Here is a 55592-nt window from a genome sequence, read left to right as displayed (position 1 = left end):
CCCGGCCTTCATCCCCTCGAGAAAGGTCAGATACTCCCGCAGGGATACCGGAACCGCCGCCTTGCGCAGGTTTTCAAAGAAGGGCTGAAACATCGGGGTCTCCGTCAGGGCTGATCAGGCGGTCATGTCGCGGCCCATAGCCCCGCGTCAGAGCAGGGCGCGGTCCGCAAGGATGGTTGCAAACATCCCCAGAATACCAAAAACAATGGCGTATGCAGCGCCATATTGCAGTTTGTCCGCCAAGCTGCCGCCGCGTTTCTGGGCCGTACGGGCCCCCAGGAATGCGCCAATGATCAATGCGCCGATTACGATCATGCCAATGTCCGTATGTTAGAGTGTTCAGGTCTCAGGTGGGGCCGCCGCGGGCCGGGTCAAGCCGGTGCGCCCCTCAGCTGCGGTTATTGCGGCGGCGCCAGGGCTGCGATTTCGCGCATTGCCCCCCGGACCGCCCAATCCGGGCCAAACCCGTATCGCGCCCACCCCTGACTGTCCAGCCTGACCGCATAGGCAGCGTCAGTTTGCCCCTCCAGCAGCAGCGCCTCGGCCTCCAGCAGCATCAGGCTCGACAACAGCACCGCATTCTCGCCGCGCGCTGCCACCGGCAGGGCAGGGCGGATCCGCGCCAGGGCGCTGGCGCCGTCGCCGCGCACGATGTCAAAGGCCGCCATGCGGCTGGCGATCTGCGCGCGCAGCAGCGGGCTGTCATAGCGCCCCTGCAAATAGATCAGCGCGGTCTCGAAATGCTGCTGCGCCAGCTCCGGCTCGTCCCGCTGCAAAATGCGCCCCAGCACATAGTGGTTGAACGCCCGCCGGTGATCCTGCCAGCCCAGATCGCGGGCAATGGCGGCGCCGCGATGGGCGGCCTGCAAACGGGTGCCACGGCCAGTGCCCGGTGTCAGCGCCGCCTCGGTCGCGCGGATCCAGTCCCGAGAGGTGCGCGGCAGCGGCGCCGCGGCGCGCCCGGCACCTGCCGGGTTCAGCCGTGCCAGAATGGCAGGCAGGCGCGCGGCCACCTCGGCCCGTGTCATGCCGGTACGCAGCTCGGGCGCATAGCCCAGCCGCAGGATCAGCATGTCAAACCCGGTCAGTACCGTATGGATATTGTCATCGTTGAACACTGAATCCGGCAGCCGGTAGAGATCGTTCAGCGGCCCGATCGCCTGCGCCAGCTCTTCGTGCAGGCAGTCGCGGGTCTCTTGCGGGCTGACATCATTCGGCACAAAAATCGCCAGCCGCTGACGGGCGCGCAGATTGGCCCAATTGGTGCGCGGATGGCGCTTGTAGCGGCGATACTCCGCCAGCGAGCTGACGTTGGGGACCACGAAACAGGCCGCCCGGGGCGAGGCGCGGCGGATCGCCTTGCGCGGCACGGCTTCGATGGTGATATTGGCCGCCCCGGTGGTCAGCTGCCGCAGGTCCAGCCCCGCTTCTCGGCGCAGCCGCAGCAGCAGCGCCTCCAGATCGCGGGTCAGCCCGCTGCCCGGCTGGCCGGTGACGCGCAGCGTGATCGGAGTTTCAAACCGGGTAAACACAGGCAGTTCGGTGCCGCCTTCCAGCTGGAAATGCAGATCCAGGAAATCCCGTGCGATATCGCTGTTGGCCCGCTGCGGCGCCACCGGATGGGCACGGGCAAAGCTCTTGGCCGGGGCCAGCGCCGCCGTGGCCGCGCCGCGGTGACCGGGGCCTGGGGGGGCGCTTCCGGTGCCACATCCCGCCAGTGTGGCGAGCAGCACCAGCGCGGCGCAGCCGCGCCGGAACACGCAGGACGGGGCAGCCGCCGGGCCGCTGCTGCCGCTGGCAGGCTTGCGCGGGGCCGCGATGGGGGGCCGGAATGTGAACAAGCGATATCTCCTGCGGCGCGATCGCCCCAGCTTGTGCCAAGACAGGGTTAAAAATCAATGTTATGGCTGGCCTTATCGCAGCGGTGTGACAATGAGAAGAGCCACCCGGCATCACATTGACGGCAAAATTTCGCCCGCGCCGCGGGCGGTGCGGCTCTGCTGATGCAGACAGAGGTTGTGCATCACGGCGGGTCCGATCAACTCTGCCAGCGGTGACGGAACGCAGAGACAGGTTGAAAAGGCTACGCCAATGGCGTATATACGCAAAGAGACACAGAAATGCCTGCGGGTGGATTATCGCATCACCCCGGTCGCGGTCGAGGACGCCATCCACGCCTATCTGGACGAGGATGAGCTGGCCCGGCTGATCGCAACCCTGGTGCGCGACCCCACCATCGGGCGCAAGACGGATGAAGATTACACCCATGTCGCCGGGGATCTGGCGCTGCGCTACCGCATCCATCAGGCCAGCCCTGATCTGATGATGGTCTATGTGCTGCGGATCCACCGCCGACAGCCCGATCCGCGGCTGTCCGGCTTGATGGCGCAGGGGGCACGGGCAGTGCGGGATCTGGCCCTGGATGTGGTCAAATCCCGGATCAAGGCACTATTGAAGGAGGGCAACTGACATGGCAGAGCATCACGCACGGCGTCGAACCGGCAGCCGTATCCGCCAGCAAAGCGAAGCGGACCGCGACGCCATGGCGCTCAAACAGATGCAGGAGGACATCTCCGGCAAGACGCCCTTGGAGACCATCGCAACCCGCGAGGTGCCGATGGTGGATGTCGTGCGCCTGCGCAAGACCCTCGGAATGTCGCAGGAACGCTTTTGCAGCCACTTCGGCTTTCGCCTCGGCTCGGTGCGCAACTGGGAACAGGGCCGCCGCCTGCCGGAACGTCCCGCCCGCATCCTCTTGCGCATGATCGAGGATGACCCCGAGCGCGTCGAACGCTTCCTGCGCGAGGCGTATTGACCTTGTGACCGCTTCCATGCGGGCAGGGCAGGCCGACGGGGCAACCCCGCGGTGCCCAACACCGCAGACGGAAGACACGGCATAGGCGCCGGTCCAGCCCACTGGCGCACTCAGCCGTCAGCAGGCCGGTGTATGTGCCGCCCCCTTACCAACCCCGTCGCGTCGCCGCGCACCATGCGTGAGCACCGTAAACAACGCTCAGTAATCAGGGAGCGGACGTGCCTCCATCACAGCTTACGATCACACCCCGGCTGTCCTGCGATGATCTGGTCACATGGGCGCATCGCGGTCCCGGCGACAGGCTCGTCGTGTGTTTTTCAGGGATTGGCAAGGATGCCGAAACCTGCCCGCCTTATGAATTCGCGCGAAGCGCGACGGGAAATGGCCGCCACAACACCCTGTTCATCGCGGATCCGCAGCGAAGCTGGCTGAACACGCCGGGTCTTCTGAGCCGCATCGGTGCCGAAATTGAGAGTTACCGCGCGATATGCGGCGCCACCCGTGTGATTGCGATGGGCCATTCCATGGGCGGCTTCAGCGCCATCGTCGCATCCTCCGTTACCCGCATAGACGCCGTTCTCGCCTTTGCGCCGCAGATTTCGATCCACCCCGATATCGTGCCTGACGAAACACGCTGGGCGGCCTATCGCAACCGGATCTCGCATTACGAGGTGAAATCTGCTGCCGATCATTTTCGCGACGGCACGGATTACACTGTCATCCACGGGCGACATGGCCGCGAGGCAACGCAACGGGACCGTTTTCCCCGGCGCGACACGCTTCGCCACTATGTGATGCCCGGCACCCATCATAACGTCCCGCAACGGCTCAAACAGCTGAACTGTCTGGAGCAGGTCGTGCACTTTGCCATCGAAGGGCGCCCGCGCAAGCTGCGGCTTCTGTTGAAGCAGACAGCGCAGGCCTATCTACGACCAGAAGAGCAACAGCCCGTCTGATACGGAGGCAAGGACAAAAAAGGCCCGCAACAAGGGGCGGGCCTCTGGTCTGATCCTGCGCGGCTGGCCTTCAGCGACGTCCCCGCGCCATAAAGGCGAGTCGCTCAAACAGATGCACATCCTGTTCGTTCTTCAGCAGCGCGCCATGCAGTTTCGGCAGCGCATCCGCGCCATCGCGCTTCAGATCTTCTGCGCTCAGATCCTCGGCCAAGAGCAGCTTCAGCCAGTCCAGCACCTCCGAGGTCGAAGGTTTCTTCTTCAACCCGGCCGTATCGCGGATCTCGTAGAACTGCGTCAGCGCGGTGGTCAGCAGGCTGTCCTTGATACCGGGATGATGCACCTCGACGATCTTGCGCATGGTTTCGGCATCGGGAAACTGGATGTAGTGAAAGAAGCACCGACGCAGAAACGCGTCCGGCAGTTCCTTTTCATTGTTGGAGGTGATGATCATGATCGGGCGCTGCCTGGCCCGGATCGTCTCGCCGGTTTCGTAGACATGGAACTCCATCTTGTCGAGCTCCTGCAACAGGTCGTTCGGGAACTCGATATCGGCCTTGTCGATTTCGTCAATCAGCAGAACGACCTTCTCATCGGCCTCAAAGGCCTCCCAGAGCTTGCCTTTCTTGATGTAGTTCCTGACGTCATGCACCCGCTCGTCGCCCAGCTGACTGTCGCGCAGCCGGCTGACCGCATCGTATTCATACAGCCCCTGCTGCGCGCGGGTGGTGGATTTCACGTTCCATTCGATCATCCGCAGTCCCAGCGCATCCGCCACCTGCCGCGCCAGCTCGGTCTTGCCGGTGCCCGGCTCGCCCTTCACCAGCAGCGGCCGCTCCAGAGTGACCGCGGCATTGACCGCGATTTTCAGATCTTCGGTCGCGACATAATCCTTAGTGCCCTGAAACTGCATGTCTTTCCTGCCTCGTTGCCTCGCTGCAACCCCTGGGGGCGCTCTTATGCAGGTTTTAACCCTTTGTGCGTACTATTGTGTAGTGACAATCGCCTGCGCAGGGGATAAACGCTGCGGCATGCGGGGGGAGCCGCTGAGTTTGTAAACAATACCGAGGAAGACCGGCAGTATGGGGCAAACCAAAGGTAGCGAAATGAAGCAAGACGTGTTCCTGCCGGATGATTATCGTCCGGCTGAAGATGAACCCTTCATGAATGACCGGCAGCAGGAGTATTTCCGTCGTAAGCTCTATGACTGGAAACAGGAACTCCTGGCCGAAAGCCGTGACACCATCGAGGGGTTGCAGGACAATACCCGCAATATTCCCGATGTTGCCGACCGCGCCAGCGAGGAAACGGACCGCGCGCTGGAACTGCGCACCCGGGACCGTCAGCGCAAACTGGTCGCCAAGATCGACGCCGCGATCCGCCGCATCGACGAAGGCGAATACGGCTATTGCGAAGTCACCGGTGAACCGATTTCGCTCAAGCGTCTGGACGCCCGGCCCATCGCCACGATGAGCCTTGAGGCACAGGAACGCCATGAGCGGCGCGAAAAAGTCCACCGCGACGACTGATTTTCTTGCATTTGTGAAAAAAATCACAACGCCGGGGCCTGTCGCTCCGGCGTTTTTCGGTTATCTGGGGGTATCGCCTGGCCAGAACGGACCGGTCGGCGTGCAGACAGCGGGACAGCATGAGACTGACAGACCGGAAAATCACCATCATCGGCGCGGGCATCGGTGGGCTGGCGGCGGCACTGGCGTTCAGCCAGCAGGGCGCCGAGGTCACGGTCCTCGAACAGGCCGAGGCGATCACCGAGGTCGGCGCGGGTATTCAGATCAGCCCCAATGGTGTCGCGGTTCTGCGCGCGCTGGGGCTGGCCGATGATCTCGCCTGGACTGCGCCGCGCGCCCGTGCGGTGGTTCTGCGCAGCCACCGGCGGGGCCGGGAGGTGCTGCGTCTCGATCTCGACCAATATGCGCCGGGGCGGAATTTCTACTTTGTCCACCGCGCCGATCTGATCAACCTGCTGGCTGATGCCGCACGTCGCAGCGGCGTCAAGGTGCGCCTGTTGCAGAAGGTCGACCGCATCAGCTGCGGCGCCCGGCCGGTGGTGCATCTGGCCAATGGCGCGCAATGCGGCGGCGATCTGGTGATCGGCGCAGACGGGCTGCACTCCAAGGCGCGCGCCGCGCTGAACGGCGTGGCCAAACCGCGCTTTACCGGGCAGGTGGCCTGGCGCGCTACGGTTGCCAATCTTCACAATCACCCGGCCGAGGCGCAGGTCTTCATGGGGCCGGGTCGCCATCTGGTCACCTATCCGCTGCGCGACAGCAGCCTGATGAACATCGTCGCGGTGCAGGAACGCAAGACCTGGGCGGATGAGGGCTGGCATCAGCAGGATGACCCCGAAAACCTGCGCGCCGCCTTCCAGGGCTTTGGTGGCGCTGCCGCAGAATTGTTGGGGCAGGTCGATCAGGTGGCGCTCTGGGGGCTGTTCCGCCATCCGGTGGCCGAAGTCTGGCACAAGGGCGCGCTGGCGATCATGGGCGATGCTGCGCATCCCACCCTGCCGTTCATGGCTCAGGGTGCGAACCTCGCGCTTGAGGATGCCTGGGTGCTGGTTGATGCCCTGCGCAACGCCAAGACCACCGAGGCCGGTCTGGCCGCCTATCAGGCGCGCCGCTACGACCGCACCGCCCGGGTTGTCGATGCCGCCACCGGCAATGCCTGGAAATACCACCTGCGCCAGCCGCTGGCCTGGCCTGCGCATCAGATCCTGCGCCTTGGCGGTCGCCTCGCGCCCCAGCGCATGGTGCAGCAATTCGACTGGATCTACGGCCATGACGTCACCGGCGACAGCGCGGCCCCGACCGAAAACGACCCCGGCACCGGCGGCCCCGTCACCACGCTGGCCTGACCGGCGGGCAGGCCGTCAGAACCTGGGGCGCGGCGCTGGAGCTGGCGCATTCGCACACCCTCGTCGCAACAATCCGCAGTTGCTGCTTGCTTAGTTGCACAAAGGCAGGTAGGGAGGTCGGGTTAGGTTATCTCTATCGACTTTTCTGCTCCTTACGGCTCAGCGATGCGATCTTGCACTGACTGGCCGAGCTGCCGCATTCCGCGGGTGGCATTTTTAAGGAGACTTACGATGGCTAATGGCACCGTAAAATGGTTCAACTCTACTAAAGGTTTTGGTTTTATCGCCCCCGAGGGCGGTAGCAGAGATGTGTTTGTGCATATCTCGGCGCTTGAGCGCGCAGGCCTGACCACACTGAATGACGACCAGAAAGTCACATTCGATATCGAAGCCGGTCGTGATGGCCGCGAAAGCGCAGCCAATCTGGCTCTCGCCTAAGCTTTTGCCCCCGCGGGGGTATCTGCTGAGATGATATTCGGGCGCATCGGAAACGATGCGCCCTTTGTTGTTCTTGCGGACTTGTTTGTGCGGAGTTGTCCGTGCCGAGATGAAATCTTTGCGGACCTCAGGGGCGGGCCGATATCAGCGGCCCGCGCGCCGCTAGGGCTGACCCCGGTCAATCCGCCGGATCGCCCGCGACCCGGCGCTCAGGCTGCTGCCTTATCCGCCTATAGGTCCAGATCGACCCAGACCGGCACATGGTCTGACGGTTTGTCGCGGCCGCGCACCTCCTTGTCGATCTGGCAGTCGCGCAGCAGATCGGCGGCCTGCGGGCTCAGCAGGAAATGGTCGATGCGGATGCCGTTATCGCGGTTCCAGGCCCCGGCCTGATAATCCCAGAACGAATAATGCCCCGGCCCCTGATGGCGGGCGCGGAACGCTTCGGTAAAGCCAAGCGCCACGATCCGCTGGAATGCCGCCCGGCTTTCGGGGCGGTGCAGCGCGTCGTCTTTCCAGGCTTCGGGCGTCTTGGCGTCTTCGGCCTGCGGAATGATATTGTAATCCCCGGCCATCAGCGCGGGCATTTCCTCGGCCAGCAGATCCTTGGCCCGCTGCCGCAGCCGCTCCATCCAGGCCAGTTTATAGGCGTATTTGCCGCCGTCGACCGGCTGTCCATCTGCGTCCAGCTCAACCGGGTTGCCATTGGGCAGATAAAGCCCGCAGATGCGGATCGCCTGTTTGCCCACCACGGTTGCCTCGATCCAGCGCGCCTGTTCGTCGCTGTCATCTCCCGGCAGGCCGCGCCGCACATCCTCCAGCGGCAGCTTCGACAGGATCGCCACCCCGTTGAAACTCTTCTGGCCATGGGTTTCGACATTGTAGCCCCGGTCCTCGAACAGCTCACGCGGAAAGGCCTCATCGACCGATTTGATCTCCTGCAGCACCACCACATCGGGTTGCGCCTCATCCAGCCATTCCGGCAGCGCATGGATGCGGGCCTTGATGCCGTTGATGTTGAAGGTGGCGATTTTCATATCCGGTCTCCTGCCTCAATGGCCCGCAGCGGGGCGCCTGATCTATCGCGCAATCCGGGCGAGGGGGCAAGGGCGCGCCCCGGCGACAGCAGCGAATCAGCAGCACGCGATCCGCTCGGTCTCGCCCTCCCGGCTGCCGGGTGATTTGCAGCCCTGCAAAATCATCGCCTGACGGTCTGCTTATGCTTTGTGCGTCTGCGGTTGTGGATAGCTCTGTGGCTAACCTGTGCAGAACCTGCCATTCGGTTCAGGATCAACGGATTGACGCTCCTTCCTAAACCGTGGACCTATCAGAAAAACAACCGATAGGCGTGTTTATCAGTTGCGAAACAGGCATCCCGTGCCAATCGTCGACGGGTGTTTTTCACCTAGAACGGGAGACGATCCATGACCACTTCAACCTTACGCCACGACCTCTTTGCACAGCCGTCGACACCTGCGGCGGCGGAGCTTCATACCGGCGATCTTCATGCCGGGGACGGGGTCGAGATGTTCTCCTCCGGTTCGATCTGCCGCGAGGGCGACGGCAATCTGGTTGCGGGCGCAGGCACCGCGCTGTTCTCCTCCGGTTCCGCCCCGCCGGCCGATGGCGCCACCACCACCGGCGCGGCCACCGGCCTGTTCTCCTCCGGCAGCTAAGCCGCGATGAGCCAGCCCCCCGGCAGCCTGTCTGACGGCTGACGGGCACAGGGCGCGTTCCATCTTGGTGCTTCAACCATGACCATCATCCTGCCTTTCAAGATCCCGGACGCCGAAACTCGCGCGTCCGCAGATGGCCCGCCCGACCATCCGCCTCCCTCTGGACCGGGGCGGCGGGGCACGGCGCCGGGTACATCGGCTGCATCATGGGTCGAGAGCTTTGCCTGCCACCGGCGCCGGCCGCAGGAGGTCTACTGGCTGAAGGAGAACGCAGAACTGCTGAGCCTGCTGCGGGTGATGCAGCAGCGGGCCGGGGGACCGGCAGGCGCAGGGGGGATCGGCGGCGAGGCGGCGCTGTCCCCCCTGCGCCCCTTCTGTGACGGCGCCACGCGCCAACTGCGGTTTTTCCCGCAATATTATCGCTTTATCCTGTCGATCTGCCTCGACTACGAAGATCTGACCGGCACGCCCGCCGCCGCATCGGAGCTGGCACATTGGGCCGCGGCTCAGGGTCTCGTGGAGGCGGAACTGTCGGATCTGCAACGCGCTGAGGCACAGCAGCTGCTGGCCCGCCGTGGCATTGCGCTGCCGGTTGATCCTGGGCTTGCGGACCGGCTGCGCCGCTTCACCCGCCGCAGCGCGACCTTTGCGATCCCCAATCGCAAGGCTGCCTACGAGCTGACCCATATCGTGTTCTACCTCTCCGATTACGGGCGCCGGGATCCGGGGTTGGACGCCCGCGCCCTGCAAAGTCTGACCTACGCCGGGCTGTTGGCCTGCCTTGATCAGGATCTGGACCTGTTGGCCGAGATCTGCATTGCCCTGCGCTATGCCGGCGCGACGCCTCCGCCCTATTGGGAGCAGCTGCTCAGCCACGCGACCGCGCAGTTTACCCTGACACCAGACGGGTTTGACGGGCGCATGGATGGCTATCACGCCTGTTTCGTTACGCTGTGGTGGCAGCAGGTAACTGCGGTGGGCAGAAAAACCGAGCCCGCCTGCCGGCTCCCCGCAGGCGCCGGGCAGGCCCTGCATATCGCCGCCCCGGCCACCCGCAGCCTGCTGGCGCCGCTGTCGGTCTGGCTGATGGAGGCAGGCGCTGGACCCGGCCGGACAGCACCCGCACTCTGGCAGGATGCCCTCAGCCATATGGCGGCGCACTCCGGTCCCGACGCCCGCAAACAGTTGCGGAACCTGCAAAACAGCACCCCCGCATTCGAGGCGTTCTGGCAGATCTTCAGCAGGGCGGGGGACTGTCACGCCCGATATCGACGGATCGGGGCAGGGGGGCTCAGCCTGTCGCCGTGATCAAGACGCGCCAGCCCGTTTAGCGGCGACGCTCCGGCCATATGGCAGCAGATCACGGACCTGGTCCGCAGGGCACCGCGCGGCCAGCATCACTTAGCGCAAACCGATGGTCATACAGCCCCTGTGGGCGTTTCTACATCGAAAACGAGGTGCCGCAGCCGCAGCTTGAGGTGGCATTGGGGTTGTTGATCACGAACCGCGCGCCAATCAGCTCTTCGGTAAAGTCGATCACCGCGTTTTCCAGAAACGGTAGCGAGACCTCATCCACCACCACCTTCTGCCCCTGACCCTCAAGGATCAGATCATCGGCCTGCGGGGCATCCAGTGCAATTTCGTACTGAAACCCGGAACAGCCGCCGCCTTCGACAGCCACGCGCAGCGCCTGACCCTGATCGGCGGCGCCGATTTCGGCCAGCCGGGCAAAGGCGCGCTCGGTCACTTTTGGAGGCAATTGCATCTCTGGTCTCCCAATACGGTGATCACTGCCGTGTTGCAGCTGAGTTCATAATATAGAAAGGTGACGCCACAGGGACAAGATTGACCGGGGAAAAGATTAGTGACCTACGCGCCTTATGCGACCATGCCCGACCGTAGCCGTGGCCGCCAAGTCCCCGAAGAAGAAAGCAGTTTCCGCTCCCCCTATCAGCGCGACCGTGACCGGATCATCCACGCCAGCGCCTTTCGCAGGCTGAAACACAAAACCCAGGTCTTTGTTGAACATGAAGGCGACAATTATCGCACCCGGCTCACCCATTCGATCGAGGTGGGTCAGGTGGCGCGGACCATTGCGGGCGCACTTCGGCTCAATCAGGAACTGACCGAGGCGGTGGCGCTGGCGCATGATCTGGGGCACACGCCCTTTGGCCACACCGGCGAGGATGCGCTGCATGCGCTGATGGCCCCCTATGGCGGCTTCGATCACAATGCGCAGGCCATCCGCATCGTCACCTCGCTGGAACGGCATTACGCCGAATTCGACGGGCTGAATCTCACCTGGGAAACCCTTGAGGCGATTGCCAAACATAATGGTCCGGTTGTGGGCGATCTGCCCTGGGCGCTGGCCGAATGCAATGCGGCGCTGGATCTGGAGCTGCACACCCATGCCAGCGCCGAGGCGCAGGTTGCGGCCTTGGCCGATGACATCGCCTATAACAACCACGACCTGCACGACGGTCTGCGCGCCGGGCTGTTCACCGATGCCGATATTGCCGAGCTGCCGGTGATCGGTCCGGCCTATCAGGCGGTGGATCGCCGTTATCCCGGCCTTGACGCGCGCCGCCGCCGGCATGAGGCGCTGCGGCGGGTCTTTGGCGTGATGGTCAGCGATGTGATCGACGGCGCCCGCGCCCGTCTTGCTGCCAGCGGCGCGCAAAGCGTCGAGGATGTGCGTGCCCTGGGCGCGCCCGTGGTGGTGTTCTCCGATGCGCTCTGGGCCGACCTGAAGGAAATCCGCGCCTTTCTCTTCACCCGCATGTACCGCGCGCCCAGCGTGATGCGCAAACGCGCTGAGGTCTCCAAGGTGGTGGAGGCGCTGTTTCCGCATTTCCTCAACCATCCGGCAGAGATGCCCGCGCGCTGGCAGGGCGATATCGCCGCCGCCACTGATGAAACCGCTCTGGCCCGGATCGTGTCGGATTACATCGCAGGCATGACCGACCGCTTTGCATTGCAGGAGCACCGCCGCCTGTTCCCGGCTGAGGCCGCTGCCGCTGCGGCAGATCTGCAAGCCGGGCAATAGGCGCGGGCTGCGCTGCGACTGGCGGTAACGCTGATGCCAACTGGCACTATCCTGAGGCAGGTCAGATGCGGTTTCATGGGGCAGACGCCCAGAACCGCAATCGCAGATGCAAGAGGCCGCCATGGCAAGCAATGGCATGACGCATTGGACCGTGACCTTTCAGGATGCGCCAGAGATGGCGCGGATCCGCGCGGATCGCCCGCGCCGGGATGCTCATATCGCCTTTGTACGCGCCCATCCCGAATTGCAGATCGGCGGCGCATTGGCGATGCGGCCCGAGCAGGATTTTCCGGGGGCGATCTGGAATGTCGAGGCGGCCAGCCGCGATGAGGTTGAGCGTCTGATTCTGCGCGACCCCTATTATGTCGCCTCGCTGCGCCGGTATCAGATCACCAGATGGGGCCGTCTGCCGGCCCGTGATGTACCGGTGGCCTGACCTGCCGCGCCTTGGTGCGCATATCGCGTAACCTCGCCCCGCGCGCAATTTTCTTCACCCGGAAAATTGACCGGAAAACGGGAATTCTCCGGGGCACCCCCGCTGCTGATGGTGATGGGTTCTGCAATCCTGTTGACCCTTCCTGCCGCCCCCGGTATCCGCTGTGCTGAACAGTTGGGACGCCAGATATGAACCTCTTTACCGATATCCGCTCGCTCGTGATCGACAGCCTGACCGCCATGACCGGCGAGGGCGCGCTGCCCGAAGGGCTCGATTTTGCCAATGTGGCGGTGGAGCCGCCGCGCGATGCCGCCCATGGCGACATGGCGACCAATGCGGCGATGGTGCTGGCCAAGCCCGCCAGGATGAAGCCGCGCGACATCGCCGAGGCGCTGGCGGCGAAGCTGGCCGCGGACGATCGGATCGCCAGTGCTGAGGTCGCAGGCCCAGGCTTCCTGAACCTGCGGCTGGCTCCCGGCATCTGGCAGGGCGTTCTGAAATCGGTCCTGGACGCAGGCACGGATTTCGGCCGCTCGGACGTCGGCGCGGGCAAGCGCGTGAACGTGGAATATGTCTCCGCCAACCCGACCGGCCCGCTGCATGTGGGTCACACCCGCGGCGCGGTCTTCGGCGATGCGCTGGCGGCGCTCCTGGCCTATGCCGGCTATGACGTCACCCGCGAATATTACATCAATGACGGCGGCGGTCAGGTCGATGTGCTGGCGCGCTCTGTCTACCTGCGCTACCTCGAGGCACACGGGCAGGACGTGGCCTTTGCCGATGGCACCTATCCGGGTGATTATCTGGTTCCCGTCGGGCAGGCGCTGAAGGACAAGGTGGGCGATGCCTATGTCGACCAGGGCGAAGATGTCTGGCTGGCCGAGGTGCGCGAATTCGCAACCGATGCGATGATGCAGCTGATCCGCGAGGATCTGGCCCAGCTTGGCATCGAGATGGATGTGTTCTACTCGGAAAAATCCCTCTACGGCACCGGCAAGATCGAGGCCGCGCTGAAAGAGCTGGACGCCAAGGGGCTGATCTATCAGGGCGTGCTGGAACCGCCGAAGGGCAAGAAACCCGACGATTGGGAGCCGCGCGAACAGACCCTGTTCAAATCCACCGATCACGGCGACGACGTTGACCGGGCAGTGAAGAAATCCGATGGTTCCTGGACCTATTTCGCGCCCGACATCGCCTATCACTACGATAAGGTTGAGCGCGGCTTTGACGAGCTGATCGACATTTTCGGCGCCGACCACGGCGGCTATGTCAAACGGATGAAGGCGGCGGTTTCGGCGCTCTCCGATGGTCGGGTGCCGCTGGATATCAAGCTGTGCCAGCTGGTGAAGCTGTTCAAGGACGGTCAGGAGTTCAAGATGTCCAAACGGGCAGGGACCTTTGTCACCCTGCGCGATGTGGTCGATGCCGTCGGCGCGGATGTCACCCGTTTCATGCTGCTGACGCGCAAGAACGATCAGGGTTTCGATTTCGACCTCGACAAGGCGCTGGAGCAGTCCAAGGACAACCCGGTGTTCTATGTGCAATACGCCAACGCGCGGATCTGCTCGACCCTGCGCAAGGCGGCAGAGGCCGGGATTGCGACCGACGAGGCCACGCTGGCCGCGGCCGACCTGTCGCTTCTGGACGATTCCGCCCAGCTGGCGGTGGCCAAGAAGCTGGCCGAATGGCCACGTCAGGTGGAAATCGCCGCCCGCACCCACGAGCCGCACCGGGTTGCCTTCTATCTCTATGATCTCGCCTCGGAACTGCACGGGCTGTATCACCTCGGCAAAACCAACGAAGGTTTACGTTTTGTTAACGAGAGCAACCCATCTGCAACACATGCAAAAATGGCACTGGCCAAGACCGTTTCCATTGTCATTTCTGCCGGTCTTGGTATTCTTGGGGTCACACCGGCGCAGGAGATGCGATAGCTAAAATCGCCCAGGCCGCCGGATCGAGGCAGATCATCAAGTAGAAACCCGGATCGGCGCATTGCGTGCCGTCTGCGGGCAGTGAGGCGGAAATGGCGTATTTTACGCAGGCAGGTCACGGCCAGTCGTATTCCAATGGTGGGGACCGTTCTTCGGCCTCCGCCACTGAAACACAGGGCACCCGGCAGGAGCCTTCCTTTGCCGATGCGCATCTGCCCTATCCGCAGCCCAAACACCCCTTCGGATTCGATCCGCAGACATCGGCCGCCGCGCCACAGGCCCAGCAGCCGACAGCGGGCGGCTATTTTGCGCAGCCCCATACATCCCCCGGACAGGGCGCGCAGTCCTACAGCCCCTATCAGCAGCCAGCGCCCAGCTATGGTGCCTCCGCGCAGGACGCCTATAGCGGGCCGGGCACCGGTCAGGGGCATCGCTACGATGACTACGGGTTTAGCCCGGAACCGGCAGGGGCCGGTCGCGCCGGCCTCAGCAAGGCGTTCAGCGTCCTTGGCGCCGTGGCCTCGCTTGCATTGGTCGCAGGCATAGGTCTCTGGGGCTACCAGCTGATTTCCCGCGATGTCAGCGGCGTGCCGGTCGTGCGCGCCGTCGAAGGCCCGCTGCGGGTGCAGCCCGAGAACCCCGGCGGCCTCCCCGCCGACCATCAGGGGCTTGCCGTCAATGCGGTTGCCGCCAATGGCAATGTCGAAACTCCTGCCGACCGGCTGACACTGGCGCCGCAGGACGTGCAGCTGACCGAGGATGACCAGCCCATGCAGGCGGCGCTCACCACCGGTGCTGCGCGGATCAACGACACCCGCGATGGGGCGGCTGATGCCGCTGCGGCGGCCAATGCCGATACAGGCAGGCTCTCCAGCGAAGCGGTCGCGGCCTATCAGGGCGGCGATATCGACGCGCTGGTGGCTGAGCTGACCGAGGATTTCGCCCCTCTGGGGGAGGAGACCCTGCGCGGCGCCGAACAGCTGTCGGCTTCCGCCACAGCCCCGGCCATCGTTCAGCCACAACCCCTGCAGGCCGTGAGCGTCGCGGCCGTGGCGCCCGCGCCAAATGCAGCCCTGCGCAATGCCCCCGGTGTGCGCGTCTCGCTGCGCCCCGCCGCGCGGCCCGCCCGTTTTTCACCAAGCCGCGCCACAGCGTCTGCCCCGGTGGCGCAGACCACGCAGGATGTCTCGCCCGACAGCCTGCCCGCAGGCACCCGTCTGGCCCAGCTCGGCGCCTATGAAAGCGCCGAGGTTGCGCGCGCCGAATGGGATCGCATCCACGGACGCTTCGCCGATTATCTGGAAGGCAAGAAACGGGTGATCCAAAAGGCGGAAAGCGGAGGTCGCACCTTCTACCGCCTGCGCGCGATGGGCTTTGACGACCTCTCCGATGCGCGCCGTTTCTGCTCCGCTCTGGTGGCAGGCAACGCCGACTGTATCCCCGTGACCACCCGCTAGGACATGGGCCTCCCCCCGACACCTCCGCGCCCGGCTCCAGCCGGGCGTTTGTCGTTTTCCATCCGGCAAACTGCTGCCAGTTTGACCCATCCGGCCATGGCGCCGCCCCCGACACTGGTGTATCAGCGCCCCAGCACAAGAGGATCGCAATGCGTTACGGAGCCACAATTCTAGATGCCGAAGGTCTGCGTCTCAGCGCCGCCGAAAAGGCGCTGTTCGCCCGCGCCAATCCCTTTGGCTTCATCCTGTTTGCCCGCAATATCGACAGCGCCGAGCAGACCCGCGCGCTCTGTGATGAACTGCGCGAGGCGGTTGGCCGGAACTGTCTGATCACCATAGATCAGGAGGGCGGCCGCGTGCAGCGCCTGCGCCCGCCGCTGGCACGCCAGTGGCGGCCCGCGCTGGATCACGCGGCGGCTGCCGGGGCAGGGGCGGATCGCGCCATGTATCTGCGCGCCCGCCTGATCGCGGAGGAGCTGCGCGGGCTGGGCATCGACAGCAACTGCGCACCGCTGGCCGATGTGGCCGGTCCCGATACCCACCCGTTTCTCCAGAACCGCTGTTACGGCAGCGATCTGGCGGCGGTGGTGCGCCGCGCCCGCGCCACCGCCGACGGCCTGCTGGATGGCGGCGTCGTGCCGGTGGTGAAACATATCCCCGGTCATGGCCGCGCGACGCTGGACAGCCACAAGGACCTGCCCCGCATCAGCGCGCCGCTGGATCTGCTGACCGGCTCGGATTTTGCCGCCTTTGCCGCGCTGAATGACCTGCCGATGGGGATGACCGCCCATCTGGTCTATGAGGCGCTGGACAGCCGCCCCGCCACCCTGTCGCCCCGCGTCATGCAGATGATCCGCACCGACATCGGTTTTGACGGGCTGATCATGAGCGATGACATCTCGATGAAGGCGCTGAGCGGCACACCGCAGGATATCGCCCGCGACACGCTGGCGGCAGGCTGCGATGTGGTCCTGTTCTGCAACGCCCCGCTGGATGAGCGCGCCGCCGTGGCGGAGGCTTCGGGCCAGATGAGCGTGGCTGCACAGGCCCGCGCCGAACAGGCCGAGGCCGCTCGCCGCGCTCCGGCCCCGCTTGACATAACCGCGGCCGAGGCCGAACTATCAGCCCTCATGGGCGGACAGGTATATGGCTGACACTTTGTTTGACGACGACGCGACCAGCGTCGAGGAGCGGCTCGCGGCCGAAGCATTGATCGTGGACGTTGACGGCTACGAGGGGCCGCTGGACGTGCTCTTGTCGCTCTCGCGCACGCAAAAGGTCGACCTGCGCCGCATTTCGGTGCTGGAACTGGCGCGCCAATACCTCAGTTTCGTGGAAAAGGCCCATGAGCTGCGTATCGAACTGGCCGCCGATTATCTGGTCATGGCGGCCTGGCTTGCCTATCTGAAATCTCGCCTGCTGCTGCCGCCCGACCCGACGGAGGACGGCCCCTCCGGTGAGGAACTGGCGGCGCATCTGGCCTTCCAGCTGGAGCGGCTTCAGGCCATGCGCGACAGCGCGGCGCGGCTGATGGCGCGCGATCAGCTGGGCCGCAACTTCTTTGCCCGTGGTCAGAGTGAGGATGTGACCCGCATCCGCACCGTCAGCTATTCGGCCAATCTCCTGGACCTGATGCAGGCCTATGCCCGGATCCGCACCCGCGATGATTTCCGCCCCTTCGTGCTGGACCGCGAGGCGATCTTTACCATGGAGGCGGCGCTGGAACGGATGCGCCACCTGATCGGCTACACCGGCAGCTGGACCGATATGCTGACCTATCTGCCCGATGGCTGGCACTCCGACCCGATGAAACGCCGCTCCGCCACCGCCTCCACCTTTGCCGCCTCGCTGCAATTGGTGAAAGAAGGCCGGCTGGAGCTGCGACAGAGCGAGACCTATGCGCCCATTCAGCTGCGCATTCGTGACAAGGATACCTGATGGACGACCACAGCCAGAACACTGTTGCGGAGGAAACCCAAACCCTCTTCGACGCGCCCCCCATGGCCGAACAGGAGCGCATGGTTGAAGCGGTGCTCTTTGCCAGCGCCGAACCGGTGACGGTGCGCGATCTTGAGGCGCGGATGCCGCATGGCTGCGAACCGGGCACCGCGCTGGAGCACCTGCGCAAACGCTACGACGGGCGCGGCGTCAATATCGTGAGCGTCGGCGATGCCTGGGCGCTGCGCACCGCCTCTGACCTTGGCTTTCTGATGCAGAAGGAAACGGTCGAAACCCGCAAACTCTCACGCGCGGCCATCGAAACCCTTGCGATCATTGCCTATCACCAGCCGGTCACCCGCGCCGAAATCGAAGAGGTGCGCGGCGTGTCGGTGTCGCGCGGCACCATCGACCAGCTTCTGGAAATGGACTGGATCCGCCTTGGCCGCCGCAAGATGACACCGGGCCGCCCGGTGACCTTTGTGGTGACGCCCACGTTCCTCGATCACTTCGGGTTGGAAAGTGCGCGTGACCTGCCCGGCCTCAAGGAGCTGCGCGCCGCAGGTCTGCTGGAAAACCGCCCGCCACCAGGCAGCCTGCCTCTGGGCGGGCGCGGCGACAGCGACGAGGTCGAGGAACAGCCGGAACTCTTTGGCGACTGAGGGCAGGCCGCCGCGCCGCAAAAGGGCCGCAAACCTCTGCGATACTGCCGGTGCACGCGGTGAGATCCGCGTGCAACAGACCCCAGGGCCAAGGAGTGACGCAGATGAGCATAGACCGGTTGATCAACATGATCCTGCGCCGTCTTGTGGGCCGCGCGGTCAATGCAGGCGTCAACGCCGGGATCAGGGCAATCGCCAAGCGCGACAAGGGTCAGGGCACGGAAAAATCCGCGCGCCCGCTGCCACAGGACAAGGCAACCGCCCAGAAGGCGCGCCTGACCGGGCGCAATACCCGACCCCCACGGTTCTAGGCTCAGGCTCCCCCAGTCAGGGCGTCAGCCCTTGGTTTGGGGTTTGAAATGCTTTGATAGCTTCAGCCCCTGACCCTGATAGTTTGATGCGATATCAACGCCATAGAGCTGTTCGGGGACTTCCGACATCTTCTCGTAGACCAGCCGCCCCACGACCTGCCCGTGCTCCAGCACAAAGGGCGCATCATGGCAGCGCACTTCCAGAACGCCACGCGATCCGGCCCCGCCAGCGGCAGCATAGCCAAAACCGGGATCAAAGAAGCCCGCGTAATGCACCCGGAATTCGCCCACCATCGCCAGATAGGGCGCCATTTCGGCAGCATAATCCGGCGGGATGGCAATCGCCTCGCGGCTCACCAGAATGTAGAACGCACCGGGATCCAGAATGATCTGCCCCTTGGTGGTGCGGACCTCTTCCCAGTACTCCGCCGGATCGTAATGGCCGAGCTTTGACAGATCGACCACACCGGTGTGATGTTTGGCGCGGTATCCCACCAGATCGCCCCGCTCAGGCCGAAGATCGACGGAGAAGCCCAGACCGTCGGAGATCACCGGTGTTCCCGACACAATCGGCGTCGCCTCATGCACTGCGCGCAGCTCCGCATCACTGAGGAATGTGCGCCCCTGACGAAAGATGATTTGCGTCAGCAGCTGCCCCGGCTGCACCACCACAGAGAAACTCTGCGGGCAGATTTCCGCATAAAGCGGCCCGTCATAGCCATCGGTGACCCGGTCGAACTCAACCCCCTGATCGGTGATCACCCGCGTCATCACATCCAGCCGCCCGATGGAGGATTTGGCGCTCGCGGCGGCTGTCATTCCCTCGGGCAGACGGATCCGCTCCATCAGCGGCACCACATAGACGCAGCCTTTTTCCAGCACCGCACCACCGGTCAGCGCCACCCGGTGCATGGTCAGATCCTCCAGCCGGTCGGCGACCGTGCGCCCCAGACCGGGCAGAAAGGAGGCCCGCACCCGATAGGCACAATCGCTCAGCCGCAGATCAAGGCTCGCTGGTTGGATCTGGTCATTCAGGATCGGAGAAGAAGCGGAAATCGCAGCCTCGGTGATCATCTGGCGGATTTGGCGATCCGACAGCACGCCCTGTGCCGCTCCGCTCACGAGCCGTGGTTCTGATGTCATCCCGATCCTCCCAACGCTTTATTATCAATACCTTGCACGAAAGGCAGATACAAAAACACCCACCCCAAAGAGGGGCGGGCGTTTTTTAGCCCCTTGCGAGGCGGGGTATTTTGGTCGGGCTAGCAGGACTCGAACCTGCGACCTTCCGTCCCCCAGACGGACGCGCTACCAGGCTGCGCTATAGCCCGTTGCGCTGGTTTCTACCCGTTTTTCCGGCAGGGGCAAGCGAAAAAACCAGATTATTTCGCCGCCTCCGCAAGATTAATGTGACGCGACCCTAGGCAGCGCCCCGATGCGCCCGCAATGCCTCGGCACAGGCGCGGGCCTGTCCGACATGATCCGCAGGCAGCTGCGCAATCCCCGCAAGCCGCGACAGCGCGCCGGAGGTCTGCGCAGCGCGCGGCTCCGCCTCATCGGGGATATCAATCACCAGCGGTCGAAGCTCCGGCGCCGCAGCCTCGGCGGGATCGTCGGCGGAAGGGGTGTCAGCGGCAGATGTATCAGCGGCGGGCAGGTCCGCTTCGGCCACATCGGCTGCGGGGAGATCGGGTTCGACAAATTCCTGCCCTGCCGGGGCGGAAACCGGCGCGGCAGGCTCTGCCGGTTCATCCAGCGCCGGCGCCGTCTCCGTGACCTCTGCGACCTCGGTAACCTCTGCCATCGCCTCCTGGTCCGGCGTTGCCGCATCCACAGGCTCTGCGAGCGGCGCGGTCTGCACCAGCTCTTCAGGCTCTGCCAATTCGGTTGCCGCGCCCAGTTCGACAGGGGCGGTCAATTCGCTCGGCGGGCTCAGCTCGCCCGTGGCAGCCAGATCGGAGCCACCCGCGGGCATCGCAGCCGCATCCTCGTCATGTGGCTCAGGCACGATAGGCTCAACCGCGCCTTCGGTCACTTCGGATACCGGGTCAGCGGTGGCCAGTTCCGTGGCCTCCGCTTCGGGATGCTCCGGCGCGGCAGCCGCAAATCCTGCGTCCTCAAGTCCCGCAAGGTCAGGTTCCGGCAGGTCAGGTTCCGGCAGCGCGGCATCCTCCTGCACCGGCGTGGTCAACAGATCCTCATCAACCGCAGGCGCAGCCAAGACCGGATCGCTGACAATGCTCGCGTCCAGCTGCGGATCCTTCAGGGCAACTGGAGCCGCAACGTCAACCTTGGCCGCAACCTCAGCCAGATCTGGCAGCTCTTCCGGCCCCGCCTCCAGTGCTGCCACAGCCTCAAGCTCCGCACGATCGGCAACCGGGTCAGGCATATCCAGCACGTCAGCCGGAGGCGCGGCAGCGTCCGGCGTCTCCGCCGCATCGGCAAAGGCCAGCGGCACATCCTCGGGCGAGGGGGCCTCATTGTCGTCGGGCAGATGATCACCCGCTGCGTCGGTCAGCAGATCGCTGCCCGCCAGTTCGCCCGCCATCAGATCGCCATCTGCCAGCGCGTCATCTGACACATCGCCACCAGCGAAAAAGTCGGTTGTCGCTACCGGCTCGGCAGCCTCCTGTGTGACATCGGCCTCAGGATCGGCCAGCGGCTGCACTGTGACCTCTGGCACGGCCTCCGCCGCAGGCACGTCCGGTGGCATATCGCCAAGCGCGGGATCGCTGTCCAGCGCCTCAACCACGGGTGCCGGGCTGTCGCCCTGATCAAACACCACGGGATCTTGCGTATCCGTCTCGGCGGGGGGCTCGGCCATCGGCGCGTCAGAGTCGGCAGCAAATACATCCGCGCCAGCACCGGCAGGGGCCTCGGCCTCATCGGCGGCAGGCGCCATTGCCATGGAAACCGGCGTTTCCACCTCGGGCGAGGCAAGCTCCTCATCCCCCCAAGGAGAGAGATTCGGCGCCTCGGCCTCGATTGATGCGTCTTCCGCAGTCTCTTCCACGACCTCCGGGATGAGCTCAGGCTCAGGCTCGACCTCAGGCTCAGGTGCGAGGAGCGGCGCTGGCTCAGTCTCGGCTATCAGCTCCACCGGCGCGACAGTTGTCACCGGCTCGCCCGATTCTGCCATCAGCGCGGCGCTGTCAGACATGGCGCTATCAGACATGGCGCTGTCAGGCGCATATGGCGCAGGCGCGGCACTGTCACCTGCGCCCGCATCTGTGTCCAGAGCCATGGCAACCGGGCTGTCCGCTGGACCCTCAACCGGACTCGCAACCGGCATCTCGATTGTCGCCTCCAGCGCCGGATCCGCTGACGGTTCGGCAAGCCTGTTCCCTTCCGCCGCCACCGGCGGGAGCGCCGCAGCCTCGGCGACCTCCACGGTGCCGGGGTCTTGCGCCTCCGGCGTCTCCGGCCAGAGCTGCGCCTGCTCCTGCTCCGGCGCATCCGCCGCAGCCTCGACAGGCGCATCCAGCAGCGCATCCTCTTCCTCACCAAGCGGCAGGCCCGGTTGGGTCAGCTCCGCTGCAACATCGGATGGCGCCGCCGGGGGCAGGTCTGCGATCGCGTCGGCGGTATCCGCCGGCACGGAAACGTCGGGTGCCTGCGGCATGGCCGCGTCCATCATCGGCGGGAGGTCATCCGCAGGACCATCTGCCTGTGGCGCGCTCTCGGGGGCGTCGGCCATGACATGCAGATCGCTGGTGGGTTCGGCGGCGGCAGGGATGGCGGTTTCGCTGACCGGTGCGGCAGGCGGGTGGACCGAACCGGTCTGCGCGACAGCCGCGTCAATCGGATCCATCGGCGCCATGGCAGGCTCCGTCGCAAGCGGCGCTGTCGGAGCGGGTGCAGCTGCGGCGGGTGGAACATCTGCCAGTGGGGCCATTGATGCCGCGCCCTGAGGCTGCACTGGCGTCAGGGGGGCAGCGCCGGTTTCGGGCTGCGCCGGGACAGGGCCAGCATCGGAAGGCTGCGCCACGGCGGCGGCGTCGAAGGCGGCAGCCTCAACCGGACCGGCATCCACCGGTGAGGTTGCTGCGGATCCGACCACTGGCGCGGGCGGGCCACCTGCGGTGGGCGCTGCGGGCATTACGGGCGCAACAGGCGCGGCGGAGGCAGGGGCCATTGGTGCAGCGGCAGGAGCGGTCGCAGCGGCGGCGACAGGCGCGGTGACAGGCGCGGTGACATGCGCAGTGGCGGGCACGTCCGTAGCAGGCATCTCAACAGCGGGGGCGGCTGCCGCCTCTGGCGTCTGCGCGGTTGCAGGCTCTGGCGCGGGCGCCTCGGCGTCGGAGAAAAGATCACCCCCGGACGGCTCCGCGCTGGCGGGTTCCTCCTGCGCCTCTGCGACCGTGGCCTCAATTGTGTCCGCCTCGACCGCGTCCGCCTCAACTGTGTCGGCATCTATCGGGGCGCCACCGCCCATCGCGGCGACATGGACCGGGCCATGTTCGCGCAACAGCGCCTGCACATCCTTGATGGACAGCCCCTTGTCGTGCAGCAAGTACTTGATGCTGCTGATCAATTCCACATCGGCAGGACGATAGTACCGGCGTCCGCCTGCGCGTTTGACCGGTTTGATCTGGGTGAATTTGCTTTCCCAGAAACGCAAGACATGCGCCTGGATCCCCAGCCACTCCGCAACTTCGCTGATGGTGCGGAAGGCGTCTGGTGATTTTGACATCGCGTGGTGTGTCCCGTGGTTACTGACCGTTATTTACGGTTCCCGTCTGCCACCCGGTCCTTCATCAGATGCGATGGTCGAAAGGTCAAAACCCGGCGAGGCTGAATGGGCACCTCTTCGCCGGTCTTCGGGTTGCGGCCAACGCGGGCGGATTTATCGCGCACGCTGAATGTCCCGAAGGAAGAAATTTTGACCTGTTCCCCACGGACCAGGGCGTCAGACATATGCTGAAGCATGCTTTCCACCAGCTGCGCGCTTTCGTTGCGCGACAGGCCAACCTCGCGGAAGACCGCTTCACTCAAATCCATTCGTGTTAGTGTTTTTTCGCCCATGACTATCCCCGCTGTTTGGCAAAGCATAGGGCGGGGGGAATTTCCCTGTCAATATCAATGAATTGCATCGCGGAGTTCCGCCCGTAAAATCGCGCCGCTTCTCGGGCTGGCTTTGCCGCTTACCAGCGCAGGACAACCGATCCCCAGGCCAGACCGCCGCCGATGGCTTCGGTGACGACCAGATCGCCCTGTTTGATCTGGCCGCGTTCCTTGCCCACTGACAGCGCCAGCGGGATCGAGGCGGCCGAGGTATTGCCGTGGTCTTGCACGGTGACCACCACCTTTTCCATCGGCAGGCCCATCTTCTTGGCGGTGCCCTGGATGATGCGGATATTGGCCTGATGGGGCACGATCCAATCGACATCGGCGGCGGTCAGGCCGGCGCGCTCCAGCGCGGTATTGGCAGTGGAGGCCAGTTTCTCGACCGCATGGCGGAACACCTGATTGCCCTGCATCCGCAGATGGCCGGTGTTCTGGGTGGAAACGCCGCCGTCCACATAAAGCAGATCCTTGTAGCGGCCGTCGGAATTGAGGTCGGTGGCCAGAATACCACGGTCGGCACTGGTGCCTGCGCCGTCCTGCGCCTCCAGAACCAGCGCACCGGCACCATCGCCGAACAGCACACAGGTGGAGCGGTCGCTCCAGTCCATGATCTTGCTGAAGGTCTCGGCCCCGATCACCAGCACCTTCTCGGCCTGCCCGGAGGCCACCAGCGCATTGGCGTTGCTCAGCGCATAGACAAACCCGGCGCAGACCGCCTGCACGTCAAAGGCAAAGCCACGGGTCATGCCCAGCTGGGCCTGCACCATGGTGGCGGCAGAGGGGAAGGTGAGATCGGCGGTCGATGTGGCCACCACGATGGCGTCGATATCATCCGCGGTCAGCCCGGCATCACCCAGCGCCTTTTCGGCGGCCTTGGTGGCCATGAAGGAGGTGGTCTCGCCGTCGGCGGCGAAATGGCGGCGCTCAATCCCGGAGCGGCTGCGAATCCATTCGTCCGACGTATCCAGCGTGGCTTCGAATTCCGCGTTCTCGACCACGCGTTCAGGGAGATAATGCCCGGTCCCGACAATTACTGCGCGTCGCGTCATTCTGATGCCTGCCTTTTAGTCTTTTTTGGTGGGCGCCTGGTCGGTTTTGGTCTCGTCCATTTGCGCTGGTTTATCTTGGGTAAGCGCCACAGAGGATGCAACCCGTGCGGCGAGTTTTTCTGCAAACCCCTGCTGGGCAAGACGGAAGGCCAGCTTCACCGCCGCCGAGACACCGGTGGCATCCGCGCCACCATGGGATTTCACCACGGTGCCATTGAGACCAAGGAAAACACCGCCATTGACCCGGCGCGGGTCCATGCGCTTGGACAGCCGCTTGAGCGAGGTCATCGCCAGCAACGCCGCAATCCTAGACAGGAACGAATATTCAAAGGCTTCCCGCAGGGCGACACGCATCAGGCTGGCAGTGCCCTCGCCGGTCTTAATCGCGACATTGCCGGTGAACCCGTCGGTGACGATCACATCGGCGACATCGCCGGGGATATCGCTGCCCTCGACAAAACCGACGAAGTCAAACCCCCCGGTTTCGGAATGATCCGAGATCAGCCCATAGGCTTCTTTCAGGTCGGCATGTCCCTTGTGCTCTTCGGTGCCGACATTCAGCAGGCCCACGCGGGGGCGGGGAATGTCCATCGAATTGCGCACATAAGAGGTGCCCATCATGGCGTATTGCAGCAGATCCTGCGCGTCGGCGCGCACATCGGCGCCAACATCGAGCATCACGTTGAAGCCCTGCGGATTGCGCGACGGCCAGAGAATCGCAATGGCCGGGCGATTCACACCGGGCAGCTTGCGCAGCCGCAGCATCGACAGCGCCATCAGCGCGCCGGTATTGCCGCAGGAGACCGCACCGGCGGCTTCACCCTCCTTGACCGACTCCAGCGTCGACCACATCGACGTGCCCTTGCCGTGGCGCATCACCTGAGAGGGCTTGTCCTCCATGGTGACCACATCGCGGGCATCGCGGAATTCCACCCGGCCGTCGAGAATACGCTTCTTGGCGACCAGCGGCTTCAGCTGTTCTTCGGGACCATGCAGGATGAACCCCAGATCGGGGTTCTTTTCGGCGGACATGGCAATGCCGGCCACCACAACTGCGGGGCCGGCATCTCCGCCCATGGCGTCAACCGAAATAACTATGCGGCTGGCATTCTTCTGCATCTGATCGGGTTTACCCGCCATGAAAATGCCTGCCTGACATTAAGTCTGGTGCAGACGCGGCTTAGGCCGCGTCTTCGTCCATGTCGATCTCGTCAGCGGCTGCGACGATTTCTTTCTCGTCGTAGTGGCCGCAGGAGGGGCATACGTGGTGCGGACGCTTCAGTTCGCCACAGTTGCCGCATTCGTTCGGGTTTGCAGCAACCAGTGCATCGTGCGCGCGGCGGTTGTTGCGACGCGACTTGGATACTTTGTTCTGTTGGACAGCCATGTCTCAACCTTTGTCACTTGGGGCCTTGGGGCTGTCCCCGCGGCGCGTTTCACATTCAATGTTTCGATCGGTCTGCCGTGCGTTTAGGCCTCAGCCTTGCCGATGTCCAACCAAAATTCCGATGAGCGCGCGAAAATACTGCGAATTGACGCTGGCGCAAGTGGTTTTTTGGCCGGTCAGCGCATGAACACCAATCGGAATCGTCTGGCCGCTCTCTTTTCAGTCTTCGCGGCTGCCGTCAAGCTGATCACGCAGCGCGGCCAGCCCGGCAAAGGGCTTTGTGTCCTCGTCGCGCATCGGGGCAACACCCGGTTCGGCGTGCACTGATTCTCCGAGCGAGACGCCGTCTTTACGGGGGTATTGCGGCAGCGCCAGCGCCAGCGCTTCGACCATCACCTCATGCGGGGAGATATGGCTGCCCAGCGGTTCGCTGGTGTCATCCTCGGGCATCTCCACCTCTTCCTCGCTGTCGGGATGCACCATCCCGGCGATAAAGCTGCGGCGCACCTTCTGATCAATGCGGGTGGTCACCGGATCCAGTGTCACCACGCAGGGCTGCACCACGGTGGCGCCCAGATCCGCAACCAGTTCCCAGTCACGTTTGCCCAGAGCGCGGATCTCTCCGGCAAAGCGCAGTTTGCGCAGATCGTCGACGCCCAGCTCCTGCGCGAGGGCGGTCAGACCAGCGGCGTCGGGGCGCAGTTCGAACGAGGTTGCGCGGTTTTGCGGCAGGTCAGCGACCCGAAAAGCGGTGCTCTCAGACATTTGGGGGACTTTCGTTTCTTGAACCGGAGGCTTGGTTTAGGTAATCCGGTTCAAAGGCGTATTCAAGCCGGGGGGCAAGAGAGTAGCATGGCATCCAAACGTATGAGGTCGCTGAAGGCGGCGACAAGGGTCACGGTTCTCTTGGTAGCGGGGCTCGCGGTTGGCGCCTGTTCCATGTACCGCAAGCACGGATATGTCCCCAGCGAAGAGCTGCTGTCAGAGGTGGTTGTCGGCGTTGATACCAAGGACAGCGTTGCTGAAACCATTGGGGTTCCGGCGGCTGAGGGCGTGCTGACCGATGGCGGCTACTACTATGTTTCCACCCTGATGCGCCGCCGCGGACCCTCGGCCAGCAAGCCGGTCTCGCGGGAGCTGGTTGCGATCAATTTCAACGATCAGGGCGTGGTCACGGGGATCGAACGCTACGGTCTGGAGCAGGGCCGGGTGATTCCCCTGCAACGCCGCGTGACCAGCTCTAACGTGCAGGACAAGACCTTCCTGCGCCAGCTGCTGGGCAGCCTCGGCAACTTTGGTCCCGGTGGGCTGATCGAATGATGCGGCGGGTCTGATCGGCCTGCATATCTAATTCTGAGAAAGCCATCCCGATCCGGAGTGGCTTTCGTCGTTTGGCTGATACGTGATCCATGCTAGGCAGGCCTCAGGCTGCGGTGCCTGTGGTCGCTGGAAGAGCTGCGTTGCGTGATCTGTTGCCCCTTGTGAAGATGTCCCCTGCAAGGGTCGCGCCGCGGCCGCTGCTGTGTCGTGGCCGCTATCGGGTCCGGCTGATTGATGGCGCCGGGCAGGTGGCCGGTGATGGCGGCGATCTGCAACGGGCGCGGGCGCTGCGAAGCCTGTGTTTCGGCCATAGCAAGCTCGACGCAGAACCGTTGGACCTGCGCTGCCAGCATATGCTGATCGAGGATCAGGCCAGCGGTGTTCTGGTCTGTTGTTTTCGCCTGCTGCTGCTGCCAGATGGCGCATATATCGCCCAGAGTTATTCCGCGCAAAGATATGATCTGAATATGTTTTCCGCCCGTCGTGGCCCGTTGCTGGAGCTGGGAAGGTTCTGCATCCATCCCGATTGGCAGGATGCCGATATCCTGCGGCTTGCCTGGGGGGCGCTGACAGCGTTTGTCGATGATCACGGGGTCGAGCTGCTGTTTGGCTGCTCGTCCTTTCAGGGTGTTGATCCGGCGCCCTATGGGCAGGCCCTTGCCCTGCTGCTGGCCCGTCATCAGGCACCGACCGGGCAGGGGGTGGGGGTGCGGGCGGCGCAGGTGCTGCCCCTTGCGGCACTGGATCTGCCGCCCGTGGATGGCAAGGCGGCGCAGCAGCAGATGCCGCCCCTGTTGCGCACCTATCTGATGATGGGCGGCTGGGTCAGCGACCATGCGGTGATCGACCGCGAGCTTGGCACGCTGCATCTCTTTACGGCGGTGGAAATCGCCACCATTCCCGCAGCGCGCAAACGTCTGCTGCGCGCCATTGTCACCGGCGTTGACCATCCGGTGCGCTGACAGCCGTTGACCTGCCCCGCGCCCCGGTTTAGCAGCCTCACATGGCACGTATTCCTCTTTTACAGATGTCCGGTATCTCCCTCACCTTTGGGGGCGATCCGGTGTTCGCGGATCTTGATCTGGTGGTGCAACCCGGCGACCGGGTGGCGCTGGTCGGGCGCAATGGCTCCGGCAAATCCACCCTGATGAAGGTGATGGCCGGTCTGGTCGAGGCCGACACCGGCTCGCTGGTGGTGCCGCCGGGCAAATCCGTCGGCTATATGGAGCAGGACCCGCAGATGACCGGGTTTGCCACGCTGGGCGATTTTGCCAGTTCCGAACTGGATCCGGGCGAGATGTACAAGGTGGAGCGGGCAGGCGAGGGGCTGAAGTTTGATCCCGCCCGCCCTGTGGCGACGGCCTCCGGCGGTGAAAAACGCCGCGCGGCGCTGGCCAAGCTGATGGCCGAGGCACCCGATCTGATGCTCTTGGACGAGCCGACCAACCATCTGGATATCGAGGCGATCACCTGGCTTGAGAATGAGCTGAAATCGACCCGCGCCGCCTTTGTGCTGATTTCGCACGACCGGGCGTTTCTGCGTGCCCTGACCCGCGCGACGCTTTGGGTGGACCGGGGGCAGGTGCGCCGTCAGGAGAAGGGGTTTGATGCCTTTGAGGCCTGGCGCGACAAGATCTGGGAAGAAGAAGACCAGCAGAGGCATAAGCTGAACCGGCTGATCAAATCCGAAAGCCGTTGGGCGGTGGAGGGGATTTCCGCCCGCCGGAAACGCAATATGGGCCGGGTGCGCGCGCTTCAGGACCTGAAATCTGAGCGGTCCAGCCAGATCAAACGTCAGGGCACGGCTGAGCTGGCGCTGGACGCGGGCCCGAAATCGGGCCGCAAGGTGATCGAGGCCGAAGGGCTGACGAAATCCTACGGTGACAAGGCAATTGTGCGGGACTTCTCGCTGAAGGTGCAGCGCGGCGATCGCGTTGCCTTTGTCGGGCCGAATGGGGCAGGTAAGACCACGCTCCTGAAGATGCTGCTGGGGCTGGAACAGCCTGATGAAGGCCATGTGCAGATGGGCACCAATCTGGAGCTGGCGCTGTTTGATCAGACCCGTGATCAGCTGGACGGCGATGCCAGTCTCTGGGAAAACCTGACCTCGGATCCGCTTCTGGGGATTTCTGGCAAGGCGGATCAGGTGATGGTCCGGGGGCAGCCGAAACATGTGGTCGGCTACCTGAAGGAATTTCTGTTCGACGAGGCGCAGGCCCGCGCGCCGGTGCGGTCCCTGTCCGGCGGCGAGAAGGCGCGTCTCTTGCTGGCGCGGCTGATGGCGCGGCAGAGCAACCTGCTGGTGCTGGACGAACCGACCAATGATCTGGATGTCGAGACGCTCGACCTGTTGCAGGAACTCCTGGACAGCTACGATGGCACGGTTCTGCTGGTGAGCCACGACCGGGATTTTCTGGACCGCGTGGCCACCACCACCATCGCCATGGAAGGCGGCGGGCGCGCCACGGCCTATGCGGGGGGCTGGAGCGATTACCTCTCGCAGCGTGCCCCGGTCGAAGGTGCGGCGGAGAAGGCGGAGAAAGCCAAGGCGAGCAAGCCGAAACCCAAGCAGGAAGCCCAGCCCAAGGATGGTCTGAGCTTTAAGGAAAAACACCGGCTGGAGGCGCTGCCCGGAGAGATCGAGCGGCTGGAGGCGGAGATCGCCAAATTGCAGCAGCTGATGGCTGATCCCGAGCTGTTCACCCGCGAACCGGTGAAGTTCCAGAAGGCCACCGATGCGCTGGTGGAGCGGCAGGAGAAACTCTCTGCCGCTGAGGAGGAATGGCTGGAGCTGGAAGAGAAATCCGCAGGCTGAAGCCCCTCTGATTTTTCGGTAAGCAGGGCTGACCCAATGTTTCGCACGCGAAACATTGGGTCAAAGACGCTGCCGTAGTCTTTTGTAAAATATAAATTTTTCCTGATTGAAGCCTAAGGCGGCGCGCGGCTGCTGCGCAACGGGTGCGAGTTTTGACCCTGCGGATGCTAGCGATGAAGCGCCCGCGCCGGATTGCCGACCACTATCACCCCGGCCTCCACATCTCGTGTCACCACCGCGCCGGCACCGACGATGGCGCCATCGCCGATGCTGACGCCGGGCAGGATGATCGCGCCGCCACCGATCCAGACATCGCACCCCAGCGTGACCGGATGGGCGATTTCCAACCCCTTGGCGCGCAAGGCTTTATCCTTATGGTGCTGGGCGCAGAAGATCTGCACATTCGGCCCCAGCATGGAGCGGTCCCCAATACACACCGGCGCGGTATCAAGGATGGTGCAGCCCGCGTTCAGATAGACCTGATGCCCGAGGGTGATATTGACCCCGTAGGCGCAGTGAAACGGCGCCTCGATCAGGCAATTCTGCCCATGACCGGCAAAGAGGGCTGCCAGCGACGGGCTGAGGCTGTCGCCGGGGTCAGGGGGGCGGTGATTGTGTTGATGCACCGCCAGACGGGCCTGATGACGCAACGCGGAGAGTTCGCTGTCTAGGCAACAGTACCAGTCGCCCGCCTGCATCTTTTGTCGTTCGGATCTGCTCATGCCGGATCCGTTCCGGGCGCGGAGGGTGCGATGGTATTGACGTAATCATCCATCAGATCCGCCAGCTCCTTTGCCGTTGTGGGGAAGCGGGCATAGCTGTGAGCGGCCGGAACCGTCGCCCAGGGCTGTTTGTCCTCGGTCATGACTTCGACATAGGGGGTGAACCAAGTCAGATCATTCAGCAAAGAGGCGCGCAGGTTCACCCGTTCTGGTGCCGCCTTCAGGCGGGAGAGGACAAAGCTGAGGCAGGTCGGGCAGTAATAATGCTTGCGCTCTTCGCTGTGTTTTCCACCCTGCACCAGCTCTCCCGTGACGGTGACCGCCTCTGCCGGAAACATGACGGTCAGGGAATAGGCGCTGGCGGCAAGTTTCTGACAATCGCGGCAGTGGCAGGCCAGCGTCAGCAGGGGGGAGGCGGTGACATGCAGCTGGACAGCACCGCAGAGACAGGCGCCGGTCAGCGGCAGGTTGGGCTGGGTCATGGGTCTGCTCCCCCTCGGCAAGGTTGTGCGACAGGCTAGCGGAGAACCGGGAGGCTGTCGCTGATCAATTCCGTATTGCGCGGAGAGGGGAGAGGGGGTGTCTCAAGGGGTGGTCTGCCCCTTGAGGTCTTGGTTTCGATGCGGGCAACCGAGAGCGCCTCAGCGCATCCGCAGCGCGCCGTCGAGGCGGATCACCTCGCCGTTGAGATAGCCCATCTCGACGATGAACCCGGCCAGACGGCCATATTCGGCAGGGTCGCCAAGCCGGGCCGGGTTGGGCACATCGGCGGCGAGCTGCTGCTGCACCTCTTCCGGCAGGCCCGCCAGCATCGGGGTCATGAAGATGCCCGGCGCGATGGTCATCACCCGCACGCCAGAGGACGCGAGATCACGGGCCATCGGCAGGCACATGCCCACAACGCCGCCTTTGGAGGCGGCATAGGCAGCCTGGCCTTTTTGGCCGTCAAAGGCCGCGATTGACGCGGTGTTGATAATGACACCCCGGCCGCCGTCTGCCTCAGCCTCGCATTTGGCGATTTCCACCGCAGCGAGCCGGGCGACGTTGAAGGTGCCGACAAGGTTGATGTCGATGGTGCGCTGATAGGCATCCAGAGGGTGCGCGCCATCGCGGCCCACGGTCTTGATGCCAAGGGCGATGCCTGCGCAGTTCACACAGACGTTGATCTTGCCCATCTTCTCGCTGGCAAGCGCCATGGCGGCGGCAACCGACTCTTCGCTGGTGACATCGGTCTGGGCAAAATGCCCGCCGATTTCGGAGGCTACGGCAGCGCCGCGTTCGGCGTCACGATCCAGGAGCGTGACCTGGGCGCCTTGGGCGGCAAAATGACGGGCGGTGGCCTCACCAAGGCCAGAGGCGCCGCCGGTGATGACGGCGGCGGTTTGCGACAGTTTCATGAGCAGGGCTCCTCCCGGGGGTCTATGCTATCGGGTTCATATCTGAACGTGTGTTCAGATAATCACGTCCCCCTAGCAGTGTCCAGAGAGCCCGGGGTTCATCAGCCGTTTGTCGAGCGCGGCGAGCGGACGCAGCAGGCGACCCAGCGGCGGCCAATAGGCCCAGGTGCCACCCAGCTGGTGCAGCCGTGCGCCGGTGCCCAGTTTGAAGCGGGCCAGACCGGCGGCGTTTTCGGTGTTGATCACGCCAAGGTCGAGCTGTTCATAGCCGCGTTTGGCAAGCCAGGACATCGCCTCCCACATCAGCAGGTTATGGGCGGACAGCGCCTTGCCGCGATCGGTGGTATGGCCGATGTGATAGGTGGCGCCACGCCCATGGCAGAGCACCAGCACGGCGGCGACGATCTCCTTGCCGTCATGGGCTTCGAAAATCTTGGCCATCCCCTTGTTCTCGCGGGCATAGGCCAGGGTCAGATCCACCGGCCAGTTGCGATAGCCGCGGCTGGATTGCTGCGCGGCATCGGCAGCAAAGATCCAATGCGCCGGGGTCTGGGGCAGGGATTGGCGGGTGATGCGCAGCCCCTGCTGTTCGCCATGGACCAACCGGTTGCGCCATTTCTGGTGCAGCGCCGCGCGGCGCTGATCCGGGTCACCGGTGAGGTCGAGCAAACCGACATGCGCCGGGCTGACCAGCGCCACCGCGCCGTGGCGGGCGAGGGCGGGGGTCGGCGTTTCTGGCGACAGGATGACGGGCGTGCGGCGCAGGCCGTTTTCCTGCAATTGTTCCAGCAGTCGCAACGGCTTGTCGATGCGGGCGCGGTTGACCATGGCCACGTTGATGCGGCCCCAGAGCTTGCGGCGCATGACGACGGTGCCTTTCATCTGGTTCAGCACCAGAGGGTCCTTGCCCGTCGCCTGAAGCGCGCGGGCAAATTCCGCCGATTGCGGTAGGGCAGAGATGGTTTCGTCGCGGAGAATGGGGCGGGGCATGACATCTGCTGGTGTGAAATCGAACATGGCGCCATTAACCGCAGCGAAACCTAAATGATGGTTAATGAAGATATGAAAAATGCGAATAAAATTCGAAATCATTCCGCACCGGCTCCGCGGGTCACCAAAGCTGCGGCTCTTCTGGTGGCTCTGGCGCTGTCGCTGCCGGTTGGGCTGGTGCTGATGCTGCTGGATCTCTGGGTGCTGTGAAGCCTTTTGTTTTAGCCCGGGATCCGAGGGCCGGGTTGTGGCAGCAGCTCCGGTGCACGGCGGTGATGCCCTGTCGTGATGCGCTGCCGCGCCGCGCCTTCGCGCGGCGCCCCGCCCAACGGGAACACCCCATCCGGGATGGGGGATGACGGGCGGGAGCCTTTTGCGGAGGTTCCCGCAACGCCTCGGCCCTGGGCTGGCAATGGCGCTGCGGCTGGTCTGATCTTCGGGATCGAAAAAGGGGCCACAGCGGCCCCCTTTTTTTGATTGCTGTCGGTTGGTCCGGCCCGTCGGCTGCACCGCGGGGCGATTACCCCTCCAGCTGCACCAGCGCGTGGCGTTTTTTACCGGCGGAGAGTTTGATCGGCGAGGCCAGAGCGGCGGCGTCGATCATCAGCCCTGCATCGGTCAGCGGCGCGTCGTCGATCTTGGCCCCGTTCTCGGCGATCAGGCGCTTGGCGTCCTTGCCCGATTTGGCCAGCCCGGATTTCACGATCAGCTGCACGATGGAGATGCCATCGCCCAGATCTGCGGCAGTCAGGCTGAGCGTGGGCAGGTCGTCGCCAATGCCGCCTTTCTCGAACACTTCGCGGGCGGTGGCCTCGGCGGCGGCGGCGGCCTCGGCACCGTGCAGCAGGGTGGTCACCTCATTGGCGAGGATCACCTTGGCGGCGTTGATCTCCGACCCTTCCAGTGCACCCAGGCGGTTGCATTCGTCCACCGGCAGCTCGGTATAGAGCTTGAGGAAGCGGCCCACATCGGCGTCGGTGGTGTTGCGCCAGAACTGCCAGAACTCATAAGGCGAGAGCAGATCGCCATTGAGCCAGATCGCGCCATTCTGCGATTTGCCCATCTTCTTGCCGTCGGAGGTGGTCAAGAGCGGCGATGTGAGACCGTAGATTTCATGGTCCAGCACCCGGCGGGTGAGGTCGATGCCGTTGACGATATTGCCCCATTGATCGGAGCCACCCATCTGCAACACGCAGCCGTAGCGGCGGTTCAGCTCCAAAAAGTCATAGGCCTGCAAAATCATGTAGTTGAATTCGAGGAAGGACAGCGACTGTTCGCGGTCGAGACGCGATTTCACGCTCTCAAACGACAGCATCCGGTTCACCGAGAAATGGCGGCCGATATCGCGCAGGAAAGTGAGGTAGTTCAGATCATCCAGCCATTCGGCGTTGTTCAGCATCATGGCGGCGTTACCCGCGCCGCTGTCATAGTCGATATAGGCGGCAAACACCTTCTTGATGCCGGCGATATTGGAATCGATCTGCTCATCCGTCAGCAGCGGGCGTTCATCAGCGCGGAAAGAGGGATCGCCCACCTTGGTGGTGCCGCCGCCCATCAGGGTGATCGGTTTATGGCCGGTTTTCTGGAACCAGCGCAGCATCATGATCTGGATCAGCGAGCCCACATGCAGCGAGGTCGCGGTGGCGTCAAAGCCGATATAGGCGGATTGGCCGGGGGTCATCAGCGCCTCGTCCAGGCCCTGGTAATCGGTGCAGTCGGCCAGATAGCCACGTTCCATCATAACTGCGATGAAGTCCGATTTTGGGTGGTAGGTCATGATGTGCCTCGGCTTTCTAAATTGCGCGCTGCTGTATAAAACGCAAATTGCCGGGGGGAAAGCAGTGTGAACGGCTTTGCGCAAGAAATTCGCTGCTGTATCCTTGGCGCAAACCGGCGCGGCGCGCCCAATATCACAGCAGGCACCATCAGCATGACCAGATCCCCCTCCTCGGCCCGTTCTGTGGCGATCCCCAAGACCGGCGTTCTGCGCGCCCTTGGCACCATGAGCGGCACCTCGCTGGACGGGGTGGATGCGGCCATTGTCGAGACCGATGGCGTGGTGATCCACGGCTTTGGCGCCAGTGCCTATCGCGCCTATGAGCCGGTGGAACGGGCGCAGCTGGCGGCCGCACTGGGACAGTGGCAGGGGCCACAGGTGGACGCCGCCGCTGAGATCGTGACCCGCGCCCATGCGGCGCTGCTGGCGCAGGTTCTGGCTGAGGATGCAGCGACGGGACCGGTTGATGTCATCGGGTTTCACGGTCAGACGCTGGCCCATGCGCCGCGCGTGCAGGGCACCCTGCAGGTGGGCGATGGTGCGGCGCTGGCGGCTGAGCTTGACACCCCGGTGGTCTGGGATTTTCGCAGCGACGATGTGCGGCTGGGCGGGGAGGGCGCGCCGCTGGCGCCGTTCTTTCATTTTGCCTGCGCCAAATACCTGAAGCGGGACAAACCCCTGTGTTTCCTGAACCTCGGTGGCGTGGGCAATCTGACCTATGTCGATCCGCGCTGTGACGCGGCTGAGGATCCCGGCGCTCTTTTGGCGTTTGACACCGGCCCTGCCAATGCGCCGATCAATGATCTGGTGCAGGCGCGCTGTGGGCAGATGATGGACGAAGGCGGCGCGATTGCCCGTGGCGGCGCGGTGGAGACCGGGGCGCTGGAGCTGTTTCTGGCGGAGCCCTATTTTGCCCGGATGCCGCCGAAATCGCTGGATCGCAATGATTTTTCCGAGATGATCACGCTGGTCTCCGAATTGAGCGACCGCGATGCGACGGCGACGCTGACCGGCATGTGCGCCGCTGCTGTTGCACAGGGGATGGAGCATTGCCCGGAGCCGCCGGAGGTGGTGTTGGTCACTGGCGGCGGGCGCCACAACCCGGTGCTGATGGAGATGCTGCGGGTGTCGCTGGACTGCCCGGTTCAGCCGATCGAGACGGTGGGGCTGGATGGCGACATGCTGGAGGCGCAGGCCTTTGCGCATCTGGCGGTACGGGTTGCGCGCGGGCTGCCGACCTCCTGTCCCGGCACAACCGGTGTCAGCGCCTGCGTTGGCGGCGGTGTGGTGAGTGTGCCGGGGCGCGAGGACTGAGGTCTGGCGGCCGGGAAACTTGGAGGTTTCCTGGCAAATCCCATCGACGAAATCTGGGGTCAGGCGCGCGGGATATCGAAGCCGGGGTCGGCGAGGGTGAAGCCCTCGAACCGGAACCCCGGTGAGACGGTGCAGCTGACCAGCGTATAGTCGCCGGTGGTGCGGGCGGCCTGCCAGTGGCCTTCGGGGACGATCAGCTGCGGTTCTCCGGTGGTCAGGTCCGGGGTCAGCAGGTGATCGTGGGCGGGGCCGTCATCGCTGGCTGACAGCGACAGCACCAGCGGCGCGCCAGCGTGATAAAGCCAGATCTCGGTGGCATCGACACGGTGCCAGTGGCTGCTCTCACCCGCCTTCAGCAGGAAATAGATGCAGGTGCCGGTTGCGCGGTCATCGTGGCTGGCTGTGGTTTCGGCGATCCATGTCTGGCGGTAATAGCCGCCTTCGGGGTGGGGCTGGAGGTTCAGCCGGGCGATGATCTCATCGGCGGTCATGTCAGTGCTCCGTTTTGTCTGTTGGCTCTGGCAATTTGGCATTTGCCGCATATGTTTGGGCCATGACATTGCACATCCCTTTTGACAATACATATGCCGCGTTGCCGCCGCTGTTCTATAGCAAACAGGCTCCCGTGCCGGTGAAGGCGCCAGAGCTGATCGCCTACAATGGTGCACTTGGCGCGGAGCTGGGCATCCGGGCGGGTGACAGGGCCGAGCTGGCCGATATTTTTGCGGGCAACCGTGTGCCCGATGGCGCCGATCCGCTGGCGCAGCTCTATGCCGGGCATCAGTTCGGTAATTACAATCCGCAACTCGGCGATGGGCGCGCGATCCTGCTGGGCGAGGCTGTTGGTGTTGATGGCGAGCGCCGCGATATCCAGCTGAAGGGATCCGGGCGCACGCCCTATTCGCGGGGCGGTGACGGGCGGGCCTGGCTGGGGCCGGTCCTGCGCGAATATGTGGTGAGCGAGGCGATGCACGCGCTTGGTATTCCGACGACGCGCGCGCTGGCGGCGGTTGCGACCGGTGAGCTGGTCTGGCGCGAACAGGGCGGTTTGCCCGGCGCGGTGCTGACACGGGTGGCCGCGAGCCATCTGCGGGTCGGGAGCTTTCAGATTTTTGCTGCGCGGGGCGAGCAGGCGGCGCTGCGGCAGCTCACGGATTACGCGATCCAGCGCCATTATCCTGAGGCGAAGGGGCCGATGGGGCTGCTGCGGGCGGTGCGGGATCGGCAGTCGGAGCTGATCGCGGCCTGGATGTCGGTAGGCTTTATCCACGGGGTGATGAATACCGATAACTCGTCCATTTCCGGCGAGACGATTGACTATGGTCCCTGCGCCTTTTTGGATGTCTATCACCCCAGCACTGTGTTCAGTTCGATCGACCGGATGGGGCGTTATGCCTATTCCAACCAGCCTGATATTGCGGTCTGGAATCTGGCGCAGCTGGCCACCGCGCTGATCCAGCAGGCGGAGGATCCGCAGGCGCTGGTTGAGGAGGCGACCGAGATCGTTCATGCGATGCCCGCCCGGACCGAGGCCGCCTGGCTGCGGCGCTTTGGCGCCAAGATCGGCATTGCCGAGGCAACGCCTGACGATATGGCGCTGATCACCGACCTGATGCAGCGCATGGCGGCGGGGCAGGCGGATTTCACCAATACCTTCCGGGCCTTGGGCGATGCTGTTGCGCCGGACACCGGCAAGGTGCGCGATGAGTTTCTGGAGCCGGAGGCGTTTGACGGCTGGGCAATGGACTGGCGCCCGCGTCTGGCGCAGGAGGCCGATCCGGCGGCGGTGATGGCGGCAGCGAACCCGGTCTATATCCCGCGCAACCACCGGATCGAGGCGATGATCAGTGCCGCCGTTGCGGGCGATTTTGCCCCGTTCGAGCGGCTCAATACCGTGCTGGCGGATCCCTATACCGTGCAGGCAGGGGCCGAGGATCTGCGTCGCCCGCCGGCTGCGAGCGAGGTGGTGAAGGCGACCTTCTGCGGCACCTGAACCTATTTGCGATTGATCAGCAGGATGCCGACCGCGACCAGCACCAGTGCGGCCCAGACCTGCGGCAGGATCACCTCGTCCAGCAGCAGCCAGCCGAGAATGGCCGCGATCACGGGCGACAGGAAGCTGAAGGAGGCAACGGCATTGGCGCGGTAGAGGCTGATCAGCCAGAGCCACAGCAGATAGCCGAGGCTGGCGATGGCGATGGCCTGAAACAGCACGCCGGAGATATGCAGCGCCGTGGGGTCGCGCAGCAGCGGTCCAAACAGCGGCGAGATCGCCAGCAGCACCAGCGCCGATGTGGCCAGCTGATAGGTGAGCTGGCGGATCGGCGGCACATGGGCCAGTGGCGACAGCCGCGCGCAGAGGGCGATCCCGGCCCAGGCCAGCGTCGCCGCAAGCGCGAGAATATCGCCCAGCAGCGAGGCATCGCCGCTGCCCCGGTGCAACACGGCCAGCACCACGCCGCCCATGGCCAGGATCAGTCCCAACATGCGCAGGCTGTTGAGCCGCTCGCCGGGCAGGAGCAGATGGCCGGCCAGGGCCAGCCAGACCGGCATCGAGTTGAAGATGATCGTGACCCGCGACACCGAGGAGAGATCAAGTGCGATATAGAGGCAGACAAATTCGGCCGTGAACAACAGCCCGGACACCAGCCCCCAGAAATGGACAGAGCGGCTCCAATGCGCCGACGTCTGGGCAGGGGCAGGAGTGCTGGCGCGCTTCAGCTGGCCGCGAAAGGCGAGCCATGTCAGCAGGACCGCCAGCCCGATGAGAGAGCGCAGGCCCGCCTGAAACACCGGGCCGAACCCGCCGTTGGAGACCTTGATCACCACCTGATTAAAGCCCATCAGCCCGCTGAAGCCGATCAGCATTGCGGCCCCGATGCCGTCCATTGCGCGTTTCTCACTCATGCCGCCAGAGGAGGTGGGCTTGGTCCGAGAGTCAAGCCGGGAAAACAGATGCTTAGGCCGCGATGGGTGTGACAGGGCGCGCTCTGGCCTGCGGTGCGGATTTCGGCCATGCTGTGGCCGTATCACGCACCGGATCGGTGACAAGGCGCGGTGGCAAAGAAGGCAGAGGAATGACGCAGGAACAGGGCACCCGGCCGGGACGGCTGCGGCTGGCAAGTTACAATATTCAGAAGTCGATGGGGCTGGATCTGCGTCGGCGTCCGCGTCGCACCTTGCAGGTGATCGAGGGCACCGGGGCGGATCTGGTGCTGTTGCAGGAGGCCGACAAGCGGCTGCCGCCACGACCCGCCGCGCTGCCGCATTTCATTCTGGATGAGGCAGGATGGCAGATTGTCGATCTGGGCGGGGCAGGGTCGCTGGGCTGGCATGGCAATGCGGTGATCTGGCGGGGCGACGGGATTGCGCTTCAGGATCACGGCCATATCGCGCTGCCGGGGCTGGAGCCGCGCGGGGCGGTCTGGGCGCTGTTCGAGACGGCGCTGGGACCGCTCAGGGTGGTGGGCGCGCATCTGGGGCTGACCACCAAGGCGCGCCATGAGCAGGTCCATCATCTTGCGGGGATCATCGCCAAGCGCCCGGATCTGCCGACGGTCTGGGCCGGAGATTTCAACGAATGGTCCCGCCAGCCGGTGCTGGATCATCTGGCTCCGAAACTGCGGTTTGTGCCGCCACGGCCCAGTTTTCCGTCGCTGCGCCCGATTGGCGCGCTGGACCGGATTGCGGTCAGCCGGGGGCTGGAGGTGGTGGACAGCGGCGTCTATCGCGCCCGTCCGGCGCATATCGCCTCGGATCACCTGCCGGTCTGGGCGGATCTGGTGGCGGCGCGGTAAGTCGGTGACGAAAAAGTAAAAAACCGGGGACGAAAAAGCCGGGGACGCAAAAGGCATCCCCGGCTTTGTCTGGTTTTCAGCCGTGCCCCCATAGGGGCATGGTGAGGGTTTACTGGGCGCGACGGCGCTGACCGCCGGGTTTGCCCTGAGCCGCGCCTGCGGCGGCACCGGATCCACCGCTGCGCGCACCGCTCTGGCCGCCACCGGCACCACCGCTGCGACGCCGGCGATGACCGCCGGGTTTGCCGCTGCCACCGGGTTTGCCGCCGCCACGACGGCCCGCCGGGGCCTTGGCATCGGGCAGAACCTCCCACGGACGGCCTGAGGCCACCGGGATATTGAGGTTCATGGTCTTCTGGATCGCCTTCAGCTCATCCATTTCATCCGGGGCACAGAAGGCCACGGCCTGACCGTCCTTGCCTGCGCGTGCGGTCCGGCCAATCCGGTGCACATAGGCATCCGCCACATTGGGCAGCTCGTAGTTATAGACGTATTTCACATCCGGGATATCGAGACCACGGGCCGCCACATCGGTGGCCACGAGGATCTTGACCTCGCCGGATTTGAAGGAGGCAAGCGCGCGTTCACGCTGGCCCTGACTTTTGTTGCCGTGAATTGCTGCGGCCGAGAAACCGGCGGCCGACAGCGTTTTCATCAGCTTTTCCATGCCGTGTTTGGTGCGGCCAAAGACAAGTGTCCGCTCGTCCTTGTGTTTGGTCAGCAGCTCTTTCAGCAGCGAGAGCTTCTCTGCCTTGGCGATGAAATGCACCGATTGGGTGATCTTGTCGGCAGCCTTGCCGGGAGGGTTCACCTCGATCCGCACCGGGCTTTGCAGGTAGGAATTGGCGATCTCGTTCATCTGCTTGGGCATGGTGGCCGAGAACAGCATGGTCTGGCGCTGTGCCGGCAGAAGAGCGGCGATCTTGCGCAGCGCGTGGATAAAGCCGAGGTCCAGCATCTGGTCGGCCTCATCCAGCACGAGGAAGTCGCAGGAGCCAAGATCCAGCGCGCCACGGTCAAGGATGTCCAGCAGACGGCCCGGGGTGGCGATCAGGATATCGGTGCCGCGCGACAGGCGGCTGATCTGCGGGTTGATGGAAACGCCGCCGACAACCAGGCCGGTTTTCATCGGAGTGCCTTCGGTCAGGCCCTTGAGGTTGGCGGCGATCTGGTTGGCCAGCTCGCGGGTCGGCGCCAGCACCAGACCGCGCACGGTCTTGGCGGCGGGTTTGCGGCCGTATTGCATCATCTGGGCAATCAGCGGCACGCCGAAGGCGGCGGTTTTGCCGGTGCCGGTCTGCGCCAGACCCAGCACGTCCTTGCCGTTCAACGCATGCGGGATGGCGCGGGCCTGAATCGGGGTCGGATCGGTATAGCCAAGTTCTGCAATGCGCTTCAGAAGCTGCTCGGGCAGCCCCATGGTTGAAAATTCTGTCACGTCTCGTCCTTTCACAGCCGCGCCAACAGGGCTCGGCCGGTGCCGCCACGGGGGCGGTCTGTCGTTGGGGCAGGGACCTCGGGCGGGGCTGGCATCATGCCAGACCGCTGGTCGCTGCGAGTGCCCCACGCGTGATATTGGGAACGGTGGCATATCCTTAGGGTCGGTGTTTGGCCTGCGCATTGATCTGGCGCGGCCCGACGTCCTCTGCTCACGCGGCAGGGAGGGATGCCTGACAGGGCAGATGGCCCCGCCAGCGGATAAAGTCAATGGGCAATTGTTGTATATTCTGCGCCACAGACTGTTAAAACCCGGTTTGCGGCGCGGGCGTCTTTGTATAAACAGGGACGCCATGCTGAATAAGGGATGACCATGAGCGAGACGATTATCGCACGCTGCGAAGCCATAGGTCTGCGGATGACAGGCCAGCGACGGGTGATTGCGCGCGTATTGCAAGAGAGCGACGATCACCCCGATGTCGAGGAACTCTATGCCCGTGCCAGCGCGCTGGACGGGGCGATTTCGCTGGCCACCGTCTATCGCACGGTGAAGCTGTTTGACGAAGCGGGCATTCTGGAGCGGCTGGAGTTCGGCGACGGGCGTGCCCGCTACGAGGATGCCGACCGCGACCATCACGATCATCTGATCGACATGACCACCGGGGCGGTCATCGAATTCTGCGACCCGGAGATCGAGGCCTTGCAGGAGAAGATCGCCGAAAAGCTGGGCTATGAGCTGCGCGGCCACAAGTTGGAACTATACGGCGTGCCGCGCAAGAAGAGCTGAGCCAGCGCGCGCCCGCTGACCACATGCCGATCGGCCTGCGGGGCGTGTTTTCTTAGACAGGATAACGGGTCCGAATATTCCGGAAAATTCCGGGGCGTGCCGCAGCCCGGCGGTGGCCGAGTATCACGGCGCGTGATAGGAGCGGTCACATGAAGTCATGAAGCTGCGCCGCAAATATCGAGTCGCGTCGCAAATGGACAAGTGGGCGGTCGCTTCCGGCTATTTGTTGTGCGGATCAGTCGATGCAGCGACGGCGGGCACGGCCCCCTCGGCAGAGCCATCGGACCCATTGGAATGGAACGATCAAGATGAACAATGTCTCGGGAATATTGCTGGTGATCCTCGCCATGGCGGGGTTTTCGCTGGAGGATATGTTCATCAAGCAGCTCGCCACCTCGGTGCCGGTGGGGCAGATCCTGATGATGCTGGGGCTGGGCAGTGGCACGATCTTTGTGATCTGGGCCAAGCTGCAGGGCCACCGGGTGCTGGCGCCACGTAACTGGCGCTGGCAACCGGTGCTGCGTGCCTCGACCGAGGCGCTGGCAGCGGTCAGTTTTGCCTCGGCGCTGGCGGTGGTGGATATCTCGACCGTGGCAGCGGTGTTTCAGGCGATGCCGCTTGCGGTCACTGTCGGGGCGGCGCTGTTTCTGGGCGAGGATGTCGGCTGGCGGCGCTGGACCGCGATCCTTGTCGGTTTTGCCGGGGTGCTGATGATCGTGCGGCCCGGTCTGGCCGGATTTGAGCCGGGGGTGCTGCTGGTGCTGATCTCGGTTGTGGCGGTTGCGGCGCGCGACCTGATGACGCGGGTGATGGATAGCGCGGTGCCCTCTGCCGTGGTCAGCTCGCAGGCCTTTGGCTCGGTGATCCCGGCGGGGCTGGTGATGCTGCTGATCCTGCCCGGAGAGCCGGTTGCCCTGGAAGGCAGCCAATGGGGCATGTTGCTGGGAGGCGTCATCTTTGGCGTGCTGGGGTACTACGGGATTGTCACCGCCACCCGGATCGGCGATGCCGCCGTGATCACGCCGTTTCGCTACTCCCGGCTGGTGTTTTCGACCCTGATCGGCGTGGTGATCTTTGCCGAGGCGCCGGATATGATGACGCTGGCGGGATCGGCGCTGATCATCGGCTCCGGGCTTTATACCTTTCTGCGGGAGCGGCGTCTGGCGCGGCGGGCGGCGCGGGCGCAGGCGGCGGTCCCTGTCTGAGCACATCGGGCTGGCGCCGGTGGCGATTGATTGCGCAAACAGCGAACTGTTAGCCCTAACCCCGTAAAATAAGTGACGTTAGCGATAACGCTCATGGTTTACTTTTGACCTGTGAATGCTATGACGCAGGCACCAATTGCCGCAATCACTTGCCAAGATCAGGGACCTGAATAATGAGCACCATTATCGATATCCACGCCCGTGAAATTCTCGACAGCCGGGGCAATCCGACCGTTGAAGTCGACGTCATGCTGGAAGACGGCACAATGGGCCGCGCGGCGGTGCCGTCGGGTGCGTCAACCGGGGCCTATGAGGCGGTGGAAAAGCGCGACGGCGACAAGTCCCGTTACCTTGGCAAAGGCGTGCTGGAAGCGGTTGCCGCCGTCAATGGCGAGATCGCCGAAGAGCTGGTCGGCTTTGACGCCTGCGAGCAGGTCGCCGTGGACATGGCGATGATCGAGCTGGATGGCACCGAGAACAAGGGCCGTCTGGGCGCCAATGCCATTCTGGGTGTCTCCATGGCGGTGGCCAAGGCTGCGGCGGACTTCACCACCCAGCCGCTGTATCGTTATATCGGTGGCACCTCGGCGCGGGTTCTGCCGGTTCCGATGATGAACATCATCAACGGCGGCGAACATGCCGACAACCCGATCGACATTCAGGAATTCATGATCATGCCGGTGGCTGCGGACAACATCCGCGACGCCGTGCGCATGGGCTCTGAAGTGTTCCACACCCTGAAGAAAGAGCTGTCGGCGGCGGGTCTGTCGACCGGGATCGGTGACGAGGGCGGTTTTGCCCCCAATATCGCCTCCACCCGCGAAGCGCTGGATTTCGTGCTGAAGTCGATTGAAAAGGCCGGCTACAAGCCCGGCGAGGAAATCTATCTGGCGCTCGATTGCGCGGCGACCGAATACTACAAGGATGGCAAATATGTGCTCTCCGGCGAAGGCAAGACCCTGTCGTCGGAAGAGAATGTGGCCTATCTGGCGGCACTGGTGAAGGATTATCCGATCATCTCCATCGAAGATGGCATGGGCGAGGATGACTGGGACGGCTGGAAGGCCCTGACCGAAGAGCTGGGCGACAAGGTGCAGCTGGTCGGCGACGATCTGTTCGTGACCAACCCGGCGCGTCTGGCCGAGGGCATCGAGCGGGGCTGCGCCAACTCGATGCTGGTCAAGGTGAACCAGATCGGCACCCTGACCGAGACCCTGAAAGCCGTCGATATGGCGCATCGCGCCCGCTACACCAACGTGATGTCGCACCGCTCCGGCGAGACCGAGGACGCCACCATTGCCGATCTGGCGGTGGCCACCAACTGCGGCCAGATCAAGACCGGTTCGCTGGCGCGCTCTGACCGGCTCGCGAAATACAACCAGCTGATCCGTATCGAGGAAATGCTGGGTGAAGTCGCCGAATACGCGGGTCGTTCGATCCTGAAGTAAGACCAGAGGCCGGGGCATGTTGCTCCGGCCTTTTTGTTCCTGTGTTCCGTTGTTGTGTGGTTATCATGCTCAAGAAGGTTGCCCATTTCCTGATCCGGCGGGCTGAACGCCGTATTGGCGTCTCGCTCGATTATGCCCATGCCATTGCCGATACGGACCTGGGGTTGCTGGCCCGCTACAACCGGGTGTTTGGTTTTCTGGATCCGAACCGTCAGCTGCCTGCCGCCGCCTATCATGCGGCGCGGCTGACCGGGGCGCTGAGCGCGGATTGCGGGTCCTGTGTCGAGGCGGAGATCAACCTGGCGAAATCCGCCGGGCTGTCGCCCGAGCTGATCAGGTCGATCCTGACAGGCAGCGCGCTGGAACCTGAGCTGGAGGCGGTTGTGCGTCTGGCGGGCGCGGTGGCTGGCACGCGCAGTGACGATCCTGAGGCGCGGGAGGCCGTGCGCGCGGCCTATGGCGAGGCGGGGCTGATCGAGCTGAGTTTTGCGATGAACGGGGCGGCGATGCTGCCGGGGATCAAGCGCGCCATGGGCTATGCCACTGCCTGCGACCTGCAGCTGATGCGTCGGCTGTCCTGAGCGTCTGAGTGCCGGGCCTGGGTGCCGGGCCTGCGTGTCGGGGCGAGGACGGCCCCGGATCTGCGCCGATAACCTCTCAGATCGAAATCTGTGCGGATGGCGCACTTCTGTGGCCTGCTTCACAGACCTGTGATCGCGGCTATGGCAGTCTTGGTCGCAGGCGCTACGGGGGTGGCGCTGGCCAGGAGGGGAAGATCATGGGAGCGACTGCACATCTGAAAGCCCGGGAGAGTGTTTATCCGAAGCCTGCGGTGAGGGTGGCCGGAACCGCAAGCTGGCTGCCGCTGGGGTTCATCATTGCGGTGGCCCTGCTGGCCGGTTGTGCGGGGCCCGGGCATTATCCGCTGACAGGGCATGACGCAAATGTGGCTGATCCGGTTCACAGCATGTCGATGACACAGGGCGCAATGGTGGCCGGGGGGCTCTGAGGCGCCCTGCCAAAGGGGGATCGACATTGTCAGCCCTGAGTTTGTCAGGGACTTGGCGCAGAGGGGGCGCGGCGTAATTTCAAGCCGTTGGCGACAGGGAAAGACCCTGAGAGCGGATCCGCTCTCAGGGTCTTTCTTTGACTGTTGGGTCGGATCCGCGATCCGTGATGCGTGATGCGAACGCTGCAGGTCTCGCCCGCGCTCTGCGCCGGAATTACGGGCAGGCCGCTGTGTAATAGGTGCCGTCACCGCGGGAATAGGCGCATTGGCGCGACTGGTTGTTCTGCGCCACAAGCGTACCGGCGGCGGCCCCGCCAAGGGCGGCAATCAGGCGCCAGTCGTCATCGGCCTTGAGCGCGTCGGCGGCAATCAGACCTGCTGCGGCACCACCGGCGACACCGGCCACTGTGCGCTGTTCGGGGGTCAGATCGGTGCAGGCGGAGAGCGCCAGCGTCGCGGCGCTGAGGCCGGCGAGGATATGGGATTTCATGAGATTTCCTTTCCTGTCATTGATGCGCTTGTGATGGCTGTGCAGGAGCGCTCCTGCATCTTTGTGGCTTGTCCCGGCGATACGCCGTCTCCGGCCCGCTTCGACTGGCGCCAACCGGAGCCGCCACACCCCAGGACGGCTCCGCTCAGCTGCTGGGGCCCACCCCTGAACCCCGGTTTGGTCGACCGCCAAAAGGCCGCCGCCGTCGTGCGGATCCATGGCCCCATGGTGTGATGAGGCGTGACGGATCCGGTGTTACGCGCGCGGGGGTTCGCCCGGCGCCCACCCCGGTGGGTGGCTGTGCATCACGGCTTCTGCCGCTGTCTTCGTTGCGCCGCCTATCGGTTGGCGGCGCGCTCCCACACGTTCCACGGTGTGTTCAATTGGTCTGTTCCATCGCGCTGGCGCTGGCCGGTGCCCCGCGCCGCTGGTTCAGAGAGAGAACCCCAGACGTGCAGATTGGTTCCCTGTGTCATGAAAAATAATTCACGGGGCGCGAAACTGGCGCCAGACAGCGTGCCATCCGCGCACAGGCAATCGCCATGCGGCGGCCTGCGCGCACGTCCGGGAACGCCCGGGCGCGTCCGCAAGCGGGCGGCATGCGCGGTGGTCCGGTGCTAGAGCTTGCGGCTCATCAGCATGTGTGTGTCGCGGGGCTCGAACCGGGCTCGGGCATAGAGGCCGCGGGCAGGCGCATTGTTTCTGTCGACGTCCAGATGCAGCGCTTTGATGCCGGCTTCGGCCAGGGTGCGGGGCAGGGAAAACAGCACTTCGGTGGCAATGCCGCGCCCGCGCACGGGGGGGCGGATGAACAGCTCGTCGATAGAACCATCCATGCCGCCAAACTCCACCGACCAGCTGAAGGTGACAACGATATAGCCCACCGGAGCGCGGGTCGGGCCGATCAGATAGACGGCGCCATAGGGCAGCCCGTTCAGCAGCGGCTCAATGGCGGCGCGGCGGTGCGGCTCATCTGAGGCGATGCCCATCTCGCCGTGAAAGGCCGCGACGAGATCCAGAACACGGGTCAGATCCTCGGGGCCTGCAAGGTGCAGCGCGGCGCTCATAGGGTGGCCAATCGGCTGGTGATCAGGTCAAAGAAACCATCGGCGTCCAGATCGCCAATGAACAGCGCATTGGCAGGCCGGTCGGTGACCCCCCACCAATCGGCCACAGTCATGCCGAGGGTCAGCTCGGAGGTGGTTTCGACCACCACGTTGATCTTGCGGCCCGAGAACAGCTCAGGCCGGATCAGATAGGCAATGACGCAGGGATCATGCAGCGGGCCGCCTTCGGAGCCGTATTTCTCGACATCAAAGCGTTCAAAGAAATCAAGCATATCGGCGGTGAAATCGCCCACTTTGGTGGCCAATGCACGGATCGCCTCGATCCGGGGGCGGGTGGCCAGCGCCTTGTGGGTGACATCCAGCGGCATCATGGTGACCGGCACGCCGGAGCTGAGCACGGCGGCGGCGGCCTCCGGATCGACGTAGATGTTGAATTCCGCCGCCGGGGTGATGTTGCCGACCTCGAAATAGGCGCCGCCCATCAGCACGATCTCCTGAACCCGGGTGACGATGTCGGGGGCTTTCTGAAAAGCGGTGGCAATATTGGTCAGCGGCCCCAGCGGGCAGAGCGTAACGGTGCCGGGAGCTTCGCGGCGCAGGCTGTCGATGATGAAATCGACAGCATGTGTTGCAGCCAGCGGCATGGTTGGATCCCAAAGGTCCGGCCCATCAAGGCCGGTCTTGCCATGCACATGTTCGGCGGTGATCAGCGGCCGGGCCAAGGGCGCGTCGCAACCTGCGTGCACGGCGACATCCGGGCGGCCTGCCACTTCGCAGACGCGGCGTGCATTGGTCTGGGTCAGCGCCAGCGGCACATTGCCCGCAACACAGGTTATGCCAAGCAGATCAATCTCTTCTGGGCTGGCCAATGCCAGCAGAATGGCGACAGCGTCATCCTGTCCGGGGTCGGTGTCGATAATGATCTTGCGCGCGCTCATGGGGCTGTCCTTCTGGTCGTTGCCAGACCCTCGCAAGGGTGGCGGGCAATGTCCAGCGGCGGCGCGGGCTGCGGTCGGGAATTCGCCGGTTTGCGGCCTAAGCCGCCGACAAAAAGGCGCGCCGCCTCAGCCTGCGCGCCCCGGTGTCCGATGAACCTCGCCGCCCGCAGGGTCAGGCGGCAGCGGCCCCCATGGTGTCGGCCATCGCAGACAGCAGCACAGTGGCGATCACATCGAGTTCGTCGCGGCTGAGGCGCACCGGCAGGCGCACATCGCAGGCCTGCATCAGCATGGCGCGGGTCTGCGGCAGCTCGGGGATATCGCGCAGGAACTGCCAGTTCCAGAAAGCGCGGGCGTTGTCTTCGGAGAGGCCGAAGATCTGCACCTTGACGCCCCGCGCCTCGGCTGCGGCGGCAAAGCGGTTGATCTCCTCGCTGCTCATATCGACCAGGTTGAACTGGATCGAATCCGGCGCGCGCTGTTCCGACGGCAATGGGGCAGGCACGTCGATATGCGGCGAGCGGTTGAGCTGATCTGCGACATAGTCGTGGTTCTTCAGCCCGTCGCGCACCCGGCGCGCCAGTTCGGGCAGCTGCGGGCGGATCACGGCGGCCGACAGGTTGCTCATCCGCAGGTTATAAAGCGGCAGCTGGTTCTGCCATTTGGCAAAGGCCTGCTCGAGCGCGCCGGTGTTGTCGCCGGGGGCGGATTTGTGTTTTTTCCAGTTGTGCTCATAGGCGCCAGACATGATCACGGCGCGGGCGACCAGATCGGCATCATCGGTGACCAGGATGCCGCCTTCGCCGGCGTTGATCATCTTGTAGGACTGGAACGAGAAGCAGCCGATGGCGCCCAGCGTGCCGATATTGCGGCCATGCCAGGTGGTGCCCAGCGAATGGGCGGCATCCTCAATCACCGGAATGTCGCGCGCGCTGCAGAGCGCCATGATGGCATCCATATCGGAGGTATGGCCGCGCATATGGCTGATGATCACCGCCTGCACATCCCCCAGCTTGGCCTCGAAATCGGCCATGTCGATCCGGTAGTTGGCCCCCACCTCGCAGAGGACCGGCACGCAATCGGCGTGGACAATCGACGAGGGCACGGCCGCAAAGGTGAAGCCGGGGATCAGCACGCGGGCATCGCGGGGCAGGTCCAGCGCCTTCAGCGACAGGAACAGCGCCGCAGAGCAGGAGGAGACCGCCAGCGCGTATTTGCTGCCAAGGAGCTGGGCAAATTCCTCTTCCAGCAGGGCAACCGGCGCATCCTGCGGCGCGGTGTAGCGGAACAGATCGCCAGACTGCATCAGGGCGTCAATGGCGGCGCGGGCGGCCTCCGGGATCGGTTCTGCCTGATGGACGTTCGGGACTTGCGACGGGGATGCCTGGCTCATATTTCAAAATCCTGAATCTACCTTTCCAAAAACATAAATGCTTGGCGCAAAAATGCCAAGCCTCGCCCGCGGGATCGGCAGGTTTTGGCGGAAAATTTCACAGAACTGTTGCTTTGGCTGCGGGCGTGGTCTGCGGGGGTGATCCCCTGTGGCCTGGGCCGCGCAGGATCAGACGCCGATCCGGTCGCGCAGCGCATACCAGGTCATCGCCAGCGCCAGTAGGGGGCTGCGCATGGCGGTGCCGCCGGGAAAGGCGGGGGCGGGTACGCGGGCCATGGTATCAAAACCGTCGCTCTCTCCGGCGATGGCCTGCGCCATCAACTGGCCTGCATGGGTGGCGGTGCCGACGCCATGGCCGGAATACCCCGAGGCCGAGAGCACATTGGGCGCCAGCCGCACCAGATAGGGCATCCGTTTCATGGTGATCGCGAGGGTGCCGCCCCAGGCGTAGTCGATCTTCACATCGCGGAGATGTGGAAAGATCTGGACCATCGGCTTGCGCACGGTGGCGGCGATATCGCTGGGGAAGCGGTAGCCATAGCTTTCACCACCGCCGAACAGCAGGCGGCCGTCATGGCTGAGCCGGAAATAGTTCACCACAAATTTGCTGTCGGCCACCGCCACATCGCGGGCCAGTACCCGCGCGGTTTCGGCGCCAAGCGGCGCGGTCGCGGCGATGAAATTGTTGATCGGCATCACCCGCGCCGCCACGCGGCGGTTGAGCCCGCCGAGGTAGCCGTTGCAGGCCAGCACCAGCTGATCGGCAACGACCTCTCCCGCCGCGGTGCGCAGCCGGATTTGCTTGCCCTCGTCGATGTTGAGAACCTCGCTGCCCTCACAGATCCGCACACCGGCTGCCGCAGCGGCACGGGCGAGGCCAAGCGCGTATTTCAACGGGTGCAGATGCGCCGCCCCCATATCGAGAGAGCCGCCGACATAGGCGGGCGAGGGGCAGATCGCCTGCAAACCATCGTGATCCAGGGCGGTGATCTCCTGGTAGCCATAGCGGTTTTGCAGATGCTCCACATAGCGGTGTTCGTGGTCGACCTCGCCCTTTGAGAAACAGGCATGGGCAATGCCGGGCTTCAGATGGCAGTCGATATCGTGGCGCGTGATCAGCGATTTCACCAGATCCTTGGCGTCCTCTGCCAGCTGCCAGAGCTTTTCGGCATCCGCCGTACCCAGCAGGTTTTCCAGCCCGTCCTGTTCCATACGCTGACCGCTGCCAAGCTGGCCGCCGTTGCGACCGGAGGCACCAAATCCGACGCGGTTGGCCTCCAGCAGGATCACCGAACGCCCGGCCTCGGCCAGATGCAGCGCCGCCGACAGCCCGGTGTAGCCACCGCCGACAACGCAGACATCAGCGCGGGCGTCGCCCGTCAACGGCGCAAAAGGCGCCAGCGGCGTGGCCGTTGCGGCATACCAGCTATCGGGATAGGTCCCTTTGCGGTCGTTGGAATAGAGCAGGTTCAACCCCATGGCACACCTCAGTCCCCGGCAGTCGCCGCCCCATGTCCGGTTACGCGCAACTGCCTGTCATCTTTCCATAAATACTCACCGGCGCTGACCTCGGCGGAGAGATCAGCGCCGACAATTTTAGACGTTCATCAGCAGATGCTCGCGCTCCCAGGGGGAGATCACCTGCAGGAATTCGTCATATTCGGCGCGTTTCACGATCGAGTAGACGCGGGCGAACTCGGGTCCCAGCACCTCATGCAGGGCGGTGGCCTCTTCGAACAGGTCGAGCGCCTCGCCCATGACCTGCGGAATGTCGCCATCCCCGTCATAGGCGTTGCCCTTGAACTGCTTGCGAGGGCGCTTTTCCTCCATCAGGCCCAGATATCCGCAGGCGAGCGACAGAGCGATGCCCAGATAGGGGTTGCAGTCCATGCCGGCGATGCGGTTCTCCACCCGACGCGCTTCGGGGCCGGACAGCGGCACGCGGATGCCGGTGGTGCGGTTGTCGCGCGCCCATTCCAGATTGATCGGCGCGGCGTGGTCCTTCACGTAGCGGCGGTAGGAGTTCACATAGGGTGCCATCACCGCAAGGCCTGCGGGCAGGTGGTTCTGCAAACCGGCGATAAAGTGGAAGAAAGCATCGGTCTCGCCGCCCTGCGGGCCTGAGAAGATGTTCTCGCCGGTCTCCATGTCGATCACCGAATGGTGGATGTGCATGGCAGAGCCCGGCTCATCCTCGATCGGCTTGGCCATGAAGGTGGCAAAGCAGTCGTGGCGCAGGGCGGCCTCACGGATCAGCCGCTTGAAGTAGAAGACCTCATCCGCGAGCTTCACCGGGTTGCCGTGGCGCAGGTTGATTTCCAGCTGGCCCGCGCCGCCTTCCTGGGTGATGCCGTCGATCTCGAACCCCTGCGCTTCGGCAAAGTCGTAGATGTCGTCGATGACGGGACCGAATTCGTCGACCGCGGTCATCGAATAGGCCTGTCGTGCCGCGGCGGGACGGCCGGAGCGGCCCATCATCGGCTTGATTTCATGCGCCGGGTCCAGATTGCGCGCGACCAGGAAGAATTCCATTTCCGGCGCCACAATCGGCTCCCAGCCTTGATCATGATACAGCTGGACCACCCGCTTCAGCACGTTGCGCGGGCTGTAGGGGATCGGGTCGCCGTCCCGGTCATAGGCGTCGTGGATCACCTGCAGCGTCCAGTCCGCCGTCCAGGGGGCGGCGGTGGCGGTGGATATGTCCGGCTTCAGCGTCATGTCCTTTTCGATCCAGCCGTCATCATCCGCAGCATCAGCCCAGTCGCCGGTGATGGTCTGGTAGAAAATGCTGTCGGGCAGGTGGAAATAATCCTGCTTGGCAAATTTGGATGCCGGCACCGCCTTGCCTCGGGCGATGCCCGGCAGGTCCGAGATAACGCATTCGACTTCGTCGAGACGACGCCCCTCCAGATAGGCTTGTGCTGCTTCGGGAAGAGTGTCGAGCCAGGCTGACATCAGGTCCTCTCTTTCTTGAAAAAGGCATTGAGGAAGGTTGCGATTTCGTCCGATTGGACGGGGTGATGCAGGTCGGCGCTGGCAGCGTCCAGTATCTCATCGGGGACCACGCCGCGACCGCGGCTGTCGATCAGACCGCCGACAAAGCTGCTGGCGAATTCCGGGTGCGGTTGCAGGGTCCAGATATGATCGCCATAGGCTAGGATGCCGTTCTTGCAGTGGTCGTTGCCCGCCAGCACGCGGGCGCCTTCGGGCAGGGCGGTGACCTGATCCTGATGCCAGGCATTGAGCCGCAGGGGCTTGCCGTCCATCTGATACGTCACCGGGCCAACGGCCCAGCCGCCTGCGAATTTCTCCACCTTGCCGCCGAGCGCCTGAGCGATGATCTGATGGCCAAAGCAGATGCCGACCAATGGCTTCTTGCGGGCGTGGATTTCGCGGATCAGATCCTCCAGCGGCGGGATCCAGTCGTGATCCTCATAGGCGCCATGTCTGGAGCCGGTGATCAGCCAGCCATCCGCCGCATCGGCGCCGGAGGGGAAGACATTGTCGACCACCGCATAGGTGTCGAATTCAAACCCGCCGTCGGCGAGCAGGGTGCGGAACATCTGGTCATAGTTGCCGGCGCTGTCGATCAGGTTTTCGGGCGCATGGCCGGTTTGCAGAATGCCGATTTTCATAAGTCACCAGTTAGAAAGGAGTTCGCTGCACGGGACGATAGCCCGCCGTCAGGACGGCGGGCAAGAGGCCGTCAGACGGTATCCAGGTAGATCTCCACCCGTTCCTCCGGGGTGAGTTCTTCCATGTAATGCAGCTCTTGGCGTTTGGTCAGCACCATGTTGCGGATCATCTCGGCGGAGAAGAACTGCGGGATGATCTCGGAGCTCTCGAATGCGTCGATGGCGCTTTGCCAAGTATTGGGCACCTGCGGCAGGTCCAGCGCATAGGCGTTGCCGGTGATCGGCTCATTGGGGTCGATCTTGTTCTCGATCCCATAAAGCGCGGCGCCGAGGATGGCGGTCAGCATCAGATAGGGGTTCACGTCGCCGCCGGCAAAGCGGTGCTCGATGCGGCGCGCCTTGGGGCTGCCCGAGGGCACGCGGATGGCGGCGGTGCGGTTCTCATAGGCCCAGCAGATGCCGGTGGGGGCGTGGGCGCCCGGCACCATCCGGTCATAGCTGTTGCCATGCGGCGCAAACACCAGGGTGGAATCGCCCATGGCCTTCAGACAGCCGCCGACGGCGTGGCGCATGGCATCGGTGCCCTTGGGGCCGCCATCGTCAAAGATGTTGTTGCCGTCCTGATCCAGCACAGAGAAATGGGTATGCAACCCGTTGCCGGCGTAATCGTCATAGGGTTTGGCCATGAAGCTGGCAGCGAAACCGTGGCGGCGGGCAAGACCCTTGACCAGCATCTTGAACAGCCAGGCGTCATCGGCGGCGCGCAGTGCGTCAGGACCGTGCATCAGGTTGATTTCGAACTGGCCCAGACCCGCCTCGGAAATCGCAGTATCGGCGGGGATGTCCATGTCCTCGCAGGCGTCGTAGAGATCGGTGAAGAAGGTGTCGAACTGGTCCAGTGCCCGGATCGACATGGTTTCCGCCGCCTTGCGGCGCTTGCCGGAGCGGGGAGAGGTCGGCACCTGCAGTTTTTTGCCGCTGTCGTCGATCAGGAAGAACTCCAGCTCCACCGCGACCACCGGGGTCAGCCCCAGTGCCTTGTAGCGGTCCACCACGGCGCGCAGCGCATGGCGCGGATCGCCCTCATAGGCGCGCCCGTCTTCGCGGTACATCCAGATGGGCAGCAGCGCCGAAGGCGCGTCGAGCCAGGGCATCGGCACAAAGCCACGTTCGGTTGGCTTCAGCACGCCGTCGGCATCGCCGCTTTCAAACACCAGCGGGCTGTCGTCGATATCCTCGCCCCAGATGTCGAGGTTCAGGACCGATAGCGGGAACCGGGTGCCTTCCTCGACCGCCTTGTCGGCAAAGCGGGCAGGGACGCGCTTGCCCCGGGCCTGACCGTTGATGTCCGCCGCCGCAACGCGGATGGTGCGCACATGCGGGTTTTTCCTGAGCCAGTTCTTCATTTAATCACCTGACGGTTTCGAGGGCACCACCGGCCGCCAGCGCCCCCGGATGGGGCGCAGCAGGGCCGGGGCAGTTTATCACCCCTGGTCCAATTTTTGATCATAACTTAGTATAACCTAGAATTTGTCCATGAACTCGCAGGATTCTGCGGCCAAAAACTCAGGTTCTAAATTTGATCAAATAATGGATACTACCGGATCAGATTAGGACGCAAGCGAATTTTTTTCCGTCGGTCCTGCGGCAGATGTGCGTTCAGACGGGTATTGATCGCGCCAAAGAGGGTGATCACCGCCAGCGTCAGCAGGATGAAATAGAAGGCCAGGATCGGGTAGGGCACGAAGGGGTTGAAGGTCTTGTCCGCGAAATAGCTGGCGTAGTAGAGCGCATCGCCGCGCTGTTGCCATGCCGGAAAGCCGGAGAAGAACACCAGCGTGGTGGCGTGGAAGAGAAAGATCGCTTCGTTGGTGTAGGAGGGCCAGGCCAGCCGCATCATCGTTGGCCACATGATTCGACGAAATCGGGTCCAGCCGGAGAGGCCATAGGCATCTGCCGCCTCGATATCGCCCTTTGGGATCGACCGCAGCGCGCCGTAGAAGATTT

The 55592-nt window shown here is 64.1% G+C and carries 58 protein-coding genes and 1 tRNA gene (2 of these 59 cut by a window edge); 28 read left to right on the top strand and 31 right to left on the bottom strand.

The window, feature by feature from the left end; translation table 11 throughout:
* The 3 genes from VWY60_RS09900 to VWY60_RS09890 all read right to left on the bottom strand — a co-directional run.
* Nucleotides 1–93 carry the start of a vWA domain-containing protein gene (locus tag VWY60_RS09900; RefSeq protein ID WP_416535903.1) on the bottom strand. It extends 1092 nt beyond the left edge of the window, so only the first 93 of its 1185 coding nucleotides appear in the window; it begins with the start codon at nt 91–93; its stop codon lies beyond the left edge, outside the window.
* 54 nt (nt 94–147) lie between these two features.
* Nucleotides 148–315, bottom strand: coding sequence for a hypothetical protein (locus VWY60_RS09895; RefSeq protein WP_340545170.1), 168 nt, complete (start codon nt 313–315; stop codon nt 148–150).
* Nucleotides 316–398: 83 nt separating this feature from the next.
* Complete coding sequence (locus tag VWY60_RS09890) at nt 399–1760, bottom strand: DUF2927 domain-containing protein (protein ID WP_416540795.1); 1362 nt, start codon at nt 1758–1760, stop codon at nt 399–401.
* A 331-nt stretch (nt 1761–2091) separates the two neighbouring features.
* Between VWY60_RS09890 and VWY60_RS09885 the strand changes: the two genes are divergently transcribed.
* From VWY60_RS09885 to VWY60_RS09875, 3 genes are all read left to right on the top strand, one after another.
* Complete coding sequence (locus tag VWY60_RS09885) at nt 2092–2469, top strand: hypothetical protein (protein ID WP_340545171.1); 378 nt, start codon at nt 2092–2094, stop codon at nt 2467–2469.
* A gap of 1 nt (nt 2470) precedes the next feature.
* A complete protein-coding gene (locus tag VWY60_RS09880; RefSeq protein WP_416540372.1) occupies nt 2471–2815 on the top strand; it encodes a helix-turn-helix domain-containing protein in 345 nt (114 codons plus the stop codon).
* 218 nt (nt 2816–3033) lie between these two features.
* Nucleotides 3034–3771 carry a hypothetical protein gene (locus tag VWY60_RS09875; RefSeq protein WP_340545173.1) on the top strand — a complete coding sequence of 246 codons (738 nt, stop codon included), beginning with the start codon at nt 3034–3036 and terminating at the stop codon, nt 3769–3771.
* 70 nt (nt 3772–3841) lie between these two features.
* Here the strand turns inward: VWY60_RS09875 and VWY60_RS09870 are convergent, their stop codons facing one another.
* The gene (locus VWY60_RS09870) at nt 3842–4681 is read right to left on the bottom strand and encodes an AAA family ATPase (protein WP_340545174.1); all 840 of its coding nucleotides are present in this window, start codon (nt 4679–4681) and stop codon (nt 3842–3844) included.
* A gap of 193 nt (nt 4682–4874) precedes the next feature.
* On the opposite strand from VWY60_RS09870, the gene dksA reads away from it, so the two are divergent.
* The 3 genes from dksA (at nt 4875) to VWY60_RS09855 (ending at nt 7081) form a co-directional block, all read left to right on the top strand.
* On the top strand, nt 4875–5297 hold the full coding sequence (gene dksA, locus VWY60_RS09865) for an RNA polymerase-binding protein DksA (RefSeq protein WP_340545175.1): 423 nt from the start codon (nt 4875–4877) through the stop codon (nt 5295–5297).
* A 119-nt stretch (nt 5298–5416) separates the two neighbouring features.
* Nucleotides 5417–6643, top strand: a complete 1227-nt coding sequence (locus VWY60_RS09860; RefSeq protein ID WP_416540371.1) for an FAD-dependent monooxygenase — start codon at nt 5417–5419, stop codon at nt 6641–6643.
* A 231-nt stretch (nt 6644–6874) separates the two neighbouring features.
* Nucleotides 6875–7081, top strand: a complete 207-nt coding sequence (locus VWY60_RS09855; RefSeq protein WP_014874221.1) for a cold-shock protein — start codon at nt 6875–6877, stop codon at nt 7079–7081.
* A gap of 230 nt (nt 7082–7311) precedes the next feature.
* Here the strand turns inward: VWY60_RS09855 and xth are convergent, their stop codons facing one another.
* Nucleotides 7312–8118 carry an exodeoxyribonuclease III gene (xth, locus tag VWY60_RS09850; protein ID WP_416535899.1) on the bottom strand — a complete coding sequence of 269 codons (807 nt, stop codon included), beginning with the start codon at nt 8116–8118 and terminating at the stop codon, nt 7312–7314.
* Between the two features lie 387 nt (nt 8119–8505).
* Here xth and VWY60_RS09845 point away from each other — a divergent pair, with 387 nt between their 5' ends.
* Nucleotides 8506–8757 (top strand): hypothetical protein, encoded by a 252-nt coding sequence (locus tag VWY60_RS09845; RefSeq protein ID WP_416540370.1) that lies wholly within the window; start codon nt 8506–8508, stop codon nt 8755–8757.
* 78 nt (nt 8758–8835) lie between these two features.
* A complete protein-coding gene (locus tag VWY60_RS09840) occupies nt 8836–10065 on the top strand; it encodes a DUF6902 family protein (protein ID WP_416540369.1) in 1230 nt (409 codons plus the stop codon).
* A 133-nt stretch (nt 10066–10198) separates the two neighbouring features.
* On the opposite strand, the gene VWY60_RS09835 is transcribed toward VWY60_RS09840, so the two are convergent.
* A complete protein-coding gene (locus VWY60_RS09835) occupies nt 10199–10522 on the bottom strand; it encodes a HesB/IscA family protein (protein WP_014874225.1) in 324 nt (107 codons plus the stop codon).
* Between the two features lie 99 nt (nt 10523–10621).
* Between VWY60_RS09835 and VWY60_RS09830 the strand changes: the two genes are divergently transcribed.
* From VWY60_RS09830 to VWY60_RS09795, 8 genes are all read left to right on the top strand, one after another.
* A complete protein-coding gene (locus VWY60_RS09830; protein ID WP_416537758.1) occupies nt 10622–11803 on the top strand; it encodes a deoxyguanosinetriphosphate triphosphohydrolase in 1182 nt (393 codons plus the stop codon).
* 121 nt (nt 11804–11924) lie between these two features.
* On the top strand, nt 11925–12239 hold the full coding sequence (locus VWY60_RS09825; RefSeq protein ID WP_102877579.1) for a YciI family protein: 315 nt from the start codon (nt 11925–11927) through the stop codon (nt 12237–12239).
* A gap of 188 nt (nt 12240–12427) precedes the next feature.
* Nucleotides 12428–14173 carry an arginine--tRNA ligase gene (gene argS, locus VWY60_RS09820; RefSeq protein WP_416535894.1) on the top strand — a complete coding sequence of 582 codons (1746 nt, stop codon included), beginning with the start codon at nt 12428–12430 and terminating at the stop codon, nt 14171–14173.
* Between the two features lie 92 nt (nt 14174–14265).
* Complete coding sequence (locus tag VWY60_RS09815) at nt 14266–15630, top strand: SPOR domain-containing protein (RefSeq protein ID WP_416540368.1); 1365 nt, start codon at nt 14266–14268, stop codon at nt 15628–15630.
* 149 nt (nt 15631–15779) lie between these two features.
* Nucleotides 15780–16784, top strand: coding sequence for a beta-N-acetylhexosaminidase (nagZ, locus tag VWY60_RS09810; RefSeq protein ID WP_416537754.1), 1005 nt, complete (start codon nt 15780–15782; stop codon nt 16782–16784).
* Entirely contained in the window at nt 16777–17568 is a 792-nt protein-coding gene (locus VWY60_RS09805) for a segregation and condensation protein A (RefSeq protein WP_416535891.1), read from the top strand. Before nagZ ends, VWY60_RS09805 begins: the two co-directional genes overlap by 8 nt.
* Complete coding sequence (gene scpB, locus VWY60_RS09800; protein WP_416540367.1) at nt 17568–18230, top strand: SMC-Scp complex subunit ScpB; 663 nt, start codon at nt 17568–17570, stop codon at nt 18228–18230. The genes VWY60_RS09805 and scpB overlap by 1 nt, the downstream gene beginning before the upstream one ends.
* Nucleotides 18231–18334: 104 nt before the next feature.
* Nucleotides 18335–18541, top strand: coding sequence for a hypothetical protein (locus VWY60_RS09795; RefSeq protein WP_340545186.1), 207 nt, complete (start codon nt 18335–18337; stop codon nt 18539–18541).
* 24 nt (nt 18542–18565) lie between these two features.
* Here VWY60_RS09795 and VWY60_RS09790 read toward each other — a convergent pair whose 3' ends face one another.
* From VWY60_RS09790 to VWY60_RS09755, 8 genes are all read right to left on the bottom strand, one after another.
* Entirely contained in the window at nt 18566–19684 is a 1119-nt protein-coding gene (locus VWY60_RS09790) for a 2'-deoxycytidine 5'-triphosphate deaminase (protein WP_340545187.1), read from the bottom strand.
* 111 nt (nt 19685–19795) lie between these two features.
* Nucleotides 19796–19872: transfer RNA gene (locus tag VWY60_RS09785), tRNA-Pro, on the bottom strand.
* 89 nt (nt 19873–19961) lie between these two features.
* Nucleotides 19962–23234, bottom strand: coding sequence for a MerR family transcriptional regulator (locus VWY60_RS09780; RefSeq protein ID WP_416540366.1), 3273 nt, complete (start codon nt 23232–23234; stop codon nt 19962–19964).
* A 29-nt stretch (nt 23235–23263) separates the two neighbouring features.
* Nucleotides 23264–23566, bottom strand: a complete 303-nt coding sequence (ihfA, locus tag VWY60_RS09775) for an integration host factor subunit alpha (RefSeq protein WP_008207184.1) — start codon at nt 23564–23566, stop codon at nt 23264–23266.
* A 119-nt stretch (nt 23567–23685) separates the two neighbouring features.
* Nucleotides 23686–24657 (bottom strand): beta-ketoacyl-ACP synthase III, encoded by a 972-nt coding sequence (locus VWY60_RS09770; RefSeq protein ID WP_416535889.1) that lies wholly within the window; start codon nt 24655–24657, stop codon nt 23686–23688.
* A 15-nt stretch (nt 24658–24672) separates the two neighbouring features.
* Entirely contained in the window at nt 24673–25797 is a 1125-nt protein-coding gene (gene plsX / locus VWY60_RS09765) for a phosphate acyltransferase PlsX (RefSeq protein ID WP_416540365.1), read from the bottom strand.
* A gap of 40 nt (nt 25798–25837) precedes the next feature.
* A complete protein-coding gene (gene rpmF, locus VWY60_RS09760; RefSeq protein ID WP_014874239.1) occupies nt 25838–26044 on the bottom strand; it encodes a 50S ribosomal protein L32 in 207 nt (68 codons plus the stop codon).
* A 219-nt stretch (nt 26045–26263) separates the two neighbouring features.
* Complete coding sequence (locus VWY60_RS09755) at nt 26264–26809, bottom strand: YceD family protein (RefSeq protein WP_340545191.1); 546 nt, start codon at nt 26807–26809, stop codon at nt 26264–26266.
* A gap of 87 nt (nt 26810–26896) precedes the next feature.
* Between VWY60_RS09755 and VWY60_RS09750 the strand changes: the two genes are divergently transcribed.
* The 3 genes from VWY60_RS09750 to VWY60_RS09740 all read left to right on the top strand — a co-directional run bounded on the left by VWY60_RS09750 (nt 26897) and on the right by VWY60_RS09740 (nt 30179).
* A complete protein-coding gene (locus VWY60_RS09750) occupies nt 26897–27364 on the top strand; it encodes an outer membrane protein assembly factor BamE (protein WP_340545192.1) in 468 nt (155 codons plus the stop codon).
* Between the two features lie 167 nt (nt 27365–27531).
* Nucleotides 27532–28326: a GNAT family N-acetyltransferase gene (locus tag VWY60_RS09745; RefSeq protein ID WP_416540794.1), complete on the top strand. Its 795-nt coding sequence runs from the start codon at nt 27532–27534 to the stop codon at nt 28324–28326.
* A gap of 65 nt (nt 28327–28391) precedes the next feature.
* Entirely contained in the window at nt 28392–30179 is a 1788-nt protein-coding gene (locus tag VWY60_RS09740) for an ABC-F family ATP-binding cassette domain-containing protein (RefSeq protein WP_416540793.1), read from the top strand.
* Between the two features lie 167 nt (nt 30180–30346).
* Here the strand turns inward: VWY60_RS09740 and VWY60_RS09735 are convergent, their stop codons facing one another.
* The 4 genes from VWY60_RS09735 to VWY60_RS09720 all read right to left on the bottom strand — a co-directional run bounded on the left by VWY60_RS09735 (nt 30347) and on the right by VWY60_RS09720 (nt 33315).
* Nucleotides 30347–30901, bottom strand: coding sequence for a sugar O-acetyltransferase (locus VWY60_RS09735; protein ID WP_416540364.1), 555 nt, complete (start codon nt 30899–30901; stop codon nt 30347–30349).
* Nucleotides 30898–31383, bottom strand: coding sequence for a GFA family protein (locus VWY60_RS09730; protein WP_416540363.1), 486 nt, complete (start codon nt 31381–31383; stop codon nt 30898–30900). Before VWY60_RS09730 ends, VWY60_RS09735 begins: the two co-directional genes overlap by 4 nt.
* A 159-nt stretch (nt 31384–31542) precedes the next feature.
* Nucleotides 31543–32298: an SDR family NAD(P)-dependent oxidoreductase gene (locus VWY60_RS09725; RefSeq protein ID WP_340545196.1), complete on the bottom strand. Its 756-nt coding sequence runs from the start codon at nt 32296–32298 to the stop codon at nt 31543–31545.
* A 72-nt stretch (nt 32299–32370) separates the two neighbouring features.
* The gene (locus tag VWY60_RS09720; RefSeq protein WP_340545197.1) at nt 32371–33315 is read right to left on the bottom strand and encodes a GNAT family N-acetyltransferase; all 945 of its coding nucleotides are present in this window, start codon (nt 33313–33315) and stop codon (nt 32371–32373) included.
* Nucleotides 33316–33360: 45 nt separating this feature from the next.
* Between VWY60_RS09720 and VWY60_RS09715 the strand changes: the two genes are divergently transcribed.
* Nucleotides 33361–33498: a hypothetical protein gene (locus VWY60_RS09715; RefSeq protein WP_340545198.1), complete on the top strand. Its 138-nt coding sequence runs from the start codon at nt 33361–33363 to the stop codon at nt 33496–33498.
* A gap of 310 nt (nt 33499–33808) precedes the next feature.
* Here VWY60_RS09715 and tyrS read toward each other — a convergent pair whose 3' ends face one another.
* Nucleotides 33809–35065, bottom strand: a complete 1257-nt coding sequence (tyrS, locus tag VWY60_RS09710; RefSeq protein ID WP_340545199.1) for a tyrosine--tRNA ligase — start codon at nt 35063–35065, stop codon at nt 33809–33811.
* Nucleotides 35066–35218: 153 nt separating this feature from the next.
* Between tyrS and VWY60_RS09705 the strand changes: the two genes are divergently transcribed.
* Complete coding sequence (locus tag VWY60_RS09705) at nt 35219–36379, top strand: anhydro-N-acetylmuramic acid kinase (RefSeq protein ID WP_416540362.1); 1161 nt, start codon at nt 35219–35221, stop codon at nt 36377–36379.
* A gap of 59 nt (nt 36380–36438) precedes the next feature.
* Here the strand turns inward: VWY60_RS09705 and VWY60_RS09700 are convergent, their stop codons facing one another.
* Nucleotides 36439–36870, bottom strand: coding sequence for a cupin domain-containing protein (locus VWY60_RS09700; protein WP_340545201.1), 432 nt, complete (start codon nt 36868–36870; stop codon nt 36439–36441).
* A gap of 62 nt (nt 36871–36932) precedes the next feature.
* Between VWY60_RS09700 and VWY60_RS09695 the strand changes: the two genes are divergently transcribed.
* Nucleotides 36933–38372, top strand: a complete 1440-nt coding sequence (locus tag VWY60_RS09695) for a protein adenylyltransferase SelO (protein ID WP_416540361.1) — start codon at nt 36933–36935, stop codon at nt 38370–38372.
* Between the two features lie 2 nt (nt 38373–38374).
* Here the strand turns inward: VWY60_RS09695 and VWY60_RS09690 are convergent, their stop codons facing one another.
* On the bottom strand, nt 38375–39268 hold the full coding sequence (locus tag VWY60_RS09690) for a DMT family transporter (protein WP_416540360.1): 894 nt from the start codon (nt 39266–39268) through the stop codon (nt 38375–38377).
* Between the two features lie 188 nt (nt 39269–39456).
* Here VWY60_RS09690 and VWY60_RS09685 point away from each other — a divergent pair, with 188 nt between their 5' ends.
* Complete coding sequence (locus tag VWY60_RS09685; RefSeq protein ID WP_416540359.1) at nt 39457–40176, top strand: endonuclease/exonuclease/phosphatase family protein; 720 nt, start codon at nt 39457–39459, stop codon at nt 40174–40176.
* A 109-nt stretch (nt 40177–40285) separates the two neighbouring features.
* On the opposite strand, the gene VWY60_RS09680 is transcribed toward VWY60_RS09685, so the two are convergent.
* Complete coding sequence (locus tag VWY60_RS09680; RefSeq protein ID WP_340545205.1) at nt 40286–41614, bottom strand: DEAD/DEAH box helicase; 1329 nt, start codon at nt 41612–41614, stop codon at nt 40286–40288.
* Nucleotides 41615–41986: 372 nt separating this feature from the next.
* Here VWY60_RS09680 and VWY60_RS09675 point away from each other — a divergent pair, with 372 nt between their 5' ends.
* From VWY60_RS09675 to VWY60_RS09655, 5 genes are all read left to right on the top strand, one after another.
* Entirely contained in the window at nt 41987–42400 is a 414-nt protein-coding gene (locus VWY60_RS09675) for a Fur family transcriptional regulator (RefSeq protein WP_416537335.1), read from the top strand.
* Nucleotides 42401–42708: 308 nt separating this feature from the next.
* On the top strand, nt 42709–43605 hold the full coding sequence (locus VWY60_RS09670) for a DMT family transporter (RefSeq protein ID WP_416540358.1): 897 nt from the start codon (nt 42709–42711) through the stop codon (nt 43603–43605).
* A 173-nt stretch (nt 43606–43778) separates the two neighbouring features.
* Nucleotides 43779–45053: a phosphopyruvate hydratase gene (gene eno, locus VWY60_RS09665; RefSeq protein ID WP_416540357.1), complete on the top strand. Its 1275-nt coding sequence runs from the start codon at nt 43779–43781 to the stop codon at nt 45051–45053.
* 65 nt (nt 45054–45118) lie between these two features.
* On the top strand, nt 45119–45634 hold the full coding sequence (locus VWY60_RS09660; RefSeq protein ID WP_340545209.1) for a hypothetical protein: 516 nt from the start codon (nt 45119–45121) through the stop codon (nt 45632–45634).
* A gap of 197 nt (nt 45635–45831) precedes the next feature.
* Nucleotides 45832–46062, top strand: coding sequence for a hypothetical protein (locus VWY60_RS09655; RefSeq protein ID WP_416536293.1), 231 nt, complete (start codon nt 45832–45834; stop codon nt 46060–46062).
* Between the two features lie 214 nt (nt 46063–46276).
* Here the strand turns inward: VWY60_RS09655 and VWY60_RS09650 are convergent, their stop codons facing one another.
* The 9 genes from VWY60_RS09650 to VWY60_RS09610 form a co-directional block, all read right to left on the bottom strand.
* Nucleotides 46277–46552, bottom strand: a complete 276-nt coding sequence (locus VWY60_RS09650; RefSeq protein ID WP_340545211.1) for a glycine zipper 2TM domain-containing protein — start codon at nt 46550–46552, stop codon at nt 46277–46279.
* Between the two features lie 617 nt (nt 46553–47169).
* Complete coding sequence (locus tag VWY60_RS09645; RefSeq protein WP_340545212.1) at nt 47170–47619, bottom strand: GNAT family N-acetyltransferase; 450 nt, start codon at nt 47617–47619, stop codon at nt 47170–47172.
* A complete protein-coding gene (locus VWY60_RS09640) occupies nt 47616–48557 on the bottom strand; it encodes a nucleoside hydrolase (protein ID WP_416540356.1) in 942 nt (313 codons plus the stop codon). The genes VWY60_RS09645 and VWY60_RS09640 overlap by 4 nt, the downstream gene beginning before the upstream one ends.
* A gap of 172 nt (nt 48558–48729) precedes the next feature.
* A complete protein-coding gene (locus tag VWY60_RS09635) occupies nt 48730–49950 on the bottom strand; it encodes a DegT/DnrJ/EryC1/StrS family aminotransferase (RefSeq protein WP_416540355.1) in 1221 nt (406 codons plus the stop codon).
* Nucleotides 49951–50118: 168 nt separating this feature from the next.
* Nucleotides 50119–51429, bottom strand: coding sequence for an NAD(P)/FAD-dependent oxidoreductase (locus tag VWY60_RS09630; protein WP_416540354.1), 1311 nt, complete (start codon nt 51427–51429; stop codon nt 50119–50121).
* A gap of 117 nt (nt 51430–51546) precedes the next feature.
* The gene (locus VWY60_RS09625; RefSeq protein WP_340545216.1) at nt 51547–52905 is read right to left on the bottom strand and encodes a glutamine synthetase family protein; all 1359 of its coding nucleotides are present in this window, start codon (nt 52903–52905) and stop codon (nt 51547–51549) included.
* A complete protein-coding gene (locus VWY60_RS09620) occupies nt 52905–53585 on the bottom strand; it encodes a type 1 glutamine amidotransferase (RefSeq protein ID WP_416537342.1) in 681 nt (226 codons plus the stop codon). Before VWY60_RS09620 ends, VWY60_RS09625 begins: the two co-directional genes overlap by 1 nt.
* A gap of 71 nt (nt 53586–53656) precedes the next feature.
* Complete coding sequence (locus tag VWY60_RS09615; protein ID WP_340545218.1) at nt 53657–54991, bottom strand: glutamine synthetase family protein; 1335 nt, start codon at nt 54989–54991, stop codon at nt 53657–53659.
* Nucleotides 54992–55182: 191 nt separating this feature from the next.
* Nucleotides 55183–55592 carry the 3' portion of an ABC transporter permease gene (locus tag VWY60_RS09610; protein WP_340545219.1) on the bottom strand. It continues 397 nt past the right edge of the window, so only the last 410 of its 807 coding nucleotides appear in the window; its start codon lies beyond the right edge, outside the window; it ends in the stop codon at nt 55183–55185.

The organism is Phaeobacter sp. JH20_26, assembly GCF_048056275.1.
Taxonomy (GTDB): domain Bacteria; phylum Pseudomonadota; class Alphaproteobacteria; order Rhodobacterales; family Rhodobacteraceae; genus Phaeobacter; species Phaeobacter bryozoorum.
This window is presented reverse-complemented; position numbering and strand designations above follow the sequence as displayed.

Bases quoted from the DNA above. Each gene is read 5' to 3' on its own strand.
- eno (WP_416540357.1), top strand. From the start codon at position 43,779: ATGAGCACCATTATCGATATCCACGCCCGTGAAATTCTCGACAGCCGG.
- VWY60_RS09690 (WP_416540360.1), bottom strand. From the start codon at position 39,268: ATGGACGGCATCGGGGCCGCAATGCTGATCGGCTTCAGCGGGCTGATG.
- VWY60_RS09730 (WP_416540363.1), bottom strand. From the start codon at position 31,383: ATGACCCAGCCCAACCTGCCGCTGACCGGCGCCTGTCTCTGCGGTGCT.
- VWY60_RS09630 (WP_416540354.1), bottom strand. From the start codon at position 51,429: ATGGGGTTGAACCTGCTCTATTCCAACGACCGCAAAGGGACCTATCCC.
- VWY60_RS09620 (WP_416537342.1), bottom strand. From the start codon at position 53,585: ATGAAAATCGGCATTCTGCAAACCGGCCATGCGCCCGAAAACCTGATC.
- VWY60_RS09685 (WP_416540359.1), top strand. From the start codon at position 39,457: ATGACGCAGGAACAGGGCACCCGGCCGGGACGGCTGCGGCTGGCAAGT.
- VWY60_RS09670 (WP_416540358.1), top strand. From the start codon at position 42,709: ATGAACAATGTCTCGGGAATATTGCTGGTGATCCTCGCCATGGCGGGG.
- VWY60_RS09885 (WP_340545171.1), top strand. From the start codon at position 2,092: ATGGCGTATATACGCAAAGAGACACAGAAATGCCTGCGGGTGGATTAT.
- VWY60_RS09750 (WP_340545192.1), top strand. From the start codon at position 26,897: ATGGCATCCAAACGTATGAGGTCGCTGAAGGCGGCGACAAGGGTCACG.
- scpB (WP_416540367.1), top strand. From the start codon at position 17,568: ATGGACGACCACAGCCAGAACACTGTTGCGGAGGAAACCCAAACCCTC.
- VWY60_RS09720 (WP_340545197.1), bottom strand. From the start codon at position 33,315: ATGTTCGATTTCACACCAGCAGATGTCATGCCCCGCCCCATTCTCCGC.
- VWY60_RS09855 (WP_014874221.1), top strand. From the start codon at position 6,875: ATGGCTAATGGCACCGTAAAATGGTTCAACTCTACTAAAGGTTTTGGT.
- tyrS (WP_340545199.1), bottom strand. From the start codon at position 35,065: ATGACCTACCACCCAAAATCGGACTTCATCGCAGTTATGATGGAACGT.
- VWY60_RS09790 (WP_340545187.1), bottom strand. From the start codon at position 19,684: ATGACATCAGAACCACGGCTCGTGAGCGGAGCGGCACAGGGCGTGCTG.
- VWY60_RS09725 (WP_340545196.1), bottom strand. From the start codon at position 32,298: ATGAAACTGTCGCAAACCGCCGCCGTCATCACCGGCGGCGCCTCTGGC.
- VWY60_RS09650 (WP_340545211.1), bottom strand. From the start codon at position 46,552: ATGAAATCCCATATCCTCGCCGGCCTCAGCGCCGCGACGCTGGCGCTC.
- VWY60_RS09625 (WP_340545216.1), bottom strand. From the start codon at position 52,905: ATGTCAGCCTGGCTCGACACTCTTCCCGAAGCAGCACAAGCCTATCTG.
- VWY60_RS09700 (WP_340545201.1), bottom strand. From the start codon at position 36,870: ATGACCGCCGATGAGATCATCGCCCGGCTGAACCTCCAGCCCCACCCC.
- VWY60_RS09705 (WP_416540362.1), top strand. From the start codon at position 35,219: ATGACCAGATCCCCCTCCTCGGCCCGTTCTGTGGCGATCCCCAAGACC.
- nagZ (WP_416537754.1), top strand. From the start codon at position 15,780: ATGCGTTACGGAGCCACAATTCTAGATGCCGAAGGTCTGCGTCTCAGC.
- VWY60_RS09635 (WP_416540355.1), bottom strand. From the start codon at position 49,950: ATGAGCCAGGCATCCCCGTCGCAAGTCCCGAACGTCCATCAGGCAGAA.
- VWY60_RS09645 (WP_340545212.1), bottom strand. From the start codon at position 47,619: ATGAGCGCCGCGCTGCACCTTGCAGGCCCCGAGGATCTGACCCGTGTT.
- VWY60_RS09770 (WP_416535889.1), bottom strand. From the start codon at position 24,657: ATGACGCGACGCGCAGTAATTGTCGGGACCGGGCATTATCTCCCTGAA.
- VWY60_RS09815 (WP_416540368.1), top strand. From the start codon at position 14,266: ATGGCGTATTTTACGCAGGCAGGTCACGGCCAGTCGTATTCCAATGGT.
- rpmF (WP_014874239.1), bottom strand. From the start codon at position 26,044: ATGGCTGTCCAACAGAACAAAGTATCCAAGTCGCGTCGCAACAACCGC.
- VWY60_RS09640 (WP_416540356.1), bottom strand. From the start codon at position 48,557: ATGAGCGCGCGCAAGATCATTATCGACACCGACCCCGGACAGGATGAC.
- VWY60_RS09715 (WP_340545198.1), top strand. From the start codon at position 33,361: ATGAAAAATGCGAATAAAATTCGAAATCATTCCGCACCGGCTCCGCGG.
- VWY60_RS09795 (WP_340545186.1), top strand. From the start codon at position 18,335: ATGAGCATAGACCGGTTGATCAACATGATCCTGCGCCGTCTTGTGGGC.
- VWY60_RS09880 (WP_416540372.1), top strand. From the start codon at position 2,471: ATGGCAGAGCATCACGCACGGCGTCGAACCGGCAGCCGTATCCGCCAG.
- VWY60_RS09615 (WP_340545218.1), bottom strand. From the start codon at position 54,991: ATGAAGAACTGGCTCAGGAAAAACCCGCATGTGCGCACCATCCGCGTT.
- argS (WP_416535894.1), top strand. From the start codon at position 12,428: ATGAACCTCTTTACCGATATCCGCTCGCTCGTGATCGACAGCCTGACC.
- VWY60_RS09805 (WP_416535891.1), top strand. From the start codon at position 16,777: ATGGCTGACACTTTGTTTGACGACGACGCGACCAGCGTCGAGGAGCGG.
- VWY60_RS09895 (WP_340545170.1), bottom strand. From the start codon at position 315: ATGATCGTAATCGGCGCATTGATCATTGGCGCATTCCTGGGGGCCCGT.
- VWY60_RS09835 (WP_014874225.1), bottom strand. From the start codon at position 10,522: ATGCAATTGCCTCCAAAAGTGACCGAGCGCGCCTTTGCCCGGCTGGCC.
- VWY60_RS09695 (WP_416540361.1), top strand. From the start codon at position 36,933: ATGACATTGCACATCCCTTTTGACAATACATATGCCGCGTTGCCGCCG.
- plsX (WP_416540365.1), bottom strand. From the start codon at position 25,797: ATGGCGGGTAAACCCGATCAGATGCAGAAGAATGCCAGCCGCATAGTT.
- VWY60_RS09755 (WP_340545191.1), bottom strand. From the start codon at position 26,809: ATGTCTGAGAGCACCGCTTTTCGGGTCGCTGACCTGCCGCAAAACCGC.
- VWY60_RS09735 (WP_416540364.1), bottom strand. From the start codon at position 30,901: ATGAGCAGATCCGAACGACAAAAGATGCAGGCGGGCGACTGGTACTGT.
- VWY60_RS09860 (WP_416540371.1), top strand. From the start codon at position 5,417: ATGAGACTGACAGACCGGAAAATCACCATCATCGGCGCGGGCATCGGT.
- VWY60_RS09745 (WP_416540794.1), top strand. From the start codon at position 27,532: ATGTCCCCTGCAAGGGTCGCGCCGCGGCCGCTGCTGTGTCGTGGCCGC.
- VWY60_RS09840 (WP_416540369.1), top strand. From the start codon at position 8,836: ATGACCATCATCCTGCCTTTCAAGATCCCGGACGCCGAAACTCGCGCG.
- xth (WP_416535899.1), bottom strand. From the start codon at position 8,118: ATGAAAATCGCCACCTTCAACATCAACGGCATCAAGGCCCGCATCCAT.
- VWY60_RS09655 (WP_416536293.1), top strand. From the start codon at position 45,832: ATGGGAGCGACTGCACATCTGAAAGCCCGGGAGAGTGTTTATCCGAAG.
- VWY60_RS09845 (WP_416540370.1), top strand. From the start codon at position 8,506: ATGACCACTTCAACCTTACGCCACGACCTCTTTGCACAGCCGTCGACA.
- VWY60_RS09660 (WP_340545209.1), top strand. From the start codon at position 45,119: ATGCTCAAGAAGGTTGCCCATTTCCTGATCCGGCGGGCTGAACGCCGT.
- dksA (WP_340545175.1), top strand. From the start codon at position 4,875: ATGAAGCAAGACGTGTTCCTGCCGGATGATTATCGTCCGGCTGAAGAT.
- VWY60_RS09870 (WP_340545174.1), bottom strand. From the start codon at position 4,681: ATGCAGTTTCAGGGCACTAAGGATTATGTCGCGACCGAAGATCTGAAA.
- VWY60_RS09825 (WP_102877579.1), top strand. From the start codon at position 11,925: ATGGCAAGCAATGGCATGACGCATTGGACCGTGACCTTTCAGGATGCG.
- VWY60_RS09780 (WP_416540366.1), bottom strand. From the start codon at position 23,234: ATGTCAAAATCACCAGACGCCTTCCGCACCATCAGCGAAGTTGCGGAG.
- ihfA (WP_008207184.1), bottom strand. From the start codon at position 23,566: ATGGGCGAAAAAACACTAACACGAATGGATTTGAGTGAAGCGGTCTTC.
- VWY60_RS09740 (WP_416540793.1), top strand. From the start codon at position 28,392: ATGTCCGGTATCTCCCTCACCTTTGGGGGCGATCCGGTGTTCGCGGAT.
- VWY60_RS09675 (WP_416537335.1), top strand. From the start codon at position 41,987: ATGAGCGAGACGATTATCGCACGCTGCGAAGCCATAGGTCTGCGGATG.